The organism is Streptomyces blastmyceticus (genome assembly GCF_039521185.1).
Taxonomy (GTDB): Bacteria; Actinomycetota; Actinomycetes; order Streptomycetales; family Streptomycetaceae; genus Streptomyces; species Streptomyces blastmyceticus.
On sequence record NZ_BAAABW010000013.1, the window covers coordinates 460,545 to 511,462 of the forward strand.

Annotated in this window: 37 protein-coding genes and 5 pseudogenes (1 of these 42 only partly in view); 23 read left to right on the plus strand and 19 right to left on the minus strand. The window is 69.0% G+C overall.

From position 1 onward, the window contains the following. On the minus strand, nucleotides 1-178 hold the start of the coding sequence (locus ABD269_RS12235; protein ID WP_344117831.1) for a class I SAM-dependent methyltransferase. 710 nt of this gene lie to the left of the window's left edge; 178 of the gene's 888 nt are visible here — the first part of the coding sequence; the start codon lies at nucleotides 176-178; its stop codon lies beyond the left edge, outside the window. 243 nt (nucleotides 179-421) lie between these two features. Here ABD269_RS12235 and ABD269_RS12240 point away from each other — a divergent pair, with 243 nt between their 5' ends. Further along, nucleotides 422-664: a hypothetical protein gene (locus tag ABD269_RS12240; protein ID WP_344117832.1), complete on the plus strand. Its 243-nt coding sequence runs from the start codon at nucleotides 422-424 to the stop codon at nucleotides 662-664. Nucleotides 665-1,151: 487 nt separating this feature from the next. Here ABD269_RS12240 and ABD269_RS12245 read toward each other — a convergent pair whose 3' ends face one another. Beyond that, nucleotides 1,152-1,997: an alpha/beta hydrolase gene (locus tag ABD269_RS12245; RefSeq protein ID WP_344117833.1), complete on the minus strand. Its 846-nt coding sequence runs from the start codon at nucleotides 1,995-1,997 to the stop codon at nucleotides 1,152-1,154. A gap of 108 nt (nucleotides 1,998-2,105) precedes the next feature. Here ABD269_RS12245 and ABD269_RS12250 point away from each other — a divergent pair, with 108 nt between their 5' ends. Then, nucleotides 2,106-3,038, plus strand: a complete 933-nt coding sequence (locus ABD269_RS12250; protein WP_344117834.1) for a LysR family transcriptional regulator — start codon at nucleotides 2,106-2,108, stop codon at nucleotides 3,036-3,038. A gap of 161 nt (nucleotides 3,039-3,199) precedes the next feature. Here ABD269_RS12250 and ABD269_RS12255 read toward each other — a convergent pair. Continuing rightward, a pseudogene (locus ABD269_RS12255) lies at nucleotides 3,200-3,762 on the minus strand (IS5 family transposase); the annotation flags it as partial. 387 nt (nucleotides 3,763-4,149) lie between these two features. Between ABD269_RS12255 and ABD269_RS12260 the strand changes: the two are divergent. The 3 genes and pseudogenes from ABD269_RS12260 (at nucleotide 4,150) to ABD269_RS12270 (ending at nucleotide 8,143) form a co-directional block, all read left to right on the plus strand. Beyond that, the gene (locus ABD269_RS12260; RefSeq protein ID WP_344117835.1) at nucleotides 4,150-5,400 is read left to right on the plus strand and encodes a M28 family metallopeptidase; all 1,251 of its coding nucleotides are present in this window, start codon (nucleotides 4,150-4,152) and stop codon (nucleotides 5,398-5,400) included. Nucleotides 5,401-5,459: 59 nt separating this feature from the next. Continuing rightward, a pseudogene (locus tag ABD269_RS12265) lies at nucleotides 5,460-5,720 on the plus strand (ATP-binding protein); the annotation flags it as partial. 320 nt (nucleotides 5,721-6,040) lie between these two features. Further along, the gene (locus ABD269_RS12270) at nucleotides 6,041-8,143 is read left to right on the plus strand and encodes a prolyl oligopeptidase family serine peptidase (protein ID WP_344117836.1); all 2,103 of its coding nucleotides are present in this window, start codon (nucleotides 6,041-6,043) and stop codon (nucleotides 8,141-8,143) included. 651 nt (nucleotides 8,144-8,794) lie between these two features. Here ABD269_RS12270 and ABD269_RS12275 read toward each other — a convergent pair. Next, nucleotides 8,795-10,294 carry an MFS transporter gene (locus tag ABD269_RS12275; RefSeq protein WP_344117837.1) on the minus strand — a complete coding sequence of 500 codons (1,500 nt, stop codon included), beginning with the start codon at nucleotides 10,292-10,294 and terminating at the stop codon, nucleotides 8,795-8,797. A 949-nt stretch (nucleotides 10,295-11,243) separates the two neighbouring features. Here ABD269_RS12275 and ABD269_RS12280 point away from each other — a divergent pair. After that, on the plus strand, nucleotides 11,244-11,975 hold the full coding sequence (locus tag ABD269_RS12280) for a cytochrome P450 (protein WP_344117838.1): 732 nt from the start codon (nucleotides 11,244-11,246) through the stop codon (nucleotides 11,973-11,975). A gap of 87 nt (nucleotides 11,976-12,062) precedes the next feature. Here ABD269_RS12280 and ABD269_RS12285 read toward each other — a convergent pair whose 3' ends face one another. Together ABD269_RS12285 and ABD269_RS12290 are read right to left on the minus strand one after the other, a co-directional pair. Beyond that, nucleotides 12,063-13,664: a class I adenylate-forming enzyme family protein gene (locus tag ABD269_RS12285; RefSeq protein WP_344117839.1), complete on the minus strand. Its 1,602-nt coding sequence runs from the start codon at nucleotides 13,662-13,664 to the stop codon at nucleotides 12,063-12,065. Nucleotides 13,665-13,674: 10 nt separating this feature from the next. Further along, nucleotides 13,675-20,901: an SDR family NAD(P)-dependent oxidoreductase gene (locus ABD269_RS12290; protein ID WP_344117840.1), complete on the minus strand. Its 7,227-nt coding sequence runs from the start codon at nucleotides 20,899-20,901 to the stop codon at nucleotides 13,675-13,677. Between the two features lie 63 nt (nucleotides 20,902-20,964). Between ABD269_RS12290 and ABD269_RS12295 the strand changes: the two genes are divergently transcribed. Together ABD269_RS12295 and ABD269_RS12300 are read left to right on the plus strand one after the other, a co-directional pair. Then, on the plus strand, nucleotides 20,965-21,999 hold the full coding sequence (locus tag ABD269_RS12295; RefSeq protein WP_344117841.1) for a zinc-binding dehydrogenase: 1,035 nt from the start codon (nucleotides 20,965-20,967) through the stop codon (nucleotides 21,997-21,999). 61 nt (nucleotides 22,000-22,060) lie between these two features. Then, the gene (locus tag ABD269_RS12300) at nucleotides 22,061-22,264 is read left to right on the plus strand and encodes a hypothetical protein (RefSeq protein WP_344117898.1); all 204 of its coding nucleotides are present in this window, start codon (nucleotides 22,061-22,063) and stop codon (nucleotides 22,262-22,264) included. Nucleotides 22,265-22,825: 561 nt separating this feature from the next. Here the strand turns inward: ABD269_RS12300 and ABD269_RS12305 are convergent. After that, nucleotides 22,826-23,020 (minus strand): annotated as a pseudogene (locus ABD269_RS12305) (helix-turn-helix domain-containing protein); the annotation flags it as partial. 175 nt (nucleotides 23,021-23,195) lie between these two features. Between ABD269_RS12305 and ABD269_RS12310 the strand changes: the two are divergent. Beyond that, the gene (locus ABD269_RS12310) at nucleotides 23,196-23,663 is read left to right on the plus strand and encodes a GNAT family N-acetyltransferase (protein ID WP_344117842.1); all 468 of its coding nucleotides are present in this window, start codon (nucleotides 23,196-23,198) and stop codon (nucleotides 23,661-23,663) included. 138 nt (nucleotides 23,664-23,801) lie between these two features. On the opposite strand, the gene ABD269_RS12315 is transcribed toward ABD269_RS12310, so the two are convergent. Further along, nucleotides 23,802-24,617, minus strand: coding sequence for a helix-turn-helix transcriptional regulator (locus tag ABD269_RS12315; RefSeq protein ID WP_344117843.1), 816 nt, complete (start codon nucleotides 24,615-24,617; stop codon nucleotides 23,802-23,804). Between the two features lie 71 nt (nucleotides 24,618-24,688). Here ABD269_RS12315 and ABD269_RS12320 point away from each other — a divergent pair, with 71 nt between their 5' ends. Then, nucleotides 24,689-25,402 carry an SDR family oxidoreductase gene (locus ABD269_RS12320; RefSeq protein WP_344117844.1) on the plus strand — a complete coding sequence of 238 codons (714 nt, stop codon included), beginning with the start codon at nucleotides 24,689-24,691 and terminating at the stop codon, nucleotides 25,400-25,402. A 152-nt stretch (nucleotides 25,403-25,554) separates the two neighbouring features. Here ABD269_RS12320 and ABD269_RS12325 read toward each other — a convergent pair whose 3' ends face one another. Both ABD269_RS12325 and ABD269_RS12330 read right to left on the minus strand, forming a co-directional pair. Beyond that, complete coding sequence (locus tag ABD269_RS12325) at nucleotides 25,555-26,025, minus strand: profilin family protein (RefSeq protein ID WP_344117845.1); 471 nt, start codon at nucleotides 26,023-26,025, stop codon at nucleotides 25,555-25,557. 529 nt (nucleotides 26,026-26,554) lie between these two features. Continuing rightward, complete coding sequence (locus tag ABD269_RS12330) at nucleotides 26,555-27,790, minus strand: HEAT repeat domain-containing protein (RefSeq protein ID WP_344117846.1); 1,236 nt, start codon at nucleotides 27,788-27,790, stop codon at nucleotides 26,555-26,557. A gap of 413 nt (nucleotides 27,791-28,203) precedes the next feature. On the opposite strand from ABD269_RS12330, the gene ABD269_RS12335 reads away from it, so the two are divergent. Beyond that, on the plus strand, nucleotides 28,204-29,271 hold the full coding sequence (locus ABD269_RS12335; protein ID WP_344117847.1) for an LLM class flavin-dependent oxidoreductase: 1,068 nt from the start codon (nucleotides 28,204-28,206) through the stop codon (nucleotides 29,269-29,271). A 391-nt stretch (nucleotides 29,272-29,662) separates the two neighbouring features. On the opposite strand, the gene ABD269_RS12340 is transcribed toward ABD269_RS12335, so the two are convergent. Beyond that, nucleotides 29,663-30,106, minus strand: a complete 444-nt coding sequence (locus tag ABD269_RS12340; protein WP_344117848.1) for a hypothetical protein — start codon at nucleotides 30,104-30,106, stop codon at nucleotides 29,663-29,665. A 381-nt stretch (nucleotides 30,107-30,487) separates the two neighbouring features. Between ABD269_RS12340 and ABD269_RS12345 the strand changes: the two genes are divergently transcribed. The 7 genes from ABD269_RS12345 (at nucleotide 30,488) to ABD269_RS12375 (ending at nucleotide 40,698) form a co-directional block, all read left to right on the plus strand. Beyond that, the gene (locus ABD269_RS12345) at nucleotides 30,488-33,145 is read left to right on the plus strand and encodes an aldehyde dehydrogenase family protein (RefSeq protein ID WP_344117849.1); all 2,658 of its coding nucleotides are present in this window, start codon (nucleotides 30,488-30,490) and stop codon (nucleotides 33,143-33,145) included. 47 nt (nucleotides 33,146-33,192) lie between these two features. Beyond that, entirely contained in the window at nucleotides 33,193-34,839 is a 1,647-nt protein-coding gene (locus ABD269_RS12350) for a thiamine pyrophosphate-binding protein (protein ID WP_425572875.1), read from the plus strand. Continuing rightward, nucleotides 34,836-36,098 carry a beta-ketoacyl-ACP synthase II gene (fabF, locus tag ABD269_RS12355; protein ID WP_344117851.1) on the plus strand — a complete coding sequence of 421 codons (1,263 nt, stop codon included), beginning with the start codon at nucleotides 34,836-34,838 and terminating at the stop codon, nucleotides 36,096-36,098. Before ABD269_RS12350 ends, fabF begins: the two co-directional genes overlap by 4 nt. A 10-nt stretch (nucleotides 36,099-36,108) precedes the next feature. Continuing rightward, the gene (locus tag ABD269_RS12360) at nucleotides 36,109-38,103 is read left to right on the plus strand and encodes a condensation domain-containing protein (RefSeq protein ID WP_344117852.1); all 1,995 of its coding nucleotides are present in this window, start codon (nucleotides 36,109-36,111) and stop codon (nucleotides 38,101-38,103) included. A gap of 101 nt (nucleotides 38,104-38,204) precedes the next feature. Continuing rightward, on the plus strand, nucleotides 38,205-39,347 hold the full coding sequence (locus tag ABD269_RS12365) for an aminotransferase class I/II-fold pyridoxal phosphate-dependent enzyme (RefSeq protein ID WP_344117853.1): 1,143 nt from the start codon (nucleotides 38,205-38,207) through the stop codon (nucleotides 39,345-39,347). Nucleotides 39,348-39,479: 132 nt separating this feature from the next. After that, nucleotides 39,480-39,722 carry an acyl carrier protein gene (locus tag ABD269_RS12370; RefSeq protein ID WP_344117854.1) on the plus strand — a complete coding sequence of 81 codons (243 nt, stop codon included), beginning with the start codon at nucleotides 39,480-39,482 and terminating at the stop codon, nucleotides 39,720-39,722. 214 nt (nucleotides 39,723-39,936) lie between these two features. Next, complete coding sequence (locus ABD269_RS12375) at nucleotides 39,937-40,698, plus strand: SDR family NAD(P)-dependent oxidoreductase (protein ID WP_344117855.1); 762 nt, start codon at nucleotides 39,937-39,939, stop codon at nucleotides 40,696-40,698. Here ABD269_RS12375 and ABD269_RS12380 read toward each other — a convergent pair. Then, complete coding sequence (locus ABD269_RS12380; RefSeq protein ID WP_344117856.1) at nucleotides 40,647-40,877, minus strand: SDR family oxidoreductase; 231 nt, start codon at nucleotides 40,875-40,877, stop codon at nucleotides 40,647-40,649. The two genes, ABD269_RS12375 and ABD269_RS12380, sit on opposite strands and share 52 nt — an antisense overlap. An 89-nt stretch (nucleotides 40,878-40,966) precedes the next feature. Here ABD269_RS12380 and ABD269_RS12385 point away from each other — a divergent pair, with 89 nt between their 5' ends. Further along, complete coding sequence (locus tag ABD269_RS12385; RefSeq protein ID WP_344117857.1) at nucleotides 40,967-42,223, plus strand: MFS transporter; 1,257 nt, start codon at nucleotides 40,967-40,969, stop codon at nucleotides 42,221-42,223. A gap of 142 nt (nucleotides 42,224-42,365) precedes the next feature. Here the strand turns inward: ABD269_RS12385 and ABD269_RS12390 are convergent, their stop codons facing one another. Next, entirely contained in the window at nucleotides 42,366-42,674 is a 309-nt protein-coding gene (locus ABD269_RS12390) for a transposase (RefSeq protein ID WP_344117859.1), read from the minus strand. 55 nt (nucleotides 42,675-42,729) lie between these two features. Continuing rightward, a pseudogene (locus tag ABD269_RS12395) lies at nucleotides 42,730-42,801 on the minus strand (IS200/IS605 family transposase); the annotation flags it as partial. Here ABD269_RS12395 and ABD269_RS12400 point away from each other — a divergent pair. Further along, nucleotides 42,802-43,350, plus strand: a pseudogene (locus tag ABD269_RS12400) (RNA-guided endonuclease TnpB family protein); the annotation flags it as partial. A 330-nt stretch (nucleotides 43,351-43,680) separates the two neighbouring features. Here the strand turns inward: ABD269_RS12400 and ABD269_RS12405 are convergent. From ABD269_RS12405 to ABD269_RS12425, 5 genes are all read right to left on the minus strand, one after another. After that, complete coding sequence (locus tag ABD269_RS12405) at nucleotides 43,681-44,883, minus strand: IS110 family RNA-guided transposase (RefSeq protein ID WP_344117894.1); 1,203 nt, start codon at nucleotides 44,881-44,883, stop codon at nucleotides 43,681-43,683. A gap of 437 nt (nucleotides 44,884-45,320) precedes the next feature. After that, nucleotides 45,321-46,034: a transposase family protein gene (locus ABD269_RS12410; protein ID WP_344117860.1), complete on the minus strand. Its 714-nt coding sequence runs from the start codon at nucleotides 46,032-46,034 to the stop codon at nucleotides 45,321-45,323. Further along, nucleotides 46,015-46,332: a hypothetical protein gene (locus ABD269_RS12415; RefSeq protein WP_344117861.1), complete on the minus strand. Its 318-nt coding sequence runs from the start codon at nucleotides 46,330-46,332 to the stop codon at nucleotides 46,015-46,017. Before ABD269_RS12415 ends, ABD269_RS12410 begins: the two co-directional genes overlap by 20 nt. A gap of 68 nt (nucleotides 46,333-46,400) precedes the next feature. Beyond that, nucleotides 46,401-47,405: an alpha/beta hydrolase gene (locus ABD269_RS12420; RefSeq protein WP_344117862.1), complete on the minus strand. Its 1,005-nt coding sequence runs from the start codon at nucleotides 47,403-47,405 to the stop codon at nucleotides 46,401-46,403. A gap of 61 nt (nucleotides 47,406-47,466) precedes the next feature. Further along, nucleotides 47,467-47,907 (minus strand): DUF6585 family protein, encoded by a 441-nt coding sequence (locus tag ABD269_RS12425; protein WP_344117863.1) that lies wholly within the window; start codon nucleotides 47,905-47,907, stop codon nucleotides 47,467-47,469. A gap of 116 nt (nucleotides 47,908-48,023) precedes the next feature. Here ABD269_RS12425 and ABD269_RS12430 point away from each other — a divergent pair, with 116 nt between their 5' ends. The 3 genes from ABD269_RS12430 to ABD269_RS12435 all read left to right on the plus strand — a co-directional run. Further along, nucleotides 48,024-48,752, plus strand: a complete 729-nt coding sequence (locus ABD269_RS12430; RefSeq protein WP_344117864.1) for a transposase family protein — start codon at nucleotides 48,024-48,026, stop codon at nucleotides 48,750-48,752. A 279-nt stretch (nucleotides 48,753-49,031) separates the two neighbouring features. Next, the gene (locus tag ABD269_RS35365) at nucleotides 49,032-49,460 is read left to right on the plus strand and encodes an RICIN domain-containing protein (RefSeq protein WP_425572878.1); all 429 of its coding nucleotides are present in this window, start codon (nucleotides 49,032-49,034) and stop codon (nucleotides 49,458-49,460) included. 351 nt (nucleotides 49,461-49,811) lie between these two features. Continuing rightward, a partial coding sequence (locus tag ABD269_RS12435; protein ID WP_344117865.1) for an IS110 family RNA-guided transposase occupies nucleotides 49,812-50,918 on the plus strand: 1,107 nt, incomplete at its 3' end.

The window sequence follows — 50,918 nt, forward strand, 5'->3', positions numbered from 1 at the left end:
CCCGGTCCGGATCCCTGGTGCCGTCCTCCCAGTAGCCGATGTTGATGTAGCGGGTGGTGCGGTGCGCGAACTGCCTCTCAGGGTCGGCGAGTTCGTAGAGCCGTCTGACGCGGGTGTCCGGATCGGACGTCGTGACGGCCTGGATGGCCTTGCCGATCGACTGTACTTTTCTCAGCATGACGAACCTGCCCTTCGTAGAGGATCCAGGGATTCGCACGGGGGGTGGAGGCGTCGGAGGGGCGGCGGGCACCGGCCGCCGGTGTGGTGGCAGGGCACCGCCGTGCGCCTGTCTGCCTGCTTCCAGCAGAACCCATTCCGTTTATGGAAACCCTTAGTACTACAGCTGGTTGTTCACGTGACGTGATGGCGGTGGGCTCGTTGCTCGCGGTCTGCTGAGCGAGGTGCCGCGCAGGCCCCAGGCATGGGCGGCGCCCTCGGTGCCTGTCACGGCCTCGACATCCCTCTCGTCTTCGGCAACCTGGACCGAGGCCAGCCTGCCACGCTGATCGGTGAAGCGCCCTCCCTGGAGGCAGAGGCCCTGTCCACCCACATGCGCGCCGCCTGGACATCGTTCGCCGCCCACGGCGGCCCCGGCTGGCCCGCGTACGACACCGATCAGCGCCTCGTTCAGCTCTTCGACACCCGACCGACTGTCACCGCCTAACAGATTCCCGTATTGCCGCTGATCAGCCGGTAGCGCCAGTCGGCCGGGACGGAGAGACGCGCACATGCCAGTCAGGCGACGGCGCGGTCCGGCCGGTGGTCGAGCTGGACGACGTCCGGCGCAGGATAGGCGGCGCAGGCGGTGGTGAAGCGGCGGCGGTCGTCGGCGTATCGGGCGGCGTAGACAGTGCCGTCGGGCTCGACGGAACGGCGGGGGTGCGGGGTTCGTCATTGGTAGCCCTCAGTCCGCGGAGCGCTGGTCTGGGTGTGAGGTGATGGGGTGGTCTTCGGCGCGAGCGCAGGCTTCGGCCTCGGTGCGAGCCGATCCGCGGGCGGGGCGGGCGCGTTCGCTTTGACCGGGCAGGGGTGATGGTGCAACTGCACGAATGTCGCGCTCAGCACGACCGGCAGTACGAGCCGCCCGCCGCCACCGGCCGCGAGCCGTCCCCCACTCAGGGACGGGGAACCCTTCATGGGCCGATGCCGGCTCACGAGGCGAGGACCGCGGCGAGCTCGCCCGGCCGGGCGGCGAACGGGCTGTGGCTGCCGGGCAGGGTATGCACAGTGAATGGGTTACCGGGGAAGACCCGGTCGGCTTCCGCGATCATCAGGTCCTGCGCGGCCGGTGCCAGCGCCCGGTCCTCGGCGCAGCGCAGGAAAGTTCGTGGAATTCGTCCCCACCGTGCCGCGGTCAGGGTGACCGGAGCCGTCGGGATCGCCAGGGGCAGATCAGGGCTCAGCGCGGCTCGCCACCGGTCAAAGCGGTCCAGGGGGGTGTCGTGGTAGTGGGTTTCCCGCAGTTCGTCAAGGTAGGCGGGATCCGGTGAGAGCGGATTGATCCGTACGGCGCCCAGGGCCTCGGGGTCGCCGAGGTTCAGGTTCTGGCCCAGCGCGGTGGCGTTCTCGGGTGAGCCCAAGTAGTCGAAGAACCGCGGCCGCCCGCCCGGGACGAACGCGGACAGGTAGACGATCCGGTCCACCAGCTCGGGCGCCCGCTCCGCGGCCAGGGACGCGGGACCGCCGCCCGCGCTGTGCGCGACGAGCACGACAGTGCGATGGTGACGCACCTGGTGCAGGACGCTCAGTACTGCCTCGGCGCAGTCGTCCATCGTCAGGGTGGCGAGCTGTGACTTCTCGGTCAGCAGGCCCGGCTGGCCGGGCAGCAGGTATCCGGTGGGCAGGGGTGCGTCGAAGCCGTGCCCCGGCATGTCGACGGCCACGCTTGCAGCGCCCAGTCCGGCCAGCGCGCGCTGCGTCGCCGCCCACTGTCCGGAGCTGTGCCAGGCGCCGTGCACGAAAACGAAGACGGTGTCGGTCAGAGATACGTTCTTCATGGCTCCATTCCAGACAGAAACCACAGCGCCATCCATTCATAGATCTGATAAGCGGCATGGCGATATCTTTGAAGTATTGCCAGAAGTCGATGGGATGGAGGGCGGGTCATGGAAGCGCGACACCTGCGGTACGCGGTTGCTCTCGCCGAGCACGAACACTTCGGCCGGGCGGCCGGCGAGCTGGGCATCGCGCAGCCGCCGCTGTCCAAGCAGATCGCCGACCTGGAGCGCGAGGTCGGGGCCCGGCTGTTCGACCGCACACGTCAGGGGGTGTTCCCGACCGCCGCCGGCGAAGCGTTCCTCGCGCGGGCGCGCCGGGCGCTCGACGAGATCGCGGCGGCCACGGTCGACGCGGGCCGGGCCGCGCGCGGCGAGACGGGACGTCTGCGCCTCGGCTTCATCGCCTCGGCACTGCTCGACCCGCTGCCGGGCATCCTGAGCCGGTTCGGCCGTGAACGGCCCGACGTGAGACTGGAACTGCACGAGATGGCAACCAGCCGCAGCAGCCCAGCTCTCGTCGCCGGGGAGCTGGACGTGGCCCTCACCCTCGGCCCCCCACGGGGTGCCGGAGCCGAGCATCTCGTGTCCGTCCCGATCCGACGCGACCACGTGATCGCTGTGGTAAGTACGGCGCACCCGTACGCGGGTCAACAGTCGGTAAGTGCCGATCAGTTGCGGCGACAGCCGCTGATCGTGTCGGCCGGCGAGGACGAGCCCGCTGTAGTCGCCGTACTGCGCACCCTGCTGGGCACGGACTCATCGGCTCTCGGCGGTGCGACCGTCGCGAGGGACGTACACACGATCATCGGCCTCGCCGCCTCGGGCGTGGGCATCGGCCTGGGGCCGTCCCGCATGAGGGCGGTCCCGCGTCCGGGAGTGCGGTTCTGTGAAGTGACCCCGCGCACGCCGCTGCCCGATCTCGTCCTGTCCTTCGCGGCCCGCGATCACTCCCCGGTGCTGCGCGCCTTCCTCGACACCATCCGGAAGAACTGCCCCGACGTCGGTGCCGCGCTCAACGACCGGCTCCGGACCCACACTTGATTCGGGCCGGTCATCCCTTCGCATGCGCGTGTCCGGCCTTCCGGTACGGGTCGGCCTCGGTGAGGCGCACGGCGTACACGAGCGAGTCTCAGAACGTTGCGTCGCCCCGCATGCCCGGCACCGTCACCGCTCGCCTCAGTCACCGAAGAGGCCGAGCGCAGACCTGACGGGGCATCCAGGCGTCGGGGCTTGCGCCGGGGGCATCCGCGAAGTCCCCAGGATCGGCGTGACCGCGTCCAGCAGTGACAGGAATTGGGTGCTGTCGTGGCGGTAGCTGCGGTGAGCGTGACGGCGAGAGGGGTTCCGTGGCGGTCGACGATCACGTGGTGCTTGGAGCCGGGACGGGCCCGGTCGACGGGTGAGGGGCCGACAGGGTCCCCCCTTTGAGCGCCCGGACATGCGAGCCGTCCACGGCGCAGTGGTCCAGGTCCAGCGACTCCGCGCGGCGCAGTTCGGTCAGCAAGGCGGCGTGCAGGCGGGGCCAGACGCCGGCCTCGGTCCAGTCCCGCAGCCGACGCCAAGCCGTCACTCCGGAGCAGCCCACGGTCTCCGCGGGGACATCACGTCAGGCGACACCGGTCCGCAGTACGTACATGACGCCGACGAGTGCGGCCCGGTCCGGAACACGCAGCCGTCCGGGGTGACGGCGGCGCCGCTCGGGAGCGGACGGCAACAACGGTGCCACTCGCTCCCACAGGTCATCAGGAACAAGATCAGCAGGCACCCCGGACACCCTGCCGATCAAGATCGCCAAGCGCAAGACCACAGCGCAACTCATTCTGAAACGATCAGTTATTCCAAGACTCATGCCCCATCGTTCCCTTGCTCCTTGCCCGGCCGAAACCGGACCTTGCGGGGGTGCTGAGGCGGGCGTGACGATGGCGACATGACGCAGCCGGGCGAAGACGCGGGCAGCAGACACAGTGGTCGAGACGGGCACGGCGGACAGGGTGCGACACGGCGTACGGTGCTCGGCGCGGCCACGGTCGGTACGGCGGCTCTCGGACTGCCGTTGGCAGCGGCGATGCCAACGGCCGCGGCCGTACCTGCACAGTCCGGGTCGGCGCGGCACCGGCCCACCGGACAGCCCCCCTCGCATGAACTCCGCGCAATGCTAAGGGAGATCGACCAACGCCGCATCGAGGCGACCGTCCGCAAACTGGTCTCCTTCGGCACCCGGCACACCTTGTCCGCCCAGGACGATCCCGTACGTGGCATCGGCGCGGCCCGCGACTGGCTCCTCGCCGAGCTGCGCCGCTGCGCACAGGCATCCGGTGGGCGGATGTCCGTGGAGCTCCAGTCGTACGTACAGCAGCCCGCGCCCCGTGTCCCGGTGGCGACCAGGATCACCAACGTCGTTGCCACCCTGCGGGGTTCGGTCACGCCCGAGCGGATCTATGTGGTCTCGGGGCATTACGACTCACGGAACAGCGACCCCATGAACGCGACCGGCGATGCACCCGGCGCCGACGACGATGCCTCCGGGGTGGCCGTCGTCCTGGAGCTGGCCCGGGTCTTCGCGACCCGGCGGCCGGCCGCGACCGTGGTGTTCGCGGCGGTGGCGGGCGAGGAGCAGGGACTGTACGGGGCCGGGCACATGGCCCGGACGTACCGGGGCCGACAGGCCGATGTGCAGGGCATGTTCTCCAACGACATCGTGGGCAGCTCGACCGCCGAGGACGGCTCGCGCGACCCGTACACGATCCGGCTGTTCGCCGAGGGGGTTCCGACCTCGGAGACGCCGGAGCAGGCCGAGGTGCGGCGCTCGGTCGGCGGCGAGAACGACTCCTCCTCGCGCCAGCTGGCCCGGTTCGTCCGGGACACCGCCGAGAACGATGCGACGGGGATGCGGGTGCGGGTGGTGTACCGCCGCGACCGCTATCTGCGCAGCGGCGACCACATCCCGTTCCTCCAACAGGCATATCCGGCAGCGCGATTCACCGAGCCCGCCGAGGACTACGCGCACCAGCACCAGGACGTGCGAGTGGTGGAGGGCAAGCAGTACGGGGACCTGCCCGAGTTCTGCGACTTCGGCTTCATCGCCCGGGTGGCCCGGGTCAACGCGGCCGCCCTGCGGTCGCTGGCCCAGGCCCCCGGCACCCCGCGCAACGCGAAGATCCGCACCACCGCCCTCGGCAACTCCACCGAGCTGGCGTGGGAACGTGGCCCGGAGCCGGACCTCGCCGGATACGAGGTGGTGTGGCGGGAGACCACCGAATCGGAGTGGACCCACGTCATCCCCGCCGGGAACGTGACCCGGCACACCGTCAACTTGTCCAAGGACAACGTATTCTTCGGCATCCGAGCGCTCAACCGCTCCGGCCTGCACAGCCCGGTTGCTTTCTGCGCACCCCAGCCGTGAGGCCCCGTGACCGGGGCCTTCCCGGTGCCCTGCAGGACGCGGGACAGGGCGCTGGCTATGTCGACGAGCTGGGCTATATGGAGCTTGACCGCCGCGGCGCCGAACTCCTGTTCCAGGTTTTGACCGAGTGGGAGGAAAAGAACTCGGTGGCGATCGCCTCGAACGAGTCGTTCGGCGGGTGGACCAAGACGTTCACCGACCCGAGGCTCTGCGCAGCCATCGTCGACCGCCTCACCTTCGGCGGCAACATCATCGAGACCGGTACCGACTCCTACCGCCTCCAGCAGACCAGAGCCCAGGCAGAACGATCTCACGCGTGACTACCACTCGCGTGGATGGATTAGCCCGTATGGGTGGTTTGGTCATGTCGACGGAGTCGGCCGTTGCGGCGCGGACAGCCTCCGTTCAACAGCCCGGAAACGGGCTTCAGAACCCGATGTTTCGGGAGGTAACCGAATGGAAGAGATGCCCATCCTGCCTCCGATCCTCGCGCCAGCCGACGAGGTCGTGGGCTTTGAGGAGTGGCGTATGGAGCTGATGGAAGGCGACACGGACTGACCGTTCCGGTCTCGGGCGGCGGGTTCCGTCCAGGGGCCCGCCGCCACAGTGGCGGGGGGAGGGTGTGGAGAAGGTGGCTGACGTGCCCGCACGGCGACAGCCGGCCGATGAGGAGATCCATGGCCGGCTGGTGCCCGACCCGTTCCGGTGGCTGGAGGATGACACGTCGGCGGAGTGCGAGCGGTGGCTGCGTGAGCAGCAGCGGCTCCTCGCCGAGCATGCCGCGGCCTGGCGGGCCGGACCGCTGTTTCGTGCGCTGCTTGGGGGGTTGACGGATTCCGGCGGTGCCGTGGTGCCCGTTGTGTCGTCTCCGGTACTGCGCGGCCGGAGGCGGTTCTTCCTGCGTCGGTGTGCCGGGCAGGACCTGCCCGTGCTGTTCACCGCGCTGGACGGGGAGGACGCCGGGGCGGAGCATGTGGTGCTCGACCCGATGCGCCTGGACCCGTCGGGACGCACGATCCTGTCGGCGTGGCGCCTGTCGTGGTCCGGCCGGCTGCTGGCCTTCCAAGTGGATGTCGGCGGTGCGGAGGAGCCTGTCCTGCAGGTTCTGGACGTGACGGACGGCCAGATGGTGGGCCAGCCGCTGGCCCCGGGGCTCCGCAGCCCCGTTGCCTGGCTCGCCGACGACACCGGCTTCTACTACGTGACCGGGGGACCCACCGAGGTCCGCAGAGTGCGGCTGCACCGTATCGGGGACGATGGCGCGCACGATCCGGTCGTCTTCGAGACGCAGATGCGGCACCTGTCCGTCTCCCTCGGCCCGGAGGGCCGCTGGCTGACGGTCAGCGCCGCGCCGGGCGCCCAGACCGGCAACATCCTCCACCTGGCCGACCTGGCCCAGGGCCCGGCCGGCCCGCGTGGGCCCGCAGCCCCGGAGTTCGTGAGGGTCCACGATGGCACCGCCGACGGCAGCAGCGCCCTGATCAAAACAGGCCCACGGGGCCTTCTCTACGGCATCACCAACGCCGGGGCGCCGCTCGGCCGGGTGTGCCTCATCGACCCGGCCGACCCTCGCTCAACAGCATGGACCACCCTCGTCGAGACCGCCCCCGGCAGTCTGCTGTCCGCCTGCACCGCCCTGACCGACCCCAGCAGCTCACAGGTGCAACTGCTGGTGAGCACGGTCAGCAACGGTGTCCCGCGGCTTTGCCTGCATGACCTGACAGGCCGGAAGCTCACCGACATCACCACCCCGGGAAGCGGCCCGGGCTCCATCAGCGCACTGAGCACACCGCCAGGGGACACAGACCGGCTCTGGTTCACCTACACCGACTTCACCACCCCGCCAGCCGTCCACCGGCTCACCCTGCCACAGGGACAGTGCCAGCCGGAGACCGGACACCCGCCCGCCGGGAGCACCTCCCCGTCCCGGCATGAACGCCCAGCCGTACGGCAGATCACCTACCGCTCCGCGGACGGCACGCCTGTGAGCCTGTACCTCATCGCCCCCGCCGCAGACCACGACGGCCCGCGCCCCGCCCTGCTCACCGCCTACGGAGGCTTCGGCGCCTCAGCCGCCCCCGCCTATTCCCCCACCATCACCGCCTGGGTACGGGCCGGCGGCATCTACGCCGTAGCCGCCATCCGCGGCGGCGGCGAGCAGGGCACCACCTGGCACGCCGCCGGCAAAGGACACAACAAACCCAACGCCTTCACCGACTTCGCCGCCGCAGCCCGCTACCTCATCGACCACCAACTCACCACACCCGCCCAACTCGCCATCAAAGGAGCCTCCCACAGCGGGCTCACCGTCGCCGTAGCCCTCACCCGCGACCCCGAGCTCTATGCCGCCGCAGTCTGCTCCGACGCCCTGACCGACATGGTCCGCTACCCACGCTTCGGACTCGGCGCCTGGTGGACCAAGGAGTTCGGCACGCCGGACGACCCCGCCCAGCTTGACACCCTGCTCAGCTACTCGCCCTACCACAACGTCCGCCCCGGCACCCGCTACCCGGCCATCCTCCTCACCAGCCCCCGCACCGACCCCCGAGTCGGGGCTGCCCACATGCGTAAATTCGCCGCCGCCCTCCAACAGGCCACCACCTCCGGCAAACCCGTCCTCCTGCGCACCGAAGACGGAGTCGGCCACGGCCCCCGCGCCGTCTCCCGCTACACCCCCCTCCAAAGCGACGCCCTCGCCTTCTGCGCCCACCACACGGGCCTCCTCCCAGCCAGCAACGGATAAACAAGCAGCCCTTCCACCCGCACCCGGGCCGCCTCGCCGACAGCCACCTCCCCGGCACGGCACATGGTCCGGCAGAAGGCGATGCTGTCTCGCAGCGGCATGCAGAAAATCCTTCCAAAGGAGAGCATGGTTGCGGTGTACCGGCACCCTGGCATGCGCGCTCACGCCAGGGAATCAGTCGCCAGAAGCCACCACTCCGGCATGCCGTCTCTCCCCTCTGCCAGTCGGAGCGTCGACCGTCGCGCGGTGCGGCCTCCCGTTCTGGCGGGCGACGCTCTGCTGCCGGGTGCGCCCACCCCGCCTGCCAACGACCGCGATCGCCTCACTCGAACGCATGAGCGCCTTCAATTCTCACCGACATTCCACGGCTCCCGGCCCGCGAACTGCCATCCGAAGTCGGCAATAAACGCCTCCCGCAGACGCCTACGTAGCCAGGGCTGTCGACTGCCGTCATGGCAGCTGCAAGGCAGGTGACCTTGCCGTCGCGCGGTGGCGGCCAGACCGGACGCGCCGTCGCCCGTGCCGCTCGGGAGGCGATCGTGTCGGTACCACATCGGGGCCGCCTTGCCACAGACCTGCGCCAGCCGAATGTGGCCGGTGATGCCCAGCTCGTAACGGGTCGGCGGCCCCGCCACGGTCGCGGGAGGGGCCTCAGCCGGGGTCGGGCACGGCGGCGATGGCGTCGCCTGCGGGTTCGGGCCGGGTGCGGATGGCGGCTGTCGCGATCAGGAACGCGGCCAGCGTGATGAAACCGGCCGTCAGGAAGGCTTCGTGGTAGCCCTGTGTGAAGGCACCACGGGCCAGTCCCTCAGCGGGCATCCGGGCTGTGCCGGGACGGCGCTCCCAGTTTCTGGCCGCGTTGCCGGCGACGGTGACGAGGGCCGTCAGGCCGAATGAACCGCCGATCTGCTGGGAGGCGTTGAGCAGGGCGGCGGCGATGCCGCGATCCTCGGGCCGGACCGTGGCCACGGTGATGAGGGTGAGCGGGACGAAGCTCATGCCCACACCGGCGGACGTCGTCACGAACGGCCCGAGCAGGTCCAGGTAGCTGCTGTGGGTGCTTACCGTGGTGGCCCAGAACAGCCCGGCGGTGATGACCAGGGGGCCGGTGGTGACGGCGAGCCGGATGCCGGTCCGGTCGCCCAGGACCCGTGAGACCACGGTGGCCACGACGACCAGGACCACGGTCAAGGGCAGGAAGGCCACGCCCGCCCGGAGAGGGCTGTAACCGAGGACGTTCTGCTCGTACTGCGTGGTGAAGAAGAACATCGCGAACATGACAGCACCGATGGCCAGCATGATGGCGTAGGCGCTGGAGCGGTTGCGGTCGTGGAAGAGGTGGAGCGGTACCAGGGGCTGTGAGGCAACCCGTTCGATCAAGAGGAAGCCCGCGAGCAGGATCGCAGCGGCGATCAATGGGCCGTGGGTCAACGTCGCACCCCAGCCGTGGGCGGAGACGTTGGACAGGCCGTACACCAGCAGGGCGAGGCCGCTGCTCGCGGTGATTGCACCGGGCAGGTCGAGTTGCCCGCCGCGGACCGCGGTCTTCGGAACGGTGCGTGCGGCGACCAGCAGTACGAGGGCTCCGATGGGGACGTTGACGAACATGACCCAGCGCCAGGAGGCATACTCGGTCAGCAGTCCGCCGAGCAACAGGCCGATCGCGCCACCGCTGCTGCCCATGCCGGCGTAGACGCCCATGGCCCGGTTGCGCGGTCCTCCTTCGGGGAAGGTCGAGGCGATCAGCGCCAAGGCGGCCGGGGAGGCCATCGCGGCTCCGGCGCCCTGCAGGGCCCGGCACGCCACCAGCCACGAGGGGACAGCGGCAAGCCCTCCGAGCAGGGAGGCTGTTGAGAACAGGGCGATGCCGACCAGGAACGTCCGGCTGTGCCCGAACATGTCGCCGGCCCGGCCGCCGAGCAGTAACAGCCCGCCGAATGCGAGCGCGTACGCGGTGACCACCCACTGCAGGCCGGTGGATGAGAAGGCAAGGCCGTGCTGGATCTCCGGTAGCGCGATGTTCACGATGGTGGAGTCCAGAACCACCATCAGCTGGGCGGCGGCGATGACCATGAGAACCAGGCCCAGGCGTGGTGACGCGGTGGAGGGGTTGTCTGCTGAAGCGCGGCCGGAGCGGATGGGTCGGCTCATCGGGACTCTCCTGTCACGCCGGGATGGGGGTGCGCAAGACCGGCGTGGCGGTCCCCCCGGCCCGGGGCGCGGCTGAACGGCGCCGTCCCCCAGGCCCTCCTGCTCGAGGCGCTCCATCCTCGTCCCGCCCGACCATGACATGCCTCTCGCCAGGTCCCTCCAGCCTTCGCGATGCCGTCACTCGTTCGGGGGTTGATAGAGGTCTCCAGGTGACGATCTCGACGAGGCGGTCACCGACGATCTGCGTATGTGCCTGCTCGATCCGGTGGTTCGCCACTCCTTGTGAAGAGGGCGATGGCTCCTGTGATGGTCTCGGGGCGAGATGGCCGAAGGGCTCGACGGCCTCCGTCGGCCGGGCCGCTCCTCCACCTTCCGAGTGACGGATCGACGGCGCGGCACTGTGCCTTCGCCGACGCGGGAGACTGTCGTCGAGTCACCAGGTCGGATGTTCGTCTGCTGCTGAAGGGGCGGGATGGATCACACCGCAGAGTGTCTTCCGGAATTCGGTTTCAGGCGTGATCCCGAGGCGCCGTTCGATCCGCCGCCGGAGCGCATGAGGTGGCTCGAACAGGAGGGCTTGCCCCGGGTGAGGCTGTGGAACGGGGGAACGGCATGGGTGATCTCGGGTTACGAGGAACAACGGTTACTTCTCGCCGACCCCAGGATCAGCGCGGACGACCGTCACCCGAACTATCCGTTTTTCAGCTCGGGTTCCCAGGCGGTGGGCAGGACCCGGACGTTCCTGAGGATGGACGGCGCGGAACACAGTGAGCACCGACGCCGGTTCCTTCCCGGCTTCTCCGCGCGTCGTATGCGGGCGCTGGTCCCCCGAATCGAGGAGATCACTTCCGCTGCGCTGGATGCGATGGAGAAGACGGGGCCGCCTTGCGATCTGATGACTGCCTTTGCGTTGCCCGTGCCCTCACGTGTCATCTGTGAGCTCCTGGGCGTGGCGTATGCGGACCACGAGTTCTTCGAGCGGGACTGCGTCGAACTGACCGACATCAACAGCAGCGCCGAAGTCGTCTGCGCGGCATGGCGCCGGATTCTGGAGTACCTCGCGGCCCTGGCCGACGCCAAGGCCGAGGATCCCGCCGACGACCTGATGAGCGTGCTGGCTCAGGAGATGGCCGCCGGGCGGATCAGCCGTGAGCAGTGCGCGAGCGACGCCCTGCTGATCCTCCTGGGCGGACACGAGACGACCGCCAACATGATCGCGCTCGGTTCCTGTCTGCTGCTCCAGCACCCCGGCCAACTCGTGCGCGTGCGCGACGGTGAGCCGCAGGACGTCGCCCGCGCCGTGGACGAGCTCATGCGCTTCCTGTCCGTCGCGCAGAGCGGCCGACGCCGTGTGGCCACGGCGGACATCGAGGTGGCGGGCGGCGTCATCCGCGCCGGCGACGGCGTGATCTTCGCGGGAGACGTGGCCAATCGGGACCCGCGGGTCTTCGAGGAACCCGGCCGACTGGACGTCGGCCGACAGGCTCGCTACCACCTGGGATTCGGACACGGGCCACACCGCTGCCCGGGTGAGAGCCTGGCTCGGCTGGAACTCCAGGTCGCCATTCCCGCGCTGCTGCGCCGTTTCCCCGGACTGCGCCTCGACCGGCCGCTCGGAGAGCTGCGATTCCGTTCGGACTCGATGAACTACGGGGTCCAGGAGATGCCGGTTTCCTGGTGAGCAACGTCCAGGGACCGCGCGGGGCCCCTGGACACGCGCAGGCTTGCCGGGCGTCGCCCGGCACTCGCCGGCCTCTCCCGTACTCCGTTACCTCGTCGCGCTGTGGTCCGGCTGTCGGGAGGTCGCCAGGCCGAGGCTGTTGCGCAGTGCCCGCTTGTCCGGCTTGCCCCGGGGAGTGAGGGGAAGGCTCGTCAGCGTGTGCAGCGCGGCAGGGGCGCAATGTGCCCCCTTCTGCTTCGTGAGGAAGGCACCGATCTCCTCCAGGTCCACTCGACTGCCCGCAGTGGGAACCACGGCGAGGTGGATCTCCTCTCTCAGATCGGCACCGCTCGCTGCGAAGACCGCGCATTCACTGATCGACGGATGGGCTGCGAGCAGCTCTTCCAGATCTGCGGGGTGCACGCGCACCAGCCGGTCCCCTCCGGAGACGAACAGCGTGTCCGTGAGCCGGTCGAGGACGGACAGATTGCCCCGCTCGTCGAAGCGGCCGAGGTCCCCTGTCCGCAACCAGCCGTCCGGGTGCAGTACCTCACGGGTGAGACCGTCGTCCTTCCAGTAGCCGGACATGACGATGGGGGAGCGCACCCAGATCTCACCTTCCTGCCCGTGCTCCAGAGGCTCGCCATTCCGGTCGCGTACGCAGACCTCGACGCCGGGCAACGGCCACCCCACGGAGACGGCTCCGTCGCGGTCGGCCAGATCGTCCGCGTGCTCGTGCGGCAGCAGGGAACTGATGGGGCCGGCCTCGGTCTGCCCGTAGCACCCCTGGAGGATGGGGCCGAAGACCTTGATGGCCCGCCGCAGCAGGGAGGTCGAGGCGGTGCAGCCCCCGTACATGATCCGGGTGAGGCTCGACACGTTGGTGGTGGGCAGGGACGGCTCGTCGAGAAGGTGCCTGAGCAGCGGGGGCGGCAGCCACATCACGGTCACGCGCTCTTGCTCGATCGCGGTGAGGAGTCCGCGGGGGTTGAAGGACGGCTGGAGGATGACCGTGCCTCCCTGCAGGAGGGTGAGGTCGGTCAGGGCGCCGGTGGAGGAGACGAATCCCGTGCACACGAGGAGGCGGGGCGGTGTGCCGAGCCCCGGTACGGGAACGGCGAGCATCGTGTTGTAGGCGGCGTGGGCGATGCGTACGCCCCGAGGGCCGCCTGTCGTCCCGCCGGTGGACACGACACTCCAGTCCTCTTCGGGGCGGACTGCCGCCGCGAAAGGGCCGGTTGGGTACTCGGTGGCACTCGCGAGGAGGTCCTCGCCGGGCTCGTCGGTGCCGAGGCCGCACACCGTGGTCCGTTCGATCAGGGGAAGCAGTGCCTTCGCGGTGTCGTTCCGGGTGGAGTCGACGAGCAGCAGCGCGCAGTCGGCCCCGTCGAGGAACGCGGCGAGGGCCGTGGGGTCGGTCGTCTCGTACAGGGATACCAGCCGGGCTCCGGCGAGGGTGATGGCGTAGCGGGCCTGGATGGCCTCCGGGGTGTTGCCGGACAGGAGGGCCACAGACACTCCACGGCCGACTCCCCGCTGGTGAAGGGCTCGCGCCAGTCGGTATGTGTCGTCGCGAAGCGTACGGGCGGTGATCCGGCGTCCGTCCGAGGCGATCAGCACCTCTCGGTCGGGCGACGTCGACAGGACGCGCAGGATCGCATCCGGGTAGCCGGCAGAGGTGGTACCGGCAGTTGGCGGGTGGGTGTTCACCGGGTGTCTCCTATCGTGCCGGGTGGTGAGGGCCTGCGTGTTCTGGTGCGGCGGGCTGTTCCAGGGCGGTCAGCCAGTCCTCGACCGACTGCGCGGTGTGTGCCGCGTGTTCTGTGAGCAGGGAGAAGTGATCGCCCGGGACGGCGCAGGACGTGTGCGGACACGGCCAGTTCTCGGGCAGGTTGCTGTCCTGGGGGTGGACGAGCAGGGTCGGGGCGTCGAGCGGAGCCGGAGTCCAGTCGGTGAACAGGTCGGCGTAACTGCCCGCGGCAGTCAGCATGGCCGGGGTGACGAGCGACCGCGCCCGGCTGACCCGCGCGGCGAGTTCACGGGCCAGGCGCTCGGGAGCCGAGCGAAGCAGCGGAGGATCCAGCAGCACAAGTCCCGCAGGAGGCGTGCCACGCTCCTGGAGGGTCTGGGCGAGCGCGTGGGCCAGCAGACCGCCGGAGGAGTGCCCCAGGAGGACGTACGGCCACGGTGGTGCCGACCGGGCGAGGAACTCGGCCCAGGCTTCCGTCAGGGTACGGATGGAGGCGGGCAGGCGCTCGTCGTCCAGCGCCCCGGGGAGGGGGACGGCCCGTACCGTGCGCCGTCCGTCGAAGAGCCCCGCCAGGGTGGTGTACGGCGTCGAGGACGGAGCGGTGGTGAAGGGCGGCAGGCACACGAGCCCCGGACCGGCCGGGCCCTCGCTCAGCCGTGCCCACTCTCCGGTGTGCAGTTGCTCGTGGCGACCGGTGAAGGAGCGGCGTGCCGCGCCTTCCCTCATCCGTCGTCGCCCCTCCTCGACGTCGCCTCGGGCCCAGGCGTTCAGGACCTCGGTGACGAAAGCGTCTTCGTCGTTCTCGGCGGACGTCCGGGCCTTCGGGATCAGCAGGCCGCCGAGGTGCTCGCCCAGGCGCGCGGGCGTGGGGTGGTCGAACACGGCAGTGACGGCGAGGCGGACACCGGTCGTACGGGCCAGCCGGGTCCGCAGCTCGACCGAGCCGAGGGAGTCGATGCCCAGGTCGCGGAAGCGCTGATCGCTGCGGATGCTCTCCTTGCCGGCGTGCCCCAGAACCGCGGCCGCCTGGGCGCGTACCAGGTCGGTGAGGGCGGAGAGGCGTTCCTCGGACGGCAGGGACAGCAGACGTTCGTGCTCGCTGTCCGCCGCCGTGGTGGCGGTGGACCGGGTCGGGGCCGGGCGGTGGCGGAACAAGGAGGCCAGCAGCCCGTCGGGCTCCTGTGCGGGCGCGTGGCGTGCCAGCGCCGTGACGGCGACATGGGGGTGGTCCAGGCCCAGCGCGGCGTCGAATCCCGCCAGTGCCTGCCGGGTCGTCAGCGGCGTGAGCCCGTGCCGCGACAGGCGTGCCTGGTCGGCGGCCCGCAGGCCCGCCGTCAGCCCGCTGGTCTCCTGCCACAGACCCCAGGACAGGGAGACCGCGGGGAGCCCCTGCTGCCGGCGGTGGTGGGCCAGGGCGTCCAGGAAGGCGTTGGCCGCGGCGTAGTTCGCCTGGCCCGGGGTGCCGACCAGGCCCGCCATGCTGGAGTACAGCACGAAGGCGCTGAGGTCGACGTCGCGGGTGAGCTCGTGCAGGTGCCACGCGGCGTCGGCCTTGGCACGCAGGACCGTCCGCAGACGCTCGGGGGAGAGGTCGCAGACCAGGCCGTCATCCAGCGCGCCGGCGGCGTGCACGACGGCAGTCAGGGGGTGTTCGGGTGAGACCGAGACGAGAGCCTGCGCGAGCGCGGCTCTGTCCGCCACGTCGCAGGCGGCGAAGGCCACCGTGACGCCGTGCACGGACAGTTCCTCGGCCAGCTCCCGCGCGCCTGTGGCTCGTTCGCCCTGGCGGCTCAGCAACAGCAGGTGCCGTACGCCGTGGACGTGCGCGAGATGACGGGCGAGCAGCGACCCCAGGGTGCCGGTGCCGCCCGTGATCAGCACGGTGCCCTCGGGGGAAAGGACGGGCGGCTGAGTCAGCACGATCTTCCCGGTGCTCAGGCCCCGGCTGAGGAAGCGCAGCGCGCCGCATGCCTGGCGGACCGACCAGGTACGGAAGGGCAACGGGGTCAGCGCCCCGTCCCGGAACAGGTCCATGAGCCACCGCAGCGCGACCCCCGGCGCGGGGTGATCGGCGAGGTCGAAGGCGCGATAGGTGACGCCGGGGTGGGCCGCGGCGACCTTGTCCGGGTCGCGGGTGTCGGTCTTCCCCATCTCAAGATACCGGCCGCCCCTCCTGAGCAGGCGCAGGGAAGCATCCACGAACTCCCCGGAGAGACTGCCCAGAACCACATCGCACCCGGTGCCACCGGTGGCCCGCAACAGGTCGTCCTCGAAGGACAGGGTGCGCGAGTCGGCGATGCGGTCCCGGGCAACGCCCATGGCCGCGACAAGCTCTTGTTTGCCCTGGCTGGCCGTGGCATAGACCTCCGCACCCAGGACGTGCGCCAGCTGTACGGCCGCCATCCCCACCCCTCCGGCGGCCGCGTGGATGAGGACCTTCTCGCCCGGTCGCACACCGGCCAGGTCGACCAGCGCATATTGCGCTGTCAGGAAGGCCCCGGTCACCGTGGCCGCCTGCGTGAGGGTCCACTTCTCCGGGACCGGCACGACCAGTTGGTGGTCCACGTCCACAAGTGACGCGTACCCTCCGGCCTGTCGGAGCAGTGAGGCGGCCACGCGGTCGCCGGGGTGCAGCCCGCTGACGCCGACGCCGGTCTCCACGACGGTGCCGCCTACCTCGAAACCGATGCCCCTCCCCGGCAGCATGCCCAGGCCCATCACGGCTTCGCGGAAGTTCATCCCTGTGGAGTGCACCTTGATCCGCACCTTGCCGTCCTCCACCCGGTCGGGGAAGCCGACGACCGGAACGGCTCGGATGTCCTCCAGAGTATGCCCGGCCGCCAGGACCAGACTCCAGGGCCGGTCGTCCTCGACAGGAAGGGCAAGTCCTTCGTCATGGGCGGACCGAAGCCGCTGGACGAGGATCCCGCCGTTCCGCAAGGCGACCTCGGGGCGCGCGGATCCCACGGCGGCGGCCAGCGCCCCGGGGGACGGCTCACCTGCATCGGTGTCGATCAGCAGGACCCGGCCGGGGTGCTCACTGTGCACCGAGCGCAGCAGCCCCGCGCACGCCGCCCCCACCAGATCCCCCACTTCCTCCCCGAAAGAGGTGGGATGGACGCGACGGGTCAGCACCGCGAGGCGGGCACCGGTCAGTTCGTCCCGGGTGAGGAACGTGCGCACCTCGTGCAGCAAGCGGGTCAGGCGCCGCTCCAGAGCAGACGGTACGGTGTGGCCGCTCGTCTCACCCGTGGTGTCCCGGCAGTCGAGCAGCACGGTGCCCGGCACCAGGTCGCCGGTCGCCACCGAGTCCGCCACGGCGGCCATGCCCTCGAAGGAACGGCTCACCGGCAGACCGGTTCCGGGGCCCGCACCGACCCAGTCCGCGCCGGGCTCCACTCCTTCCCCTTCCGGGAGCACGTCCCAGAAAGGAGTGAACAGCGTGGCGTCCACCACGGCGAGCGCCGAACGGAGCTTCAGCGCGGTGGTGGGCCGCAGCCGCAGGTCTTCGATCCGGACGACTGCACGCCCTACCGCGTCCGTGGCCTCCAGGCCGATGCACTCGCTCTCCGAGGCCGTGAGGCAGGCGCGCAGTTCGGTCGCTCCCTCGGCGAAGACCTCAACGCAACCGATGGCGTACGGCAGCAACGTCCGCTCAGGCCCGCCGTCCACCAACAGGCCATGCAACAGCGCGTCCAGCAGAGCCGGGTGCACGGCAAACCCATCGTGCTGTACACCGTCGTCCAACCGCGCCTCGGTGTACCAGGTCCCGCCCTGCCGCCAGGCGGCGGTGAGATTACGGAAACACGGGCCGTACGCGTACCCCTTGTCCTCAAGGGCCCGGTAGCAGTCGGGGGCCGCGCCCTCCTCCGCGCCGTGGGGCGGCCACGGCCGGACGGGCACAGGAAGAGACGCTTGAGCGGCTTCGGCGTTGGCGGTCGACGCCTCGGCATGCCGAGTCCACCGCCCCGTACCGGAGTGGCTGCGCGAGTACAAAGTGAGGCGATGCCGCCCGTCGCTCTCGGCCGCGCAGTGGAGCTGGATGTCGACACCGCAGTCCGGGACGATCAGCGGGGCGTGGAAGAGGACGTCCTCCAGCCGAGCCCGCCGGCCGACGCGGCGAGCTCCGTACAGCAACAGCTCCACCATGCCCGTTGCGGGCACCAGGACCGTGTCGTGCACGGCGTGATCGGCCAGCCACGGCTGAGCGTCCAGGGAAAGTCGCCCCGTGCACATCACCGTGCCGTCCGGCAGGTCGGTCACTGCCGGGAGCAACGGGTGCCCGCCGTCCTCCAGACCGGCCGCGGCGAGTCCGGGAGTACGTGGCGAGGGCGCGGGCCAGTAACTCCGGTGCCGGAAGCTGTAGGTCGGCAGATCGACGGGTTCGGCGTCCGGGTACAGCGCGGACCAGTTGACGTCGGCTCCGCCCGCGTGCGCCGCGCCCAGGGCGGACACGAAGCCGTCGAGACCACCCCCCTCACGGCGCAGCGAGCCGCTCACGGCTCCGTCGATCCCCGCGTCGGAGAGGATGTCCCGCAACGGCCCCGTCAGTACCGGGTGCGGAGAGACCTCGACGAACCGCGTGAAGCCCGCCTCCAGACTCCTGCGCACCGCCCTTTCGAACAGCACGGGCCGACGCAGGTTCCGGTACCAGTAGTCGGCGTTCAACTCGCCTTCGGCCACCGGCTCTCCCGTGGTCGAGGAGAACATCGGGATGCCGCCGACCGCCGGGCACGTGCCCGCGAGGTCCCTGAGCAGGCCGTCGCGTACGGCTTCCATATGGGGGCTGTGCGACGCGTAGTCCACCGGCAGCCGTCGCGCCCACACTTCCTGGGAAGCACAGACGCCGAGCAACTGGTCAACGGCGTCCGCGTCACCCGCTACGACGGTCGCGGACGGGCCATTGGCCACCGCCACCTCCAGCCGCCCTGCCCACGGCGCCAGAATCTTCTCGGCACGTGCGGCGGGAACGGCCAGCGACGCCATGGCTCCCCGCGCCGTGACCGCCCGCAGGAGCCGGCTGCGCCGGGCCACCACACGAGCGGCCTCTTCCAGGGACAGGAAGCCCGACACGCACGCCGCCGCGATCTCGCCCTGGCTGTGTCCGATCACCGCCGTCGGCTGGACCCCATGCGCTCGCCACAGCTCCGCGAGGGCCACGTACATGGCGAAGAGTGCAGGCTGTACCACCTCGGCCCGCTCCAGCGACGGTGCACCGGGGACCGCGCGCACCACCTGCTCGACGTCGTGGTCCGTCCACGGGCCCAGCGCTCGCGCGCACCGGGTGAAGGCCTCCGCGAACACAGGGGACTCATCCAGCAGCCGCGCGCCCATGCCGTCCCACTGAGCACCCTGCCCCGGGAAGACGAACACAGGGCCGTGCCCACCAGCGGCACGTGACCGCGCCACACCGTCCGCCTGCCGGCCCTCGGCCAGGGCGTCGAGGCAGGCCAGCAAGGACGCGGTGTTCTCGCCGGACACCGCGGCGCGTTCGGGCAGCGGTGTGCGCGTCGTCGCCAGGGACAGGCCCACGGATGCGACATCCAGGCCCGGGTGCTCGCGCACGTGGCGCGCCAGCGTCCGGGCCTGCGTGGGCAGCGCCTCGGCCGTCGCGGCGTACACGGGCCACACCACCGGCCCCGGGTTCCGCCGCGCGGGACGCCGTGCGCGGACGGGCTGTTCGGGAGCCTCCTCGACCACCACGTGAGCGTTGGTGCCGCTGATCCCGTACGCCAGCACACCGGCCCGGCGCGGCTCGTCGCCGCGTGGCCATGGCCGGGCCGTGTGCAGCAGACGCATGGTCCCGGCCGACCAGTCCACTGCGGGGGTCGGGTTGACGGCGTGCAGAGTGGCGGGCATCTCCTCGTGGATCAGGGCCAGAACCGTCTTGACGAGTCCGGCCATTCCGGCTGCTGCCTGCGTGTGGCCGATGTTGGACTTGAGCGAGCCGACCCAGACGGGCGAGTCCGGAGAGCGGCCGACGGCGTATGTGTCCAGCAGTGTGGCCGCCTCGATCGGGTCGCCCACCGGGGTCCCGGTTCCATGCGCCTCGACCATGCCGATCTGCCCGGGATGCAGCGTTGCGTCCCGCAGCGCCTCGGCGATCACCGCGCGCTGGGCGGAGCCATTGGGAACGGTCAGCCCCTCGCCGGTCCCGTCCTCGTTCAGGGCCGTGCCGCGGATGACGGCCAGCACCCGGCGGCCCTCGGCACGGGCGCGGCCGAGCGGCATCAGCATCACCGCGGCGACACCCTCCGCCGGTGCGAAACCGTCCGCCTCGGCCGCGAAGGACTTGCAGCGCCCATCCGCGGTGACAGCGCCGAGACGGGAGAAGTACACCAGGACATCCGGCTCTGCCATGACGCACACGCCGGCCACGATCGCGCTCTCGCACTCCCCGGTACGCAGGGCTCGTGTGGCCAGGTGAAGGGCGGCAAGGGACGAGGAACACGCGGTGTCCACCGAGAGCGCGGGCCCGTGGAGGCCCAGGGCGTACGAGATCCGCCCGGCCGCCGCGCTCACCGACAGACCGGTCGGCAGATACGCCTCGAGATCCGCCTCGGCCCGCCCCAGGCGGCACAGATAGCGGCTCTCGCTGATCCCGACGTACACCCCGGTCCGGGAACCCCGCAACACCCCAGGCGCGGTACGGGAGTTCTCCACCGCCCCCCACACGCACTCCAGCAGTAACCGCTGCTGCGGATCCATGGCCGTGGCCTCGCGAGGACCCACACCGAAGAAGGCGGCGTCGAAGTCACCGACGCGATCCAGGAACCCGCCGTACCGGACGTATGTCACTCCGGCGGCGCTCGTGTCCGGTTGGGTGAGGCGTCCCAGGTCCCAGCCGCGGTTGTTCGGCAGCCCCGTACGGAAATTCCGTCCTTCGACGAGCAGTTGCCACAACTCGGCGGGAGAATCGCAGCCACCCGGGAATCGGCAGTGCATTCCGACGATCGCCACCGGTTCGCGAGCTGACAAGGCCACAAAAACCTCCGATAATCCGACTGATGGCACGCCGATTGAGGTGGACTGCTTTACTGGAACAGCGTGAAGCCGCTTGGTCGTCGCCGCTAGTATGACTGCGATCGCTGCTGGATCGTCTGGAAAGAGCCCGGACGGGGCGGCAGTTGACACCGGACTCGAACACGATTTCCCGTAGATGCCCCTCTGTTCGTGCAATCCGTGACCAGGAAGCACCTCGATGCCGCCCTTCCGAGCGGCCGGTTCGACCAGTGAAGTTCGACCAGCGAAAGGGAGGTTATGCGCGCGGTCGTGATGTATGGAGCGGGCGACGTACGCGTGGAGGAGCGTCCTGCCCCGAGGATCCGCCGGCCCACTGACGCGATCGTGCGTGTGGTGCTCTCCTCCGTCTGCGGCAGCGATCTGTGGCCCTACGCCACCATGCCCGCCACCGGGCAGGGCAAGCCCATGGGACATGAGTTCCTCGGCGTCGTCGAGGAGGTGGGTTCCCGGGCAGCAGGACTGAAGGCTGGCGACCTTGTGGTCACGCCCTTCTCGTTCAGCGACAACACTTGCGACTTCTGCCGCAAGGACCTCCATACCTCCTGCCGGAGCGGCGGCCTGTACGGCCTCGACGGCATCGATGGCGGCCAAGGTGAAGTCGTCCGTGTCCCCCTGGCCGGGGGCACGCTGGTCAAGCTCCCGGTCGGGGAGGACTCACCACTGCTGCCCTCGCTGCTGACCCTCTCGGACGTCCTCACCACGGGATACCACGGAGCGGTGACCGCCCACATCGCGCCGGGCGACAGCGTCACCGTCATCGGGGACGGGGCCGTCGGACTGTGCGCCGTCATCGCCGCCGAGCGGCTCGGTGCGGAACGGATCGTCCTCATGGGCCGCCACGCGAGCCGTACGGACCTGGGGCTCGCGTTCGGTGCCACCGATGTCGTCACCGAGCGCGGCGAGGAGGCCGTCGCGAGGATCCGGGAGCTGACCGGCGGAGACGGCACCGACAAGGTCATCGAGGCCGTAGGCTCCCGGCAGGCGCTGGAAACCGCCCTCGACGTCGTCACCGACGGCGGGGTCGTCAGCAGACTGGGCGTCCCCCGGTACGAGGAAGGCCCCGTCGGGCGCGCCATAGTGCTCCGCAACATCACCCTGACGGGTGGCGCCTCTCCCGCCCGCGCCTACATCGAAAGGCTCATGCCCGACATCCTCGACGGCAAGATCGAGCCGGGCCGCGTCTTCGACCGCACCACCAGCCTCGACGAGGTACCCGACGGCTACCGAGCCATGTCGGTGCGAGAGGCCCTGAAAATTCTCGTACGCCTGTGATCTCCCGTGCAAAGGCCCGGTATCCCGCAGCGAGCGAAGAGACCCAGAGAGGAAGCAGCCCATGTCCGGAATTCTTGGAGGAGTGAACGTGCCTGTACCGGATGAGGAATCCGTGAACTGTCCGCTCAACACACTGGCCAGTGTCCTCAACGACGCACCGGAATCCGGCGGTGGACCGCATTGGGACAAGGAGAAGGCGTTGAAGGCGGTGGCTGAACTCCGGGATATTGCGGCTGCCTTGAGGGATGGAAAGGGCGCCGTCTGAACGTAGTCGGCAAATCGGAGTTCGAAATCTTAGCATCAGAGGAAACCTCGCTCGACCACCCGCCGACGGGTGCCCAGTTGCCTGTGCCGTGAAGGGGGCACGCCGGATGATGGTGGCGCGATGCCGCGTGCGAGGGTGCTGTTGCGGTAGATGTCGTGGTCGTATCCGCGGCCGGTGGGGAAGGGAGCCCCGGCGACCGTCCGTCTCGCTCCCGTCCCTTACGGCCTTGGGAGTGATTGAGTTTGTGGTGTGCTGGCCTGGAGGGTCCGCTGATGGGTGATCAGTAGGTGGCCTGGCGGGCGAGTACCAGCGGTGCCCGGCTTGCGGCGGGTTGCCTGCCGAGCGGATCGGTCGGAGACTGGCCCGGCGATGGCCTGGCGGGTCTCGGCGTAGGTTTCGCGGCGTCCGGTGAACCGCTGCAGGGGCCGCCACTGCTTGTACCTGCGCCTCGGTCCCGTCGATCCTCAGGTCCACATCTTCTGCCTCGGCATGGGCGAGTACGTCCTCCAGCGTGTGCAGCCGCAGTCCCGGCCGGTCAGGGACGGCGAAGCCGCGAGCTGCCGGCAGCGGGCGGACCTCTCGGGCCGAGGAGGAGGCGGTGGAGCGGTCCACGCCGTACAACTGTGCCAGAGCGGCGTGCGGCAGCCTGAGCCGCAGGTGCACGAGCGTGACCAGGAGCCGGTCGACGAAGACCAGGCGTTGCTTGGGCCCGGCACCAACAGCCCGCTTTCGGTCCCCGCCCTGCCGCTCACGCAAGGCCGACTCACGGACGGCCTGTCACTTGGGGGGCGAGTTCTTCGCGCGACTCGCCGAAGTGTGCGCGGGAGACCCCGGACAGGGCAGGGTGGGAGCAGGCCGCACGGGCCCAGGCTTGCGTCACAACTTGCCCAACCCTTGCGGCCCTTCGCTTGTAACGGCCAAGGGGCCTGCCATGATCGTCGTCATGGGGATACACATCGCACCGGCCGGGGTGGCCGACTTTTACCAGGTCCTGACTGATCACCCCCGTTACTGGGGCGAACGCGACCTTCGGTCGCTGCACCTTCTGGCGCTGGTGCAGGAGTTCGGTTCCACCTGCTTGGTCGCCCGAGCCGAGGACGGAATTCGTGGGTACATCTTCGGGTTCGTCACCCCGGACGGCACCGGGTACGTGCATCTGATCGCCACGCGGGACGACGCCCGTGGCGGCGGTCTCGGGCGTCGCCTGTATGCGGCGTTCGCTGAAGCAGCGGAACGTCATGGTGCACTGCAGTTGAAGGCGATCACGTCAGTCGAGAACACTGGATCGATCGCCTTCCATCGCACCCTCGGCTTCGACACGAAGATCGTCGATGACTACAACGGCCCCGGCCGGGCCATGGCCGTCTTCCACCGAGATCTGCCGCTGAACGTCTCATAGCCCTGACCAACCAGCCGTCACCGGCAATCGCTCCCCAGGCCGTTACCGGTAGCTGTGCTGCCGCGGGCGGGCAGCAGATCGGTGCTGGTGCGGCCGGCCGCAGGGACCTGGAGCGGTCCGGCCCGGTCTCCCGCTGTTTCAGGTCGTCTTCCCGGCCAGCCTGTGCAGGGTCCGCGCGGCTGGTGATCCGGGGTCGGCCGTGATCAGGACGACTTCCTGGTCGTCCTCGGGCACGAGCAGGACGTCGCAGTTCAGCCGCAGCGTGCCGGACTCCGGGTGGTCGAGCGTCTTGGTGCGGTGCCCGGGAGCGTGGACTGGGCGCGTCTCCCAGATCTGCCGGAACTCCTCGCTGTCGGCGTGCAGTTCGGCCAGCAGAGCGGTCAGCTCGGGGTCATGCGGGTAGCGGTCGGCGGCCCGGCGCAGCCGCGCCACCGCGATGTGCCCGAACTCCTCGGTGCTGGAGCTCTCGTACATCCGTCCCTGGCCCAGGAAGCGGCGCCGGGCCAGGTTCGTCGTCCCGCCTCCGAGATCGCCCCCGAACAGTGCCTGGGCCAGGGGGTTCCAGGCGACGACGCCGTACGCGGCATCGGTGACGATGGCGCCGGTCTCCGGCAGCCGTTCCAGCATCCGGGCCACGTGCGGGCGTACTCGCCGCACGGCGCTGATGCTGGGCGGCGCGCTCGATCCCGCCAGGCGGAACAGGTGGCTGCGCTCGGCCGGCGTGAGCCGCAGTGCCTGGGCCAGCGCGTCCAGGATCCGGGCCGATGGCCGCGGTCCCCGGGCCTGTTCCAGCCGTGTGTAGTAGTCGACCGACATGTGGGCGAGCTCCGCCATCTCCTCGCGGCGCAGGCCCGGTGTGCGGCGAGCGGTGCCTGTCGCCGGGAGGCCGATGTCGTGCGGACGCAGGCCCGCCCGGCGGTCCCGCAGGAAGCGGGCCAGTTCCTGCCGTGCCATGTCGCCTCCGGTCGCTTGCCTGGTACAGCCTGTCCCTGGCAGGGCACCCACTGCGAGGGGATCGTAGTTCCATGAACGATCGCACTGCTCTGGTCACCGGTGCCAACAAGGGCATCGGCAAGGATATCGCCCGGCTGCTCGCGGCCGAGGGCTTCACTGTGTACGTGGGCTCCCGCGACCCCGGGCGCGGAAAGCGGGCCGTCGAGGAGATCGGCGCCGGCGCCCGCCTGCTGGTCCTCGACGTGACGGATCCCGACGGCATCGCACAGGCCGCGGCTCAGGTGGACCGCCTGGACGTGCTCGTCAACAACGCCGGCATCGCACCCTCCCTCGCCCCGCCGGCCGACACCCCCGTCGAGGAATTCCGGCTGGCATACGAGACCAACGTATTCGGGGTGGTGGCGGTGACCAATGCCTTCCTGCCCGCCCTGCGCCGGTCCCCGCACCCGCGCATCGTCAACATCTCCAGTGGCACCGGGTCGCTGACCTGGAGCACGCATCCCAACCCCCAGTTCACCCCGGGAAGCGGTGGCGGCGCCGCCTACCGGTCGTCCAAGGCCGCCCTCAACGCCCTCACCATCTTCTACGCCCAGACGCTGGACGAAGACGGCTTCAAGGTCAACGCGCTCGCCCCCGGCCTGCGGGCCACCGATCTCAACGCCCGGGCCGCCGCCGGCGGTGACCCGGCCGAAGCCGCGCAAGGCGCACTCCGCCTGGCCCTGCTGCCGGACGACGGCCCCACCGGCGGCTTCTTCTCCTGGGACGGAACGCCCGTGCCCTGGTGAGCGCGCCGAGACCCGGAAGCGCTCAGCGGGGCAGGTTCCCCGCGCCGCGTGGCCACCGTCAACCGGGCGGAGGTGGTCACAGCCGTTGGCGCTGAGATTGATCTTGCTCGGCTAGCGCGCCGGGCCTCCGGTTCCCGGCCCTGAGCGGCGGGCTACTCCCCGTAGAAGGAGCTGGCGTATGACAGCAGAGCCATGCGGCTTGCGCCTCCCAGCCTCCGGGTCTCGTCATGCACCGCGATCAGGATCTGGCCGAGGTCTTCGAGGTACAGCAGGCTGGCCCCCTTCTCTCCGCCCTGGAGCACCGCCAGGACGGCGCGCCCGGAGGCCCCCTCAACCTCTGCTTCCGTATCGCGGGAGCTGACCGTGTACTTGTGCCCTCCGATCCAGGCGAGGCCCGGAGGGGTGGAGAAGTCGAAGACCTTCGCGATGGTCTCAGCCTCGTTGGAGTCCGGATTGTAGAGCTGCTCCCAGGCGTCCCCGTCTGCAGCCGCCGCCGCGAATATCTCTCCGTTGGAGTACGCGAGTCCCGCAGCGAGAACATTCCCAGTGGAGATCAGGTTGGCTTCCAACGATGTCTGCCAGTCCGACATGTGCCCCTCCTCGTTGTGGTCGCCAAGGTTCATGATCCATAGGCGAATGACAGCAACCTATCCGGTCGTTGATCGCTGAGGGCGGCCCTTCCCGGACGGATTCCGGTTCAGCAGGGCGGAATCACGCCACCTCCTGTTCGGCCTCGGTACTTACTGGTACAGCGACCGGTGATCATGGTCAGGCCGGACCTCCGAGGGCGCGCCCGGTGATATGAGGGGGAGCAGACGTCTCAGGCCGGGGCTTCGGCGCGGGCGCGTTCTTCCCGACGTCATCAGCCGGGTGCCGGCCGATGCACGGGAGGGAGCATCGAACGAAGCTCTCCGCCGCATGATGACCTGCCAGCTTGAGAAACCGCACCACGTCGATCAAGCCGCTGATCTGTCGCCAGGCATCCTTGACCAGGATCAGTCACCCGTAGTGAAGATGCGGGGCGAATTCTGAACTTGACCTTTATCTACGTCTGTTACTCAAAGCGACGAGGGTGGTTTCGCGCCTGACGGTCTTGCCCACGTCGTAGCGGGGTGCCCGGTGTCTGTTCCTGACGCCGGGTGACTGGGTGCGTCACCTGGCGGGGTTGGGTACCTGACGGTGACGCCGCACGTCATGGAGATCCCAGTAGTAGGGCGAGTCCTGGTCGGTGTTGTCGACACCGCGCAGTACCTCGTCGCCCCGTGGGTCGTCGCGCAAGGCCAGCCGGACCGCTGCCGTGACCCGTACGGCTTCGTCCTCATCATGGAGGCACATGGCAAGAGCGTCCGAAGCGACCAACGCGTCCGTGGGGGCGTCGCCGAGTGCTTTGCAGGCCCCCACGTGCACCGCGGCGTCCGCGTCCCGGGTGCACGCGACGACGGCGGCCAGTGCCTGGGGGTTCCCTGTTCTGATCGGCCACTGCAGGCCGGAGACCGCCCATCGGCGGACCTCGGCGTCGTGGTGCCGGGTGAGCGCGGGTAGCGCCTGCGCGGCCCGGGGATCGAGGGCGTCGGACAGTCCGGCGGTCAGCTCCCGCATCACCCGTGGGTCCCCCTCCCGCGCCGCCCAGGGAAGGAGGTGGTCGACGATCGGTCGGACGAAGGATTCGTCGTCGCTCATGTCGAAGAGGACACCCAGGCGAAGTACCAGCGCGCCGAAGTACCGCTCCAGTGGGTCCGGACGGTCCCGCAGGGCACCCGCCGCGTCCCAGACGGAGGGGTCCTCGCGCTGTCGGAGCGCATGCGTGGTGGCCCACCACACCTCGTGGTCGACGTCCGGCTCCGCCAGGGCGCGCTTCATCAGCTCGGCGAAGGACGGCGTGACCCCGTATTTGGACTCCAGGTCGGTGAGGATCGCGGCGTGACCGGTGCGGACCGTCAGGCCCCCGAGTGACAGTTCCTCGCAGACCGTCCCGGATTCCTCCCGCACTGTTCTGCGCCCGGCCGGCGTCGGCGATCCGCTTCGGCGGCGGAGTTCGGTCTCGGCACCCGTGGTGTGCCAGTACCGGGCCAGTTCCAGGGCATCGCGTCCCTCGGCGTCCTTGGGCCACAGGTGTGCCCCATGGTTGGTGAGCGCGGCCGCGATGGAGTGGTTGCCGAGCTCGATCGCACGCAGCAGGGGAGTACGGCCGTCGGCGGCGGTGCAGTTCAGCCAGGCCGACGTCATCAGCACTTCGGCGACCGGCAGGTCGAAGGCGTCCACCGCCAGGCACAGTGCGGGCGTGCCGTGCTCGTCGACAGTATTGGGGTCGGCCCCCGCTTCCAGCAAGGTCTCGACGGTCTTCGCGTCACCCCTGCGTACGGCCGCGATGAGTGGCTTCTCGCCCATGGAATCCCTCCCCATGTCCTGCCGCACCGCTGGCCCGGCGGGCAGCGTTCGCAGCCCTTCGGACCGCTCCGTGTTGGCCCTCAACCTGATTTTCGAACAGGCGATCTTAACGCGAGGGGAGGCGGCGGCCGGGCAGCAGGCCGTCTCGACCGGCAAGGCCCCGGGCAACGGACGAACCAGGCCGAACCGGTGCCGGTGACGGTGTGCCACATCAGAGCACCGACAGAGCATGCCGGGAGGGCGCCCGGAAGGCCACCGCTCGAACGTGTCTCGAACTTGGGGCGGGATTCCCGCGTCAGGCACGACCACCCCGCCCTGCGGCGCTACAAGATCACGCGACTCCGCAACGGCCCTGCGCCGGGACCTGCCATGCTGAGCGGGTTCGATTCGAACCTCACACCTTGGAGGTTTTGATGCGTGCAGGCGTCGTTGTCGCCGCGCAGCCCGGTGTGGAGGACCTCGCCGTGCGAGCCGAGGAGTTGGGCCTGCACAGCTTCTGGGTCAACGACACCCCGATGGTCCACGGCGACCCCTTCGTCGCCTTGAGCCTGTGTGCGAAGGCGACCAGCCGCATCAGGCTCGGCATCGGCGTGACTTCACCGGCGCTGCGCTCGGCCCCGGCCGCCGCGAGCGGGCTCGCCAGCCTCAACGCCCTGGCACCGGGCCGGATCATCTGCGGAGTCGGCACCGGAAACACCGCCCGGCGCACCCTGGGCATGCGACCGACCACGGCGGCCAGGCTGGAGAACTTCACCGTCGCACTGCAGGACCTGTGCGCCGGACGTTCGACCGAGTACCGCGAAGGTGACCGGGTCCGCGACATCCGGTTCCTGCACGCCGGGGCGCACGTGAACACCGCCGACCCGATCGAGTTCGTCGTGGCCGCACTGCTCGGGCCGAAGGCCGCCGCCGTCGCTGGCCGCCGTGGCACCGGCCTCATCTCCTTCGGTCTGCTGGACCCCACCGCCTGGCACGCGCTGCACGACACCCGTCGCCACGCCGCCCAGGGCACACCCCGCGACCCCGACTCCCACACGGACTCCTACGTGGTCACCTCGCTCCACCTGCTCGGCGCGGGCGAGGATCCCCACGGCGACGCGGCCCGGGACGCGACGGGCCACCTCGTCCTGTCGCTGCTGGCCTTCGCCGCCGACACGGCCGCCGACACACCCGCCTTCGCCGAGCAACTCGGCCCCGAGGAACGCGAGGCGGTGTGGCGGCTCCTCGATCGGCGCGGCACTACCGCCACGGCGCCGGACCGGCACACCAAGCTCTACCCCAACTACCTCGGACGCATCGCACCGCAGGACCGGGACCTGGTTCTGCCCTCGCTGATGGACACCCTGGCCCTGGTCGGCACCCGCGACGACCTCCTCGCCCGCATCACCACCCTGGAACAGGCCGGCGTCGACGAACTCCTCATCCAGCCGGTGATCGACCCGCCCACCGAGATGGCGCTGCTCGCGAGACTCCTCACCTGAGCCGACCCATATGAAACATCGAGACTGAAGGCAGGAGCACAACTTCCCCACTACGTCTCTGTTGCGCCATAAATAATGCGGAGCGACGACAGGTTGGGTTAGCGCGCCGCATTATCTACGACACAACTATCAGCCAACAACTTGCTGGCCATCGAATGTGCCACCGACACAGACGTTCACGCCGGGTGAGAGCACGACGACCTGTCCGCCCCCCAGCCTGCATTGGTTAGCTGTGACGACTGCGGGTGTGGCTACAGCTGTTCCCGCAAGTCCCGCTAGGGAGATACTGAGAAGCGCCGTGGAAAGAGCGACGGCAATACGACGCATGTCGACTCCTTTAGCCGTGGAGTGAGGTGAACTCAGCTCCAGGAAGGCATGTACAGTCGTTGTCTCACTCGCGTCGCTCTCGGTCCATGCTCGTTGACTGGCCACCCTCGTGTGAGTGACTGCATTCACTCGGTTGGAGCAGGACCGCCGTCGGGTCGGTCTTACTCTCAAACGATGAAGCGTGGCCCTTGGCCCGCTCGAAAACGCCCTGGGCCATGTCCAGGCCTCGGACACGAAGCCGCGCATGGGGCTGCATGGTTATCGCGGCCGGCACATAGCAGCCCAACTGCACGTCGCCGTCGGCGCGGGGGAGGGCCTCCCGGTTCCCGCCGTCGTATTTGGAGTCCCACCGCCTCGCGGTGTCGGCGGCCTCGCGCAGTTCGTCGAGGTCGGCCCGGCCGACCTGCTGGCTGCCACGATGGTCGGCGGTCTCGTCGGCGGGAGTGACGAGCCATCTGGTGACGGGGGTGGTGGAGCCGGATCCGGCCGGAAAGTCGCGGTGGTTCACGGAGCTTCAGAACGTCGTGGCGACGTGGACGGCGTCGGCGGGGTCCCGTGAGAAATTCAACCCCCACACTCGCGTCGATTGTCTCCGCCTTGCCCATACTGATCTCGCCGGGGCTGACGAGCCGACGTGGGCAGCGACATCGCAACGAATTCACCGATCAGAACTGGCCACTCGTTGCATATCTCTTCCGTCGCTGCATGCTCAACGACACCACACGTGTCATGGAGTGTCGTTGCCGTACTCGACACCGTTCTGCATGTATGAGATAGTCATTTTAGATGTATCTTGTTAAACAGAATTCAGACGCTATCGCGGGATGACGGGTCTGCAAACGTGTACGTCCAGGGAGTTGAACACACCCCTGGCGTTAAGGAGCGCGAGTTGCCCATTTCCAGGCGCTTAATCTCGCCCGAGGGGCGCATCTGGGAGACAGACGAAATCGTGGCCCGAATATTCGGCGCCACCGAACTTCTTGTACGCCGGGGCATCGAACCCGGTTCGCGTGTGATGATGAGCGGGGCCAATTCCCCTGAATGGGTCGTCGATTTGCTCGCGCTCGTTCACCTCGACGCTTCGGTGGTCCTGGCCGATCATCGAGCCACCCCGTCACAGCGATCGCAGATCCGCGCCCAGGCGCGCGTGGTGCTCGAAATCAGCGACGGTACGGGCGACACCGCGGCGCCACGGCCCGCTTCGAACACGGCGGCCGCGCCCGATGTGGCGGCTTGGGCGCGGCGCCAGGACGCCGCGATCTCGTGGTCGTCGGGTACGACAGGCAGCCCCAAAGGCATTGTCCGCTCCGGTCGTTCGATTCTGGACAACCTCGCACTCAGCGCGGAACGCATGGGGTACCGGCCGGACGACGTCTTCCTGCCAGTCCTGCCGTACTCCCACCAATATGGTCTGTCGCTGGTCCTCTGCTGGTGGCTGGGCGGAGGCACACTCGTGATCTACGGGCCAACCACGCGCCTGGACCGCGCGCTTGCGATTGGCGTGGACCACGGCCTCTCCATCGTCGACGGGGCCCCGTCGACCTATTACGGCCTGCTCAACTTGCTCGACCGTCGCCCCGCTCTCGCGAACGCGCTGGAGACGGTACGGGCCTGGTGCGTGGGCGGCGCGCCGCTGGGGCGCAGCCTGGCGGCCCGGTTCCACGCCCGCACAGGCCGGCACCTGCTCGACGGCTACGGAGCGACCGAGGTGGGAAACATCGCGCTGGCGCCCCCTGCCGATCCGGTCGGGTGCGGCACGCCACTGCCCGGCGTGGTCGTCGAAGTCCACGACGATGATGGCAGGCCGCTTCCCAACGGCCGGCTCGGCGAACTCGTCGTACGCAGTGACGGCCTGATGACCGGCCATCTGGGCGATGACGGCGAGATTATTCCGGTTTCGGGCCCCGTTCACCGCACCGGCGACATCGGCCTGCTCGACGACGTCGGCCACGTCTTCCCGGTCGGGCGCAAGCACGCCGTGCACCGTGACGGCCACACGCTCTACCCCGACCACCTCGCCGAGCGGGCCGAGTCGGCCGGCGCACAGACAGAGGTCGTCGCCGTCCCTGACGAGCGTCTGGGCTGTCGCCTGGTGTTCGTGATCGCGGACCCCGACGACCACGAACCTGCGCACTGGAAACGGGTACTGCGTTCTGTGCTCGCCCGCTATGAGCAGCCCGACCACATTGTCGTGCTCCCCACGTTGCCCCTCACAAGCTCGGGAAAACCCAACCTGGCCGTTCTGGAGAAGATCGCCATGACCGCGCTGCCCGCGACACACAACATGACCATCGACGCAACCGTATCCGGCCCGACCGTCAATGAGACCAACTACCGTATTCCCTTCGCCAACCGTGTCGATGCGCTGCGCGCAGTGCGCCGGTATGTGGCCGACAACGAAGACGCAGTGTTGAGGATTCTCACCGAAATCTCGCCCCACCAGACCGCCAGCGCGGAGATCCGTTCGTTCCTCGCGACCCTCGATGGAGCGGAGGAGGAGATCCACCGGGTCCGGCCCGGCCGCGTGCCCCAGACCGCGGTCTTCATGCCCTCCAACATCCCGCTCTACTCCTACGCGCTCTACATGCTCGTGGCGTCCCTCTACAGCGACGAGATCACCTTCCGGCCGTCCTCTGAGATCAAAAGCCAGATGCAACGCTTGCACGCCCTGCTGGCGCCGGTACACGGCTTACCCATCAAGATATTCGAACTCAGCCAGCGCAAGTTCGTAACGGGACCGGTACGCGAGGCGGACCTCATCGTCTTCACCGGAAATTACTCCAATGCCGAGACCATCCGCGAAGGGCTGGCGGAAGACCAGCTCTTCCTCTTCTTCGGCCGCGGCATCAACCCCTTCGTGATCGCACCCGACGCCGATCTTGCGCACGCCGCACATGACGTCACGAACATCCGGCTCTACAACTCGGGCCAGGACTGCTTCGGCCCCGACGTCGTGTTCGCACCGAAGGGCCGCACCGAAGAATTCGTCGACACCCTGTCCGCAGAACTGAATTCGCTGCATTTCGGGCAGAACAGCGATCCGGCTGTCGATTACGGTCCGATCTACTACGACTCGGCGCTGGTGAACTGCTCGGACTACCTGGTGCGTCATGCGCGTCACATCAGGCACGGCGGGCGCATCGACCTGCCCTCCCGCAGGATCGAGCCGACCGTCCTGCTGTGGGACTTCAACGACAAGCTCCCCCTGGACGAGATGTTCGCCCCGGTGTTCAACGTCGTGGCCTACCCCAGCGCGAGGCTGTTGCGTGAACGGCTGTCGAGCCCCTACTTCAGCGAACGCGCGCTGGGAGCGATGGTCTACGGAAACGACCCGGAGACGGTGAACGTCCTGGCTAAGCGACACCAAACCTGTGTCAACCACACGCTGCTCGACGCCGAGGACGGCAACCGCCCGTTCGGCGGATTCGGGATGAGGGCGAACTACATCTCCTACGGCGACGAGCGGCACGCCGAACCACTGCTCATGTCGCAGGCCGTGGCACAGAATCTCCCGACGGCCGCCCCCATCGCGGTGGGTGGGAAGTGACCCAGGTGAGCAAACGGTACGCCGACGCATGGTCTGCAATCGTCGACTTGCTGGTGGCGAACGAGGTGGACACCTGCTTCGGGCTACCCGGAGACGATCTGGAGTTGCTTCGCGCCCTCGACGCTGCCGGCCTGGACCTCGTGCCGTGCCGTGACCAGCGCAACGCGATGTACATGGCGACCGGCTACGCGCTGCAGTCAGGCCGGCTCGCCGTATGCGCACTGGGCAAAGGGCCGGCTGTCACGCACGCGGCCACGGGGCTGCTCGAGGCACGGGAGTCCGGTGCACCACTCCTCGTGCTCGCCGCAGGCGTGCCCGAACGGCGCCGGGGGAGTGGCGGATTCCAGGAACTCGACCAGGTCGCCGTGACAGCGCCCCTCGTGCGATGGGCGCACCGGGTGGGGCATCCGGACCGGGTCGTCCCCGCGACGGTGACGGCGCTGACCCGAGCTGTGGGGCCGCCGCCCGGACCCGTGTACCTGGAGATACCCGACGACGTCCGCACGGCGGAGATCCTCCTCACCGGATCGCAGCCAACGCTGCCCGAACCACTGGTCCTTGAGCCCGGTCCCGTGAGCCCGGGACCGGCACTGGAAGCGATCCGCGCGAGCCGGCGTCCGGTGGTGCTGGTGGGCGGCGGAATGCGGCACCGCAACGCTGGCGGTGTGGTCGAGCGCTTCGCCGAACGCCTCGGCGCGGCGCTCTTCACCACCGCGTCCGGCCGCGGTGCCGTCGACGAGCGCCACCCGCTGTTCTGCGGCGTGGCAGGCCTGTACGCCGCGGCCCCAGCCCGTGCGCTGTGGTCATCCTGTGACCTGGTGGTGTCGCTCGCCGGGCGACTCGAGGAGACAGTTGTCGAAGGCGGAACGCCGTGGCCCCCGGTCACGGTGGTGCAGGTCAACGTCGATCCGGGCGGGCTGTCGGCTGAGTTCTCCGGCCCGCGCGTGCTCGGTGACGCCCGGCACGCCGCGCTCGGCTGGACGCGGGCGCTGGACGAAGACCGCAAGTCCGAGCACACAGACGCGACCGAGGCGTGGGCGAACAAGATCGCCGTCGCCCGTAAGGCCATGTCGCTTGAGGTGAAAGCGGAATTGGTCCGCGCGGCGACGCTGCCGGGGATCCGCATCGCCGAGCTGCTCGCCGCGCTCGACGCCACCGCCGGCGAGCCCCGCGTGCTGGTCCAGGAGAACGGGCTGCAGGACATGTGGTCCTACTGCTTCCCCTTCCACGCCGGTGGCGGGTCCATCGTGCCGTCGGAGCAAACCCCCCTGGGCTTCGGAGCGGCCGCGGCCATCGGAGTCAAGCGGGCCGCCCCGGACCACGAGGTCACCGCATTCATCGGAGACGGAGCGTTCCTCGCGGCCCGCGCGGACATCACCGTCACCGCTCCGGCCCACGGCGGCGTTCTGTACGTAGTGCTGTGCAACGGCGGCTACGGCTGGCTGGACGCCCAACGCGCCCGCCTCGGCCTCGACGCCGAACGCTACCCCTTCACCCGCCCGGGCGCGCCGCCACCCGTGGTGGACGGATCGGACATCCACTATCGGGTGCTGCGCGACAAGGACGCACTGACCGACGAGATTCTCGCCGCGCGACGGTTCTGCTCACAAGGCGGCACGGCCGTACTCATGGTGCCGGTCGCCCCCGACGACATCGCCCCGCCCCTCCGCGACGCCGGGGTGATCCCCCAGTGACAGACGCGCGAGAGCGAGGTGACGCCAGGCGCAGGGTGATGGTCACCGGGTACGGTGCGGTGACGCCGCTGGGCCACAGTGTCGACGAGACATGGACGGCGATGCTGGCCGGGCGCAGCGGCATCGACACCGTGAACGCGATCGACGTGACCGGTCTCGGAGTCCTGATCGGCGGCCAGGTCCGCGGATTCACCCCCAGCCGCTACATGCCCCCGACGGTCAGCCGTCGCGCCGACCCGTACGCGCAGTACGCCCTCGCCGCGGCGCTGGAGGCCAGCGAACACGCTGGACTCGTCATCGACGACCGCTTGGCGCCGCGGGTCGCCGTGATCATCGGAAGCGGCTACGGCCCGGTGGGGTCGATCTACCGCGCCGCGAACACGCTCCGCGACAAAGGGCCACGGGCCATCAGCCCCTTCACCCAGGTCACGACCGCCATGGACAGCGCTGCCGGCGAGATCAGCATGCGTCTCGGCGCACAGGGACCCAGCCGTGCCCAGAGCACGGCGTGCGCCAGCGGCGCCGACGCGGTGGGCGCGGGGATGCGCATGATCAGCCATGGGGAGGCCGACATCGTCCTCGCCGGCGGCGCCGACGCCTGCGTCACCACCGTCGACCTCGCAGGCAGCGGCAACGCCCGCGCCCTGTCCAGGCGCAACGACGACCCGACTGCGGCGTGCCGGCCCTTCGATGTGCACCGCGACGGGTTCGTGATGAGTGAAGGAGCCGCCGTGCTGGTGCTGGAGGCCGCCGAAGTCGCCGACAGGCGGGGGGCGACGGCCCTGGCCGAACTCACGGGCTACGGAGCCAGTTCCGACGCCCACCACTGGACCGCCCCGCACCCGGAGGGGCGGGGCGCGTGCCTTGCCGTCGAGGCAGCACTGCGCGACGCAGGGATAACGGGACCGGACGTGGACTACATCAACGCGCACGGTACCGGAACGCTGCTCAACGACGCCATCGAGACGGCCGTTCTGCACAAGGTGCTGGGTGACCGTGTCACCCGGATCCCGGTCAGCTCCACCAAGTCGATGACCGGGCACATGATCGGCGCCGCCGGAGCGGTCGAGCTCGTCGCTTCGATCCAGGTCCTCCGCACCGGTGACGTCCCGCCGACCATCAACTGCGACGAGCCGATCGACCCGGACATCAACTTCGTGCCGCACCAAACGCAGCACCACAAGCAAATACGGACCGCTCTCAGCAACTCGTTCGGCTTCGGCGGCCACAACGCCGCCCTCGTGGTCCGAGCAGTATGAGGTCCCGGCCGTGAACCACCTTCCACAACCGACCCCCAGCCCCGCCACCGTCACCCGCAGCGGGCCACTGACCTGGGTCCAGCAGTGGCACTGGTTCGAACGCACCATCCCCTCACCACGACGGGTGAACCCGACGCCGCTCGCCGACCACTGCCACATCCCGCCCCCGGCAACCGTCGCCGACGTCCACGCGGCACTCGCGTCCCTCACCGCCCGCCACGAAGCGCTGCGCACCACCATCGACCCGCTCCGCCCGATACAACACGTCCACCGCGCGGACTGGGCCCCGCTGCCGGTCGACTACGTCGACGTCCCCGCCGCCGACGCCGGCACCCTGGAAGCTGCCACAGCAGCGCTGGCCGCCCACCCGATCGATCCCGAGCGAAATCCACCCTGGCGCGCCAGGGTGCTGCTCGAAGCAGGAAAGCCGCGCGCGGTCCTGGTGGCCGCCCACCACGTCCTGATCGACGGATGGGGGCTGGCGGTACTGATCAACCAACTGCACGACCAACTGCGCGGCGACCACACACCGGCAGAGGCATCCACACACCCGCTCGACACGGTCGCCGCCCAGCCCCCGGAACGCGCCCGCGCAGCGGAGCGCGAGTGGCTCATGCGTCTCGCGAGCAACCCGACCGGCGTGCTGGCCCCGTTCGGCGGGACCGACAACGGCGCCGGGCGCCACCGCCTCCAGCACCGCTCGGTGGGCGCCTACGACGACCTCGACCGCGTCGCCCGGCGATACCGGGTCAGCCCAGAGGTCGTTGTACTCGCGGCGCTGGCCCACGACGTCGCCACCCGCACCGGCGAACACCGATTCCTCGCATCAGTGGTGGTCTCCAACCGAGCCCGGGCCGCTCTGCGGAACAGCATCGGCGTCCAAGCCCTGACGGTTCCGGTACAGATCGATCTCCGCCCCGGCGCGGCGTTCGGCGAGGTCGTCGCCTCGGTCGCCGCCGCCTCTGCCGCCGCCTACCGGCACGGTCAGTGGCGCCCCGCGGAGCTGGTCGCCGCCCAGGCGCGCATGGACCGTCGCCGCGGTGTCGTGACCGTACCCACCATCGAGTACAACTGCTACTCGTGGCCACGCGACTACCTGGTCCCCGCGTACAGCACTCCGCCGGACGGACCCGCCACCTGGATACACAGCGCGCCCGACGAGCCCTGCGACACGCTCTACGTCGACCTCAGCCTCGACGAGGGAGTCGTCACCCTCGATGTCACCGTCGGGGACCACCTGCTCGACGCCGAGCAGGCCGCGGCATTGCCCGTCCGGTTGTGCGGTCTCCTGCGCGCGCTCGCCGACGGTGCCGAGTGCCCCGTTCCGGAACGTTCGCTCACACCGGCCGCCCCCGGATGGTGGCGCGCCCCGCAGGGATGGGTGCGCTTGGCCGACGTCGAAGACGTGTTGCGCGACCATCCCGGAGTGCACGAAGTGACGGTGGCACCCAGCAAGGAGGCCCTGGGGGAGGGCGACGAACTGCACCTCGTCGCGTACGCCCGCATCGCCCCTGACGTCACCCCCGACGACTTGCACCGCCACGTCCTGGACCACCTCGGCGAAGTGCCCGGCCTGGTGGCCCCGGGCCGCTACGTCCTGTCCCCGGCCGGCTTCGAAACCGGCCGTACGTCCGACCAGTTGCGTACCGGCACCGGCACCGGCACCGGAACCGGCACCGGCGGCACGGGAGCCCTGCGGATCCCATTGCGCCTGCCCGCGACGGACGCCGAACGGGCTCTGGCCGCCGCCGTGGCCGCTGTCGGACCCGGCGGTCTGCCGACCGGCTCCTCCGACAGCCCTGATGCCGTGGACATGAACCGGTGCCTCGCCGACCACGGAGTCACCCTGGTCGCCGTCCCTCGTCTACTGGCGCTGCTTCACCGGTCCGGCTTCACCGGGATCGCGTCGGACGAACTGGCCGGAACGGCCTCGCTCGGCCACCTCGCCGCAGCCCTGAAGCCCCTACCACCTCGCGCCCATCGTGGAGGAGACACCTCACCATGACCGCGTCCCACGCCCCCGCACCGTCGACGGACCGCCTGGCCCCGTGGGCCTTCGCCGCCTTCGTCGAGGCGAACACCCACGACACGGCATACCGCCCGCCGGTGGTGGACGGACCCGTCGGGCCGACCATCGTCCGCAACGGCCGAGAGCTGGTCAACTTCGCCAGTATCAGCTTCCTCGATCTGGAGCGCCACATCCCGGTACAACGCCATTTCGCTGAAGGGGCGCGCGCCCACGGCTTGAGCACCAGCGGATCCAGGATGACCCAGGGGATTTGCCGCCCGCACCAAGTGCTGGAGGAGACGATCGCCCGCCACACCGGCAAGGAGCAAGCCATCAGCTTCGCGACGGGGCTACTGGCCAACATCGGGTTCATCCACGCCATGAGCAATTCCGCGCATTTCGACACCGGGATCGAAGTGCGTAATCACGACACCGTTTTCGTCGTCGACCGTGACGTCCACTGGAGTATCTGGAAGGGCCTCGAGGGACTTGGCTATGGTCGCAAGGCCCACGCGTTCCGGCACAACGACGCCTCCGACCTGGCACGCGTCCTGGACCGGGTCCGGACCCGCAAGACCGTGGTGATCGCCGAGAGCATCTATTCGGCCGACGGCACCATGGGGCCGATCGTGGAGATTCTCGACGAGTGCGACCGTCACGGCGCCATCAGCATGATCGACGACGCGAACGGCTTCATGGTCTACGGACCCGAGAACCGCCCGTACGCCCGGGAGGCGGCTGCTATCAGGGAGCGGGCCGACTTCGTCATGGTGTCACTGTCAAAAGCCATCGGTCTGGAAGGCGGCGCGATCGCCGGGCCGGCGGCGGCCATCGACGCCTTCGAACTGCTCTCCGGCACCTCGATGTTCACGGCCGCCATCCAGCCACCCACCGCTCACACCGCCGAGCGCACGATCGAGGCCCTCGCCAGCAATCCGGGGATCGTCGACGACTACTTGGCGCATGCCGCCCGCCTTCGCCGACAGATGCACGAGGCCGGCACGCCGACAACGCCGACCGAGTCGTACATGCTCTCGGTGCCGATCGGGAACGACGCCGCCGCCCTGCAGATGCGGGAGTGGTTCGTCGAGGACGGCTACCTCGTACCCGTCTTCTCCTACCCGGCCGTCTCACGCAACCAGGCGCTACTGCGCTTGTTCCCGCACGCGGGCCACACCGAGGAGCAGATGGACGGCTTCCTGCGCACCCTCCTCACCTACCGACGGCGCCTCGGGCTCTGACGTTCCCACCGAGGTTCGCCACACGGACCGATGACCGCCGGGCGTAACCGACCGAGCCGGCCCACTGACCGCGGCAGGGATCCGCGCGGTGGCCGACTCACGCCGACCCCATCCCGATAAGGAGAAACCCCCGTGGTGAACAACACCGACATCCTCAACGCCCTTGCCAAGATTGTCGAAGAGGTCGCCGGCGTCGACGCCGCCGAGGTGACCACCGAGAAGTCTTTCACCGACGATCTCGACATCGACTCCCTGTCGATGGTGGAGATCACCGTGGCGCTCGAGGACAGGTTCGAGGTGAATATCCCCGACGACCAGGTCGCGGAGTTGAGGACCGTCGGCGACGCGGTGAGCTGCATCGCCGACCACCGGTGACTGCTGCCGGATGGCCTGGCCGTGGCACTGCTCGGCTCCTGCCGGGCCTCGTCGGCCGGTCACCTGTCCTGGCCGTCCGCGAAGCACGATGCGCGGAGCGCGTAAGTGATCAACGAGGGCTCGATCAGTCACAGGACCGTTCCCCCGCACCGGACAAGACTCACTTCGGGAGACATATCATGCACGGAGTCGCTCCCCGTAGGGTCAGGCGGACATGAGCGTCCTCGAGCGCTTCCGGCTCGACGGTCGCGTCGCCATAGTCACCGGCGCCTCCTCCGGGCTGGGTATCGCCTTCGCCACCGCGATAGCCGAGGCCGGCGCCGATGTCGTGCTCGGGGCGCGGCGCACCGAGAGGCTGGAGGCCGTGCGCACAGCCGTCGAGAGGCTCGGCCGCCGTGCCGTCGCTGTGCATACAGATGTTGCCAAGCCGGAGGACTGCCGCGCGCTGGTCGACGCGGCCGTGCACGCATTCGGGCGGGTGGACATTCTTGTCAACAACGCCGGGATCAGCAGTGAACAGCCTGCGACGGAGGAGACACCGGAGCAGTTCCGCGAGGTCATCGACATCAATCTCAACGGCTCCTATTGGATGGCCCAGGCCGCAGGCGCGGTGATGCTGCCCGGCAGTGCCATCGTCAACGTCTCGAGCATCCTCGCGCTGGTCACGGGCGGTGTGCCGCAGGCCGCCTACTCGGCGTCGAAGGCCGGGATCCTCGGGCTCACCCGCGATCTCGCCCAGCAATGGACCCCCAGCAAGGGCATCCGCGTGAACGCCCTCGCGCCAGGCCTTTTCACCTCCCCGATGACCGACGGCTACGCCGAGGGCTACCTCGAGGTGATGATGCCGCGGGTGCTCTCGGGCCGCATCGGACAGCCCGAGGAGCTCGCTGCGGCTTTGGTCTTCCTCGTCTCCGACGCGGCGTCCTACATCACCGGCACCACCCTCACGGTCGATGGCGGCACGCACATCGCATAGGGACACGCAGCTGCGGTCTCCTCCGGCCGAGCAGCGCGACCCACCGGAATCTGCGAGCGGATGTGTTCATGTTGATGATCAGTGAGCGATGCGGTCATGCCCGTCTCGGCGTAACCGGGCGCGACCACGGTGGCGGTGACGTTGTGGGTGCCGAGCTCGAGGGTCAGTGCACGGGTCATGCCGACGTTGACGACTCCTACCGGTCCCATCTATACCTCGCGGTCACCCGTCCGTGTTCCAGGGGGCGGGCGCTGCGCGGGAGCTGGCAATGACGACGGAGCCGACTGCCCGTCCCCTTCCGCGCGAACCGCTCGGGGATCCGCACCTGCGCCGCCTGATCGTGGGCCAAGGCTTGGCGGCCGTGGTCGATGCGCTGTTCATCATATGGCTCACGCTCTTCGTACTCGAGCTGTCGGAACCCGGGATCACCACAGGGTTTGTTCTTGTGGCCGTCGCGCTGCCGCGAGCGGCGCTCCTGCTTCCTGCGGGAGTACTGGTCGACCGCCTCGGTCCCGCCCGTGTCGTGGCCAGCGCCTCCTGGCTCCGGGTCGCCGTCCTGCTCGCCCTCGACGCCCTGGTCACCTTCACCTCACCATCGGTGACGACGGTAGCGCTGCTCGCCGGGCTGCTCGGCGCCGCCGACGCCGCGTACTTCCCGGCGGCCCTGGCGTTGCTGCCCGCCGTCGTGCCGACCGAGAAGCTCTCCCGGGTCAACGCGCTGGTGCAGGGCGCGGAGTCGGGGGGCGATCTGGTCGGCCCGGCGGTGGCCGCCGGAGTCATCGCCGCGGTCGGCTTTGACGCGACGCTCGGTGGGATCGCGGCGATGGCCGCATTGGCCGCCGTCGCCCTCAGCACACTCATCCACGTGGTACGACGTGGCGAAAACGCCAGGGACGACGCTGGTCCGGATGCCATCGACGGTGAACAGCTCAGCAGTACACGTGCCCTCGCCGCGGGCTTGAGATACGCCTGGCATGAACCGCCGGTGCGAGGGATGCTGGCAGCCATCGCCCTGATCAACATCGCGGTCGTGGGCCCCGTACTTGTGGGCGGCGCGGTGCTCGCCGATCAACGCCTCGGTGGCGCGGGATCTCTGGGCATTGTGCTCTCCGGTTTCGGTGCCGGCTCACTGGCTGGCTCACTCATGGCCGGGTGGCGGCCGCCCGCCCGGCGCGGCTGGACCGTGGTCGGCGGGGTCGCCGCGATCGGCGCAGGCATGGCCGGGCTCGCCGCCGTCACCCATGTCGTCGCCGCAACGGCGGTCGTCTCACTCATCGGCATCGGGTCCGCGTTTCTCGGAGTGGTCGTCGTGGCCACTTTGCAGGAGCGAGTGCCCGAGCAACTGCTGGGCCGAGTGATGAGCCTCGTCGTGCTGGCCACAGTGGCGCTCGATCCGTTCTCCTACGTGGTTGCCGGCGTCATGCTCCCATACGGCACGACGACGCTGTTCCTGATCTGTGGCAGCGCCGTCTTGGCATGCGCCGGTCTGGTCGCCGCGAGCCCAGGAATCCGCTCCCTGCGCTGACCGTGTCGATCGCCGGTCATCTGCCTACGGTTGGATGAGGGCGCGGGCTCTCAGCAATTGGAACGAGGCTCGTCCGTACCTCTGGCGTTTGATGGTCTTGATCCGGGGGGCTACCTGGGATTCATTCGCAGTGCATCGGGCTTCAGCCCGATGGGTGAAGCGCATCTTGCCGTGGCGAAGCGGAGCGTAGTGGATTCCTGGTCGGCCGAGCCGGACGTCGTGTGTCCACCGCCCGTGGCGCGGAGCGCCGCGATGGCTTTCCCGGCGGAGCCGGGTGATGCTCACACAGGCCGGTTCTGTGGTTCTGTTGCTCGATGTACTGCTTGACTACAGAGAGCGGGGCGCCGCCGACGGTTCCGGCGGAGTAGGGCCCGGACCGGGGCTTGTTGGCCCGCCGGCAGTGCCGTGCCAGGTCGGGGAACTCCTGGCGCAGGCGGCGGGAGGTGAACATCCTTGAGGGAGCTGACCAGCTTGGTGGCGGTGGCCTTGGGCGGGAGGTTCACCAGGAGGTGGACGTGGTTGTCCTCGCCGTTGAACTCCACCAGTTCGCACTCGAAGTCCGTGCGCACCGACCGCATGAGGCCCAGCGGGACCTGTCCCGTAAGCAGAAGGGGTCGAAGAACCGCGGGAAAGCCGGCTTGAAGGTTGCCCGTGCCCACGCACAAGTGGCCGATGCGCGCCGCGAGTTCCACCACCAGCTCTCCACGAGGCTGATCCGCGAGAACCAAGCGATCGGTGTGGAGGACCTGGCGGTCAGGGGACTGGCGCGCACCAGGCTGGCCAAGAGTGTGCATGACGCGGGCTGGTCACAGTTCGTGGCCATGCTGGAATACAAGGCGGTCAGGTACGGGCGTACCTTGGTGAAGATCGGCAGGTTCGAGCCGACCTCCCGGACCTGTTCGGCCTGCGGCGTCAAGGGCGGTCCCAAACCCCTCCACATCAGGGAGTGGACCTGCCCCGCCTGCGGCACGGTCCATGACCGGGACCACAATGCCGCGAAGAACGTCAAAACGGCCGCCGGACTGGCGGTCACAGCCTGTGGAGCGCAGGTCAGACCAGGACTCGTCCCGGCACAGCGCAACGAAGCAGGAAGCCACGGACTCTCCACCGAACCCCGTACCGCGTAGCGGCACAACAACGGATGAGAAGGCCGGAATCCTCGGGGCTTCAACCTGAGGAGCAAGTCAAGTCGAACTGGTCCTTGAGCGTCATCGCGATCGGGTGCGGATCCTTTCGAGTAACGGCTGAGCTGGGAAGACGTTGATTGGCGTGTGGGCGGTGCCGTTGCTTCTACCGTGGCGGGGTGGAGGCGGGCGCCATGGTGTCGTTACCGGACGAGCTTCGAGCGCGGGAGTCTGCGGCTCGGCAGCGGGCGGATCAGCTTGAGGATGAAGCGGCGGTGCACCATCCTGCGGGGCTGCGCAGTCCGGTGCGGGGGGGTGCCTCTATGTCTTTCGTCAAGCGAGGCGTGGGGTTCTGGGTTCGTAGAAGGTGCCGTCGCGGAGCATGGCGAAGAGCACGCTGATGCGGTGCCGGGCGAGGCGGAGGAGAGCCTGTGTATGGGTCTTTCCTCTGGCCCGGCACTTGTCGTAGTAGGTGCGGGAGGCGGGATCGTGCAGGGCGGCGAACGCGGAGAGGAACATCGCGCGTTTGAGCTGTCTGTTTCCCCCGCGGGGTGCGTGTTCGCCGTGGATCGAGGTCCCGGAGGACTTCGTAGTCGGGGCGAGGCCGGCGTAGGAGGCGAGGTGGGCGGCGGTGGGGAAGCCGGTGCCGTCGCCGACGGTGACCAGCAAGGTGGCGGCGGTCCTGACCGCGATCCCCGGCATCGAGGTCAGGACCGGGGGAAGAGGGTGAGCCTCCAGCAGCTGGCTGATCTGGGTTTCCAGGGCTCGTCGTTGCTCATGGACGGCGGCGAGCGAGCGGGCCAGCGACGGGATGACGACGTCGAGAGTGCCGGTTCCCGGGACCACGACGGTCTGCTCGTCGAGCGCGTCGAAGACCTCGTCGATCAGGCGGGTGACCATCCTGGGGGCCTTGGGCCGGATGACTTCCACGAGCCTGCGGCGTCCGGCTTTTCGCAGGGCGGCCGGGGAGCCGTAGCGTTCGAGGAGCCAGGTGACGGCCTGGTGGTCGAGCCGGGGTCCGAGGACACGTTCGAGGCTGGGGTGGAACTGGGTGAGCAGGCCGCGGATGCGGTTGCTGGTGCGGGTGGCCTCGGCCGCGAGGTCCTGGTCGAAGCCGGTCAGGACGGTCAGTTCGGCGGTGATCTCGTCGGTCAGTTCCAGCGAGCGCAGGGTGTGCGGCATGGTGCGGGCGGCGTCCGCGATCACCGCGGCGTCTTTCGCGTCGGTCTTCGCCTCGCCGGGGTAGAGGTCGGCGATCCTCCGCATGGCGAGTCCTGGCAGGTAGGCGACCTTGCAGCCCGCGTTCCTCGCGACTGTCAGCGGCAGGGCGCCGATCGAGGCGGGCTGGTCCACGATCACCAGGACGGTGCCGAACTTCGCGGCCAGTTTGTCGAAGACGGCCCGCAGTTTCGGTTCGCTGTTGGGCAGGGGTTTGTCGAAGACCTTCTTGCCGGCCGGGGTCAGCCCGTGGCCGTGGTGGGCGGTCTTGCCGACGTCCAGGCCGAGGAAGACGCCCACGTCGCCGGTGTCGAACATCGTGCGCTCAGCTCCTTTGGTGCGGCTGGCCCTGGCGTCGGTGTCGTACTCGCGCATCCACGTTATGCAGACCTGCCGTCCGCGGACTGCCCGGCGTTGCACCGGACCGGACGGTGGCCGGACCTCTTATCAGCGTCTCCGACGGCACCCCTCGGGCCCGGTGACACCACCCCCCAGGTCATCCCTTCGACAGGGGGGGAACAGTCATGCCAGGCCCGAAGGCCAGCGGCCCTCTTGCAGGACCACGGAAAACAGCCTCGGGGGGTCGGTCACGTGGTGCCTCCAGCACGCTAAAAGCCCCGACACACGTGTGGCAGTGCCGGGGTCAGCACCTACTTCAGGCGTGGGTCCAGCAGTGCGGCACCACGACCAGGGAGCTCTATTCACGAACGGGGTTCACCAGCCTTTCTTGTAGAAGGCGAGGGCGGTGACGGTGTTCATGACGCTGGGGAAACGGGTGAGGGGCCGCGGTAGCGGGTGGCGAGGATCTTCCAGTCTTTGAGGTGTGCGATCGCTCGTTCAACGGCGGCGCGGAGCCTGCTGATGCTCTGGTTGAACCTCTTGTCTGCCTCGGACCGTTCCTGGCCAGGAGGTTTACGTCGCGCGGTGAGCATGCCGGAGCCGACGTAGCCCAGATCGCCCATGGTTTCCCGGTCGGTGAATGCTTCGGGGAAGTGGGACTGGCGCCAGGCGTGCATGTCGTGCCGGGCACCGGGCACGGGTGCGGAGACTGCGAGCGGGTCCCCGGCGAGCGTGGCCGCGACCTGCGCATTGAAGCCGGTGTCGCGGTGCTTCCCGGAGAACATGGTGGTGCCCTCACTCGCCCAGTCCCAGGTGGTCACCAAGGTCCCGTCGATCAGGACGATCCGGCCGGCCGACGCCTCGGCGAGGTCGGGGACATGCTCGGCCAGAACCTTTTCAACCACCGGCAGCAGTGCCGTCCACCGCCGCGAGACTGTGGCCTGAGACACCCCGAACAGCTCCGCCGCCGCTTCCTGGACCGGGTTCTGGCGCAGCAGGAACAGCACCAGGACCACCGACCTGTACAGGCCCAGCGACCACATCTGCGGCGGCACCACGGCAGGATCCGGATCCTCCACGAGCGCCTGGTGGACCCGTGCCACCAGCCCGTCAAGTTGATCGGTGTCCATCCCTTTCGTAACGTTCCAGCTCAACGGCCCTGCCCTGGTTCATTTCTGCCGTTGTCACAGACATCAGACTACCGAGCAGGGCCGTCCTGACGATCAAGGAACACAGGCCGCACCACCCCGTGAATAGACCTCCTGGCGTGCCCGCCCGCGCCAAGGGGCTGCCGTCGGTGGAGCCGGGCACCAGCAGGCACAGCCGTACGTCCTGCTGCGCGGTGAACCACCGGACACGCTCCACGTTTCCCAGCGCGATGCCGCTGACCTCGGGCGAAAAGCTTGCGGTGATCCAGGCGACGGTCATCGGGGCTGATTCGGTACGCGGAAGCAAATGGACGACCTTCCCATCGCATTGTGAACGGAAACGCGTGGCTACGCCTTGCGGAGCCGCTCGATGATGCCGTCGAGGTCACGGAGGAAGACGGGTATGCGGAACTCGTGGCCGCCGGGCTCCTCGTGCGCTTCGTGCTCGATGCCCGCATCGCGCAGCATCCCCCGGAATTCCCGCTGACCGGCGAGTACTTGGTTCTCGGATACCTGGTTGAACCAGTCGACCTTGCCGCCGCCCGTACCGGCCACCAGGAAGACCCGCTTGCCGCGGTAACGCTCGATGTTCTCGACCGGGTTGTCGGCGCTCACCTTGGCCTCGTTCCACAGTGGTGCTCCGTAGATCGTGCCGCCGGCCAGGTCCGACACCGCGGAGGACAGGTTGGCCCAGTGGGTGACCAGGCCGAAGTCGCGGCGCAGGCTGGCCGGTCCGGAGTGGGCGCTCACCGAGGCGAAGCGGTCGTGGTACTTGGCGGCGTACTTCAGGGCACCGAAGCCGCCCATCGAGAACCCGGCGACGGCCCGGCCGTTGCCCTCGGCGTATGTACGGAAGTTGGCGTCGATCCATGGGACGAGCTGGTCCATGTGGAACGTTTCCCAGTTGCGGGGGCCCACGTTGGAGCTGACCGGGTCGGAGTACCAGCCCGCGTGGCCGCCGTCGGGCATCACGACGATGATGGGTTTGCCGGCAGTCCACTCGCGGACTCCCGCACGGTCGAATGAGGTGAAATCCACGTTCAGGTTGCCCCAGTGGAGGAGGTAGAGGACGGGGTAGGTTCGTCCGCTGGTGTCGTAGCCGTCGGGAAGCAGCACGTTGATGCCGGGGTTCCAGCCGATCGCGCGGGTCGCGAACCGGTAGTACTTCAGGCGGGGGTTCTGCTCGTTGCGGTCCACGATGCGCAGCCCGAAGCCGTCGCCGACCGCCCCGGCCGGTGACGCCCCAGCCGGCGACGCCGTCGCGAGGACGCCCGCGCTGCCGAGGGCGATGGCCGTGGAGAGGCCACCGGTGGCCTTGAGGACGTTTCTGCGGGTGAGGTGGTGCGCGCTCATTCTGACCTCCTGGTCGGGAAGGAATGGTGACGGAAGAGTGGACGGTAGCCAAGGTGCCACGTTAGACACCGCCGTTGAAATCCCGATGAATGCGCTCGACGACTGCGCAGAAGACGAAGAGGTTCGGGATCTCGGACGCAGGGCCCAACGCATGCCGTTTTCCGGCTGTGCTGAGCTCGACGGTCCCGTTCCGGATCTCGATCCGCTGTACCTGCGACCACCTCACGGACACCTTGCGGGAACCGGTCATCTCCCTGGTCAGCCAGATGTCCCCGAAGGTGAGCCGCTCCCCGGCGTCGAGCGCGGCCACTGCCCTGGGCAGTTGGGCACAGGTGACGGCCTGCCGGACCTCGGGCCCCCAACCCGCCTCCGGCTCGTCGTGCAGCACGACCCGCTCTCCGGCGACGTCGACGAGCGTGTAGATCGTGCCACTTGTCCGGAACACGGAGGTGGTGTCGTAGCGGACGACATGAGGCCTGTTCACGGGGGTCTTGTCGATCATGAGGGCGGCCCTGCTCGGTAGCTTGGTGTGTTCCACGACATCAAGCGAGTACCGGGGCAGGGCCGTTGAGTTGGAACGTTACGACGGGGCTGGAAGCAGATCAACTCGATGGGCTGGTGGCCCGTGTGCATCGGGTGCTCGTCGGGGAGCCGGACCCGCCGGTCGTACCCGGGCGGATGTGGTCGCTGGGGCTGTACAAGTCCGTGGTGCTGGTGCTGTTCCTGCTGCGGCAGAACCCGGTCCAGGAGGTCGCGGCCGAGTTGTTCGGGGTCAGCCAGGCCACCGTCTCCAGGCGGTGGAACACCCTGCTGCCGGTGGTGGAGAAGGTCCTGGCCGGACACGTCCCGGACCCCGCCGAGGCGTCGGCCGGCCGGATCGTTCTGATCGACGGGACGCTCGTCACGACCTGGGACTGGGCGAGTGAGGGCACGAGAATGTTCTCGGGCAAGCACCGTGACACCGGCTTCAACCTCCAGGTCGCTGCCACGCTCGCCGGGGACCTCCTCGCGGTCTCCGAGCCGGTGCCCGGCTCGCCGCACGACACGTTCGCCTGGGGCCAGTCCCACTTCCCCGAAGCGTTCGCGGCACGGGAGAAGCTCGGGGACCTCGGCTACCTCGGTACCGGGATGCACACCGGACGACGAAAGCCACCGGGCCGGGAACGCTCCGCGGGAGACAAAGAAGCCAACCGGTCCATCAACGCCCTCCGCGCCGCCGTCGAACATGCCATCGCACACCTGAAGGACTGGAAGGTCCTCGCCACCCGCTACCGCGGACCCCTCGCCCGATTCCCCGCTGTCATCAAGACGGTCACCGCCCTCGCCTTCTACAAAAAGGGCTGGTGACACCCCCGTGAATAGGCCTCAGGGCCTGCTGGGTCGGCCCGCCGCTATGGCTGAATTATCTGTATCGGGCTGCAGAGGTAAGGTGCAGAATCATTCTCCATCTGACATCAAGTCAGGTCTCATGGTCGACCGAACGCCGCTGCAGAGCCCACAGGTTCCAGGAAGAGGTCGCTTATGAAGCTTCGGATGCTGGCAGCGGCAACGGGAATTGCCGCCCTGGCAACATTCACTGGGGCCCCCGCCGCCAACGCCATTGGCCTGGCCGCGAGTGGTCCTGACATGCAAGGGACGAACCTCTGGTACAGCCTCGCCGCTAACAACAAGTGTGTGGGACTGGCCAATGGCGGAAGTACGGCCAATGGTACTGAATTGGTCGTATGGGACTGTCACGGACACCTCGACCAACGGTGGACTAACTTCCAGAGTGGCAGCGGTTGGGCTATCGCCAGCCTCGCCGCTGACAACAAGTGTGTGGGGTTGGCCGACGGTGGAAGTACGGCCAATGGCACACGCCTGGTCCTGTGGAACTGCCACGGACACCGTGACCAGCAGTGGCACAGCATTACTGGAGATGACCTCATTTACAGCAACGCCGCTGACAACAAGTGCATAGGGTTGGCCGATGGCGGAAGTACGGCCAATGGCACACGTCTGGTCCTGTGGAACTGCCACGGACACCGTGACCAGCAGTGGCGGATAGATTATTGAACCTGATCACTGCCTGGTCCTGGCTCCGTCCTAATCGCCCCGGCATTTGGCGTTGAAGGCGCGCCGGAATACTCGCAGAGTGTGGATCCTTTGACGTGATGGCGGGGATCAGGCGGTCCTACGTTGTTGGTGGGTTGGACGGGCCGTCGTAAGGTCCAGAGGCCCAGAGACACCGGGTATGGCTTTCAGGCGGTTGCCCTCGATGGTTCCCCTCACCTGGCCGCCCGGTGTCTCACGACGACTCGACCGCTGATTAGGAGCTGCGGGCACCCGAGGGTGTATCGCTGAGTAGGACCACGCTGGCGAGGTCGTTCGGGAGAACAGCGCACACCGACGAACCGGAGGAACCCCGTGCCCCAGATCTGGGCGGGTGTGGACATCGGCAAAACCCATCACCACTGCGTGGTCCTGGACGCCGAAGGCAAGCGGCTGCTGTCGCGCCGTGTACTGAACGACGAGCCGGAACTGCTCGCCCTGCTCGCGGACGTGCTGGCCATCGACGAGGACGCCGTGTGGGCGGTCGACGTCGCCGACGGCATGGCCACCCTGCTGATCAACGTGCTGCTCAACCACGGCCAGCAGCTGCTCCACATACCCGGCCTCGCGGTCAACCGGGCCTCGGCCGGCTACCGGGGCGTGGGAAAGACCGACGCCAAGGACGCCACCGTCATCGCCGACCAGGCCCGGATGCGCCGGGACCTGACGATCCTGCGGCCGGACGACGAGCAGGCCATCGAACTCCGGATCCTCACGGACCGCCGCGCTGACCTCAACGCGGACCGCACCCGCCGGATCAACCGGCTGCGCGGCCAGCTCACCAGCATCTTCCCCGCGTTGGAGCGCACGCTCGATCTCGGCAACGTCGGCCCGCTGGTCCTGCTGACCGGCTACCAGACCCCGGCCGCCCTGCGTCGCACCGGCCGCAGCCGACTGGAGACGTGGCTCAGGAACCGCAAGGTCCGTGGTGCCGAGGCCCTGGCCGAGGCCGTTTTGGATGCGGCCGAGCGCCAGCACACCGCCGTTCCCGGGGAGAAGATCACAGCGCAGGTGATCCACACCCTGGCCAAGGAGGTGATGGGCCTCAACGAGCAGATCACGGAGATCGACAAGCTCATTGCGGCCCGGTTTCGCAAGCACGAACTCGCCGAAGTGATCTCCAGCATGCCGGACATCGGCCCGCTGCTGGGCGCCGAGTTCCTCGCCGCCACCGCCGGCGACATGAGCCGCTACGGCAGCTCCGACCGCCTGGCCAGCTTCGCGGGCGTCGCCCCGGTGCCCCGGGACTCCGGCAACGTCAGCGGCAACCTGCACCGCCCCAGGCGCTACCACCGCGGCCTGCAACGCGTCTTCTACACGTCCGCGCTGATCAGCATCCGCTGCTGCGAGGCGTCCCGGCGCTTCTACGAGCGGAAACGCGCCGAGGGCAAGCGGCACACCCAGGCCGTCCTCGCACTGGCC

Bases quoted from the DNA above. Each gene is read 5' to 3' on its own strand.
- ABD269_RS12410 (WP_344117860.1), bottom strand. From the start codon at position 46,034: ATGGACACCGATCAACTTGACGGGCTGGTGGCACGGGTCCACCAGGCG.
- ABD269_RS35365 (WP_425572878.1), top strand. From the start codon at position 49,032: ATGCAAGGGACGAACCTCTGGTACAGCCTCGCCGCTAACAACAAGTGT.
- ABD269_RS12240 (WP_344117832.1), top strand. From the start codon at position 422: ATGGGCGGCGCCCTCGGTGCCTGTCACGGCCTCGACATCCCTCTCGTC.
- ABD269_RS12330 (WP_344117846.1), bottom strand. From the start codon at position 27,790: ATGGGCGAGAAGCCACTCATCGCGGCCGTACGCAGGGGTGACGCGAAG.
- ABD269_RS12275 (WP_344117837.1), bottom strand. From the start codon at position 10,294: ATGAGCCGACCCATCCGCTCCGGCCGCGCTTCAGCAGACAACCCCTCC.
- ABD269_RS12415 (WP_344117861.1), bottom strand. From the start codon at position 46,332: ATGACCGTCGCCTGGATCACCGCAAGCTTTTCGCCCGAGGTCAGCGGC.
- ABD269_RS12250 (WP_344117834.1), top strand. From the start codon at position 2,106: ATGGAAGCGCGACACCTGCGGTACGCGGTTGCTCTCGCCGAGCACGAA.
- ABD269_RS12335 (WP_344117847.1), top strand. From the start codon at position 28,204: ATGCGTGCAGGCGTCGTTGTCGCCGCGCAGCCCGGTGTGGAGGACCTC.
- ABD269_RS12320 (WP_344117844.1), top strand. From the start codon at position 24,689: ATGAACGATCGCACTGCTCTGGTCACCGGTGCCAACAAGGGCATCGGC.
- ABD269_RS12260 (WP_344117835.1), top strand. From the start codon at position 4,150: ATGCTAAGGGAGATCGACCAACGCCGCATCGAGGCGACCGTCCGCAAA.
- ABD269_RS12390 (WP_344117859.1), bottom strand. From the start codon at position 42,674: ATGTTCACCTCCCGCCGCCTGCGCCAGGAGTTCCCCGACCTGGCACGG.
- ABD269_RS12325 (WP_344117845.1), bottom strand. From the start codon at position 26,025: ATGAACCTTGGCGACCACAACGAGGAGGGGCACATGTCGGACTGGCAG.
- ABD269_RS12380 (WP_344117856.1), bottom strand. From the start codon at position 40,877: ATGACCCGTGCACTGACCCTCGAGCTCGGCACCCACAACGTCACCGCC.
- ABD269_RS12405 (WP_344117894.1), bottom strand. From the start codon at position 44,883: ATGTTCGACACCGGCGACGTGGGCGTCTTCCTCGGCCTGGACGTCGGC.
- ABD269_RS12420 (WP_344117862.1), bottom strand. From the start codon at position 47,405: ATGAGCGCGCACCACCTCACCCGCAGAAACGTCCTCAAGGCCACCGGT.
- ABD269_RS12300 (WP_344117898.1), top strand. From the start codon at position 22,061: ATGTCCGGAATTCTTGGAGGAGTGAACGTGCCTGTACCGGATGAGGAA.
- ABD269_RS12425 (WP_344117863.1), bottom strand. From the start codon at position 47,907: ATGATCGACAAGACCCCCGTGAACAGGCCTCATGTCGTCCGCTACGAC.
- ABD269_RS12310 (WP_344117842.1), top strand. From the start codon at position 23,196: ATGATCGTCGTCATGGGGATACACATCGCACCGGCCGGGGTGGCCGAC.
- ABD269_RS12245 (WP_344117833.1), bottom strand. From the start codon at position 1,997: ATGAAGAACGTATCTCTGACCGACACCGTCTTCGTTTTCGTGCACGGC.
- ABD269_RS12385 (WP_344117857.1), top strand. From the start codon at position 40,967: ATGACGACGGAGCCGACTGCCCGTCCCCTTCCGCGCGAACCGCTCGGG.
- ABD269_RS12315 (WP_344117843.1), bottom strand. From the start codon at position 24,617: ATGGCACGGCAGGAACTGGCCCGCTTCCTGCGGGACCGCCGGGCGGGC.
- ABD269_RS12295 (WP_344117841.1), top strand. From the start codon at position 20,965: ATGCGCGCGGTCGTGATGTATGGAGCGGGCGACGTACGCGTGGAGGAG.
- ABD269_RS12375 (WP_344117855.1), top strand. From the start codon at position 39,937: ATGAGCGTCCTCGAGCGCTTCCGGCTCGACGGTCGCGTCGCCATAGTC.